The sequence below is a fragment of the Umezawaea sp. genome (assembly GCF_057122925.1).
In genome coordinates this window covers 1-57,142 of sequence record NZ_DBNGPQ010000047.1, presented here as the reverse complement: position 1 = coordinate 57,142, position 57,142 = coordinate 1, and the positions used below count along the sequence as shown (strand labels likewise).

Genomic DNA, 57,142 nt, shown 5'->3' with positions numbered 1-57,142 from the left:
GAGAGCCGGTGGCGCGAGGTCGCGGCCGAGGTCGCGCCGTCGGAGACCCCGCCGTCCGACGGCGGCACCCCGCCCTACGCGGGACTGGCGGCGTTCCAGCCCGAGGACGCGGACCGCTTCTTCGGCCGCGAGCGGTTCCTGGACGACCTGGTCGACCGGATGTCCGACCGGCGGCTGGTGGGCGTGTTCGGCGCGTCGGGCGCGGGCAAGTCGTCGCTGCTGCGGGCCGGGCTGGTGCCGCGGATCGCCGAGGGCGCGCTGGAGTGCACCTCCTCCGTCGTGGTCACCCCGGCCGAGCTGGACCTGAGCCCGGACGTGCTGGACCGGGTCATCGGCGCCGAGGTGGACGCGCTGGTGCTGGTGGTCGACCAGTTCGAGGAGGTCTTCACCCTCTGCCAGGACACGGCGGCGCGCACCGCGTTCATCGAGGCCCTGCTGGACGCGTCGCGGACGCGCTGCCAGGTCGTGATCGGCGTCCGCGCCGACTTCTACGGGCACTGCGCCCAGCACACCGGGCTGGTGGAGGCGCTGCGGGACGCGCAGCTGCTGCTGGGGCCGATGTCGGCGGAGGAGCTGCGCCAGGCGATCATGCGGCCCGCCGCCAAGGTCGGCTGCACGGTCGAGACGGCGCTGGTCACGCGCCTGGTGGCGGACGCGACCGGTCAGCCCGGCGTGCTGCCGCTGGTGTCGCACGCGCTGCTGGAGACGTGGCGGCGAAGACGCGGGACCACCCTCACCCTGGCCGGGTACGAGGCCGCGGGCGGCATCCAGCACGCGCTCGCGCAGACCGCCGAACGGACGTACACGGCGCTGGAGACCGACCAGCGGGCGCTCGCGCGGCAGGTCTTCCTGCGGCTCACCGCGCTGGGCGACCGCACCGAGGACACCAAGCGCAGGCTCGCCCGCGGCGAGCTGGACACCGACGACGTGGACACGCAGGTCGTGCTGGACCGCCTGGCGCACGCCCGGCTGCTGACGCTGGACCAGGACGCCGTCGAGATCGCCCACGAGGTGCTGATCCGCGCGTGGCCCCGGCTGCGCGGCTGGCTGAACGAGAACCGCGACGGCCTGCGCACCGGGCGGCAGCTCACCGAGGCCGCGGCCACGTGGGACCTGCTGGCCCGCGACCCCGACTCGCTCTACCGGGGCACCCGGCTGGACGCCGCCGCCGAGTGGGCGGCCCGCGACGAGGTGCGGCTCAGCTCGCGCGAGCGGGAGTTCCTCACCGCGAGCCTGAGCGCCCGCGACCGGGAGCAGAGCCTCGCGCTGCGCCGCACGCGCAGGCTGCGGCAGCTCGTCGCGCTGCTGCTGGTGCTGCTCGTGCTCGCGGGCGGGGCGATCGTGCAGACGATCCGGGCGCAGGCTCTGGCGGACGAGCAGCGCAACATCGCCGTGGCGCAGCAGATCGCGAGCGCGGCCGTGCGGATGCGGGACAGCAACCCCACGCTCGCCAAGAAGCTCAGCGTCGCCGCCTACCGGCTGGAACCCACCAGGGACGTGGTGGACGGCCTGCTCACGACCTCGACGGCCACCTGGGGCGACCACCTCGTGCGCCGGGTCATCCCGAGGGCGGACTCGTCGATGGGGCCGGACGGCAACCCCGTCCGGGGCAGGGGGCAGGCCGCCGTGCCGGACGGGTCGAGCGAACCGGACGCCGTGCGGTCGCTCGGGTTCACCTCGCGCGACCGGGTGCTCGCGACCACGCTGGAGGAGGTCTGGGACCTCACCGACGCGGCGGAACCCGCCTTCCTGCACCGGTTCCCGAACCGGCTGATCGCCGCGTCGCTGTCCCCCGACGGCAGCCGGATGGCCACGGTCGACGCCGACGACAGCACGTCGGTCCGCCTGTGGGACATGGCCGACCCCAGCGCGCCCGCGCTGGTCTCGACGCTGTCCCGGCCGGGGGTTCGCGGTCGCGAGGTGCGGTTCGACCAGAGCGGGCAGGTGCTCGTGACGATCGACGAGGACAGCACCACCGGCCTGTGGCGCCTGGACTCCCCCGCTGGGCCGTTCGTGTTCGGCGAGCTGCGGAGCATCCCGCACATCTCCACGGTGGCGCTCTCGCGGGACCGGCGGCTGCTCGCGACCGGCGGCGTGGACGGCGTCATCCGGCTCTGGGACCTGGCGGACCCGCTGCGGCCCGAGAAGCTGTCCGAGCTGACGGCGCAGTCCGGCGGGATCAAGGCGCTCGCGATCTCCGAGGACGGCGAGCACCTCGCGAGCGCGGCGGGCGACGACACCGTGCGGCTCTGGACCATCACCGACCGGCGGCGACCGGGCGCGCCCGCGACCGTCACGGGCCCGACGACCACCGTGCACAGCATCGAGTTCACGCCGCGCGCCGGGTCCGACCGCAACGCCGTGGTGATGACGTCGAGCGGTGACGGCTCGTCCCGCCGCTGGGACTTCGACGAGGCGGGCGCCGTGGCCCGGCTGTGCGCGGGCGGGCCCCTGAGCCGCCAGGACTGGGACCGGTTCTTCCCCGGCCTGCCGTTCACTGCGCCGTGCGGATGACGTGCGCTGCGGAAACACCCGGAGGGGTCGATACTGGTTCGGGTGAACACTCCCCGTGATGACCGCACGACCGACGTCCACCCGGTGGACCTCGGTGCTCCGGCGGACCCGTCGACGCCCGCGGACGAGTCGATCACGCACCCACCTGCCGTGATCGACCCGAGCGCACCCGTCGAGCCGACGTCGGCCCCGGCGCCGACGTCGCACGCCAAGATCAAACCCACCCGGATCAGCGGGACGTGGGTCGCCGTCATCGTGGCGATCTTCGTGCTGATCTTCCTGCTGGTGTTCATCCTCCAGAACCTGACCGACGTGACGATCCACTTCCTCGGCGGCGCGTTCACGCTGCCGCTCGGCGTGGCCCTGCTGTTCGCCTCGATCGGTGGGGCGCTGCTGGTCGCGCTGGTCGGCGCGGCCCGGATCATGCAGCTGCGCCGCCAGACCAAGCGGGCCCTGCGCTAGGCGACCGGGTCGCGTCCGCGCGGACGCGACCCGGTCGAGGCGTTGAGCGGCAGGGAGTTCCGGCGCGTCGGCTCGGGCGGGTGTTCACAGTGGACAGAGACGTCCACGGCACGCACCCGCGGGAGGATCAGGCGCTGGCCCTCACCACCAACGAGGTGGGGAGCAGCAACGACGGCGGCAACCCGTCCTCGCCCGCCAACTCGGCGAGCAGCCGCCACGTCATCGTGCGACCGAGCTGCTCCACGTCCTGCTTGACCGTGGTCAGCGGCGGCACGGCGGTGGACGCCAGGGCCAGGTCGTCGAACCCGACCACGGCCACGTCGTCCGGCACGCGCTTGCCGTTGGCGTGCAACGCTTGCAGAGCCCCCAGGGCCATGATGTCCGCGGCCACGAACACACCGTCGATGGCCGGTTCCCTGGCCAGCAGATCGGCCATCGCCAACGCACCGCTCTCGGGCGTGAAGTCGCCGTACGCGACCAGGTCGGACTCCAACCCGGACTCGCTCAACCCCCGCCGCCACCCGCTCAACCGGTCCATGCCCACGGCCATGTCCTTCGGACCGGCGATGGTGGCGATCCGACGCCGCCCCGTCACAGCCAGGTGACGTGCGGCTTCCAGCGCGCCGTTGAAGTTGTCCGCGTCCACGTACGGAACACCGGACGCCCCCAACGGCCGCCCACCGACGACGATCGGCAACCCGGCGTCGGCGAGCGTGCGCGGCAACGGGTCCTGCCCGTGCAGGCTCACCACCAGGGCACCGTCGACGTGCCCGCCGCACAGGTAGCCGACGAGGTCCTTCTCGTCGTCCTGCTGGCTCATCATCAGCACCAGCTGCACCCGGTGCCCGGTCAGCTCGGCGTGCACACCGCGGAGGACACCGGCGAAGAACGGATCGGACAGCACCCGACTACCCTGCTCCGACACGACGAGCGCGATGCAGTTGGTCCGACTGCCTGCCAACGTCCGAGCAGCCTGGTTCGGGCTGTACCCGAGGCTGGAGATGGCCGCGTGCACGGCTTCGCGAGCCCTGGAGCTGACGTACTGCTCACCGTTGATGACCCGGGAAACGGTCGACTTCGAGACGCCCGCCTCACGGGCGACCTCCTCGATGCGAGCGCCCAGGCGTCGACCACGGGCCGCGTCAGTCACGCGAAACCCAACCGAACACCAGCGCCCCATGAGTCATGGGCGACATCTTAGGTCTTCACAGACCCAAGTCGAGCGCACGGCACCCGACTGGCGCACCCAAACCCCAGCCCACGCCTGGTTTGCCCCCTTTGAGCACCAACCACGGGTGAGCCGACCAGGCGACGAACAGGCAGCCGGGGCCTTCCCCGAACCACGGCCGATCTGCTCGGGGGATGTGACCCCCACCCCGGTGTCACCACCTGCCCCCAGCCCGACCACGGGGTCGGATCGAGGGGGCCCCTGGTCACGTCGACCGCACCACCGGGGCCGGCGGCAGCCCGATCCCCCTGAACTCGCGGCTACCCGGTCCGACGGGGCCGACAGCTACCCGACAGGCCCGGCGACCGCCGACCCACCACGAACCCCCACCGCTGGCCCCCGGAACACCGTCACCGATCCTCCAGATCCCCCTCGGTCTGGAGGTACACGGCCTGGAGCGCCGCCACCGTCTCGGGGTTGGGGTGCTCCCACATCCCCCGATCAGCCGCCTCCAGCAACCGCTCCGAAATCCCGTGCAGGGCCCAGGGGTTGGACTCCGTCATGAACTTCTGGTTCTCCGGGTCCATCACGTACGTCTCGGCCAGCTTCTCGTACATCCAGTCCGCCACCACACCGGTCGTGGCGTCGTACCCGAACAGGTAGTCCACAGTGGCCGCCAGTTCGAACGCACCCTTGTACCCGTGCTTCCGCATGGCCGACAGCCACCGGGGGTTCACCACCCGTGCCCGGAAGATCCTCGTGGTCTCCTCGTTCAACGTCCTCGTGCGCACCGCGTCCGGTCGGGTGCTGTCGCCGACGTACGCGGCGGGCGCCTTGCCGGTCAACGCCCGCACCGTCGCGACCATCCCGCCGTGGTACTGGAAGTAGTCGTCGGAGTCGGCGATGTCGTGCTCGCGCGTGTCGATGTTCTTGGCCGCCACGGCGATCCGCTTGTAGGCCGACTCCATGTCGGGCCGGGCCTGGACGCCGTCCAGCTCGCGCCCGTACGCGTACCCGCCCCACACCGCGTACACCTCGGCCAGATCGGCGTCGTCGCGCCAGTTCCGGCTGTCGATCAACGGCAGCAGCCCGGCCCCGTACGCGCCCGGCTTGCTCCCGAAGATCCGCATGGTGGCCCGGCGCGCGTCGCCGTGCTCGGCGAGGTCGGCCTGGGCGTGGGCGCGGACGAAGTTGGCCTCTGCGGGCTCGTCCAGCGCCGCCACCAGCCGCACCGCGTCGTCCAGCATGGCCACGACGTGCGGGAAGGCGTCCCGGAAGAACCCGCTGATCCGGACCGTCACGTCGATGCGCGGCCGGTCCAGCTCCTCCAGCGGGACGGGCTCCAGCCCGGTCACCCGGCGGGACTGGTCGTCCCACACCGGACGGACGCCCATGAGCGCGAACACCTCGGCGATGTCGTCGCCGGAGGTGCGCATCGCCGACGTCCCCCACACCGACAGGCCCACCGACGGCGGCCACTCGCCGGTCTCCTCGCGGTAGCGGGCCAGCAGCGACTCGGCCATCGCCTGCCCGGTCTCCCACGCCAGCCTCGACGGGATGGCCTTCGGGTCGACCGAGTAGAAGTTCCGCCCCGTGGGCAGCACGTTGACCAGGCCGCGCAGCGGCGACCCCGACGGGCCCGCGGGCACGTAGCCGCCGTCCAGCGCGTGCAGGACGTTCGTCATCTCGTCGGTGGTGCGCGCCAGCCGGGGCACGATCTCGTCGGCGGCGAACTCCAGGATCCGGGCCACCTGCTCGGACCCCGTCAGCCCGCGCGCGGCCTCCCGCGCCCAGCCCGCGTCCTCCATGCCCTGCACGAGCGCCCGCGCGGTGGTCTCGACGTCGTCGGTGGTGGTCCGCGACTCCGACCCGTCCTCGTTGAGCCCCAACGCCTCCCGCAGCCCCGGCAGCGCGGCCACCTGCCCGGCCCACATCTGCTTCGCCTGGAGCATCGCCAGCACCAGCCCCACGCGGGCGTCCCCGGTGGGGGCCTCACCGAGGACGTGCAGGCCGTCGCGGATCTGAACGTCCTTGATCTCGCACAGCCAGCCGTCGACGTGGAGGATGAACTCGTCGAACTCGGCGTCGTGCGGGCGGTCCTCCAGCCCGAGGTCGTGGTCGAGCTTCGCGGCCTGGATCAGGGTCCAGATCTGGGCCCTGATGGCGGGCAGCTTCGCCGGGTCCATCGCGGCGATGTTGCCGTGCTCGTCCAGCAGCTGCTCCAGCCGGGCGATGTCGCCGTAGCTGTCGGCGCGCGCCATCGGCGGGACCATGTGGTCCACGAGCGTCGCGTGGGCGCGGCGCTTGGCCTGCGTGCCCTCGCCGGGGTCGTTCACCAGGAACGGGTAGATCAGCGGCAGGTCGCCCAGGGCCGCGTCGGTCCCGCAGCCCGCCGACATGCCCACGGTCTTGCCGGGCAGCCACTCCAGGTTGCCGTGCTTGCCGACGTGCACGACGGCGTGCGCGCCGAAGTCGTCGGCCAGCCAGCGGTAGGCGGCCAGGTAGTGGTGGCTCGGCGGCAGGTCGGGGTCGTGGTAGATCGCGATCGGGTTCTCCCCGAAGCCGCGCGGCGGCTGGACCATGACGACGACGTTCCCGGCCCGCAGCGCCGCGAGCACGATCTCCCCGTCGGCGTCGTGCGAGCGGTCGACGAACAGCTCACCGGGCGCCTGCCCCCAGTGCTGCTCCACCTCCGCGCGGGTGTCCTCCGGCAGGGTCGCGAAGAACTCGCGGTACCGCGCCGCGGTCATCCGCACCGGGTTGCCGGTGAACTGCTCCTCGGTCAGCCAGTCCGGGTCCTGCCCACCGGCCGCGATCAGCGCGTGGATCAGGGCGTCCCCGTCGAGCTGCTCCACGCCGGGGAGTTCACCGGGCGCGCCGATGTCGTAGCCCCGCTCGCGCAGCGCGGTCAGCAGCCGCACGACGCTGGCCGGGGTGTCCAGCCCGACCGCGTTGCCGATGCGCGAGTGCTTCGTCGGGTACGCCGACAGCATCACCGCGATCTTCCGCTCCGACGGCGGGGTGTGGCGCAGCCGGGCGTGCCCCAGCGCGATACCGGCGACCCGCGCCGCGCGCTCCGGGTCGGCGACGTAGACCGTCAGGCCGTCCTCGTCGACCTCCTTGAAGGAGAACGGAACCGTGATGATCCGGCCGTCGAACTCCGGGATCGCGACCTGGGTCGCGGTGTCCAGCGGCGACAGGCCGTCGTCGTTCTCGTCCCACGCCGCGCGGCTGCTGGTGAGGCACAGGCCCTGGAGGATCGGCACGTCCAGCGCGGCCAGCGCGCCCACGTCCCACGCCTCGTCCTCGCCGCCCGCGCCCACGGTGGCGGGCTTGCTGCCGCCCGCCGCCAGCACCGTGACGACCAGCGTGTCCGCGGTGCCCAGCACGGCCAGCAGCTCGGCCTCGGCCGTGCGCAGCGACGAGCAGTACACCGGCAGCGCCCGACCGCCCTTGGCCTCGATCTGGTCGCACAGGGCGTGCACGAACGCGACGTTCCCGGCCACGTGGTGGGCGCGGTAGTACAGCACCGCGACGGTCGGCCCGTCCGTCGTCGGCTCGGGCCGGTCGAGCAGCCCCCAGTTGGGTGCCGGGACCGGCGGCGCGAAGCCGTTGCCGGTCAGCAGGATCGTGTCGGAGAGGAAGTTGTGCAGCTCCGCGAGGTTCGCCGCACCGCCGTGCGCGAGGTACGCGTGGGCCTCCGCGCACACGCCGCCGGGCACCGTGGACAGCTCCATCAGCGGCGCGTCGGGGTTCTGCTCGCCACCGAGCACGACCACCGGGCGCGGACCGGCCAGGACCGCGTCCAGGCCCTCCTCCCACATGCGACGGCCACCGAGGATGCGCACGACGACGACGTCGGCGCCCTCGACCAGCTCGGGCAGGTCCTCGACGCCCAGGCGCGACGGGTTGGCGAGCCGGTAGTCGGCACCGCTGGCCCGTGCGGACAGCAGGTCGGTGTCGGAGGTCGACAGCAGCAGGATCACGCGAAAGCTCCACTCCGGGGTCCTCGCCCCAAGTCGTCGGCACACGGCGGAGCGGAGTTCCTGGCTCCCGGATCACTCCGGTGACAGTGGCGGGACCGCGTCGGATTCGCACCGACTTCCTCGCTGCTTCGCCGTTCGGCCTGACAGTACAGAGATGTGCGGGACACCCGCACCCCGTCGACGAACGTGCGGGAAAAAGCACCGCACGTCCCCCTCCCGGACGTCCCGTAGCATCCGGCGCGTGCCGAAGGAGCGAACCCACGCCGACGCCTGTCCAGGCGCGATCGACGTGCACCCCGCGGCGGACGGCGGCCTCGCGCGCATCCGCGTACCCGGCGGCACACTGACGAAAGGCCAGTTCAGGGCCATCGTGGCCGCTTCGGCGGACCTGGGCGACGGGCAGCTCGAACTGACCTCCAGGGCCAACTTCCAGATCCGCGGTCTTGCTCGGGGGGCCCAGTTCGAACTGGGCGACCGCATGGCCGCGGCGGGCCTGCTGCCCTCCCTGACCCACGAACGTGTGCGCAACATCATTGCCGCGCCCCTCTCGGACGACACCCAACCGACCGTCGACCGCCTCGACAGCGCGATCTGCGCCACTCCGGAACTCGCCGAGCTCCCCGGCCGCTTCCTGGTCACGGTCGGCGCGGAGGTGGCCGGTCTGGGCGGTGACGTGGGTCTGGTGGACGACGCCCTGCTGCTCGCCGGGGAGGACACCGGCCTGCGCCCCGCCGACCCCGTGGCCGCCGTGGTCGAGGCCGCCCGGATCTTCGCCGCCGACCGCGGCAGCGCGTGGCGGCTGGCCGAGGTGCCCGACCTCGTGGCCCGCATCGTCGCGGCCCTCGGCACCCCGACCGATGAGCGCCTCACGATCACGACGGCTCCCCCGCTCCCCGGCCCCGCGGGCGACCGGTTCGTCGTGGGCGCTCCGCTCGGCCGCCTCGACGCCCACCAGGCAGCCGCCCTCGCAGACCTCGGCACGGGGGTCCGGCTCACGCCGTGGCGCGGCCTGGTGCTGCCCGGCGCACCCGACCTCACCGGGCTCGGGCTGATCACCGAGCCCGATTCGCCCTGGCACGGCGTGACGGCCTGCACGGGGCGGCCGGGCTGCGCGAAGTCGCTGGCCGACGTCCGCGCCGACGCGCGGGACTGGCTCGGCACGCCCCACACCCGACCGGTGCACTGGGCGGGCTGCGCACGACGCTGCGGACGACCGTCCGGAGACGTGATCGAGTTCGTCGCGACCGGCGACGGCTACGAGGAGACGAGTTGACGAGCTACATCCAGGACGGCGCCGAGATCTACCGCCGGTCGTTCGCCACGATCCGCGCCGAGGCGGACCTCGGCGGGTTACCGGCGGACGTCTCGCGCGTGGCGGTCCGGATGATCCACGCCTGCGGCATGGTCGACCTGGTCGGCGACATCGGCTACTCGCCGAACGTCGTCGCGGACGCCCGTGCCGCGCTGCTGGCGGGCGCCCCGGTGCTGTGCGACGCCACGATGGTCGCGGCGGGCATCACCCGGCGGCGGCTGCCCGCGGACAACGAGGTGCTGTGCACGCTCGGCGACGCCCGCGTGCCGCACCTGGCCGCCCGGCTGGAGACCACGCGCAGCGCGGCGGCGATGGAGCTGTGGCGCGACCACCTCGAAGGCTCGGTCGTCGCCATCGGCAACGCGCCGACGTCGCTGTTCCGGCTGCTGGAGATGATCGAGGCGGGAGCGCCGAAACCCGCGGCCGTGCTCGGCATCCCGGTGGGCTTCATCGGGGCCGTCGAGTCGAAGGACGCGCTGGCCGCCAACGAGCTGGGCCTGGAGTACCTGGTCGTGCGCGGGCGGCGGGGCGGCAGCGCCATCACCGCCGCGGCCGTCAACGCGATCGCGAGCGAGGAAGAATGACGACGGGCAGGCTGTACGGCGTCGGGGTCGGCCCCGGCGACCCGGAACTGGTCACGGTCAAGGCGGCCAGGCTGATCGGCGCGGCCGACGTGGTCGTGTTCCACAGCGCGCGGCACGGCCGCAGCATCGCCAGGTCGACCGCCGCGCCCTACCTGCGCGGCGACCAGATCGAGGAGCAGCTGGTGTACCCGGTCACCACCGAGGACACCGACGACTACCAGGGCGAGATAGACCAGTTCTACGCGGAGTGCGCCGCGCGGCTGGCCGCCCACCTGGACGCGGGCCGCGACGTGGTCGTGCTGGCGGCGGGCGACCCGTTCTTCTACGGCTCCTACATGCACCTGCACAAGCGGTTGGCCGACCGGTACCCGACCGAGGTGGTGCCCGGCGTGACGTCGGTCAGCGCGGGGTCGGCGGTGCTCGGCAGGCCGCTGGTGGAGCGCGACGAGGTGCTGACGATCCTGCCCGGCACGCTGCCCGCGGAGGTGCTCGCCGACCGCTTGGCCCACACGGACTCGGCGGCGGTCATGAAGCTGGGCCGCACGTTCAAGAACGTGCGCACGGCTCTGGAGTCGGCCGGGCGGCTGGACGACGCCTGGTACGTCGAGCGCGCCACCACCGGCCGGGAGCGGACCGCGGCACTGTCCGAAGTGGACCCGGACACCGTGCCGTACTTCTCGCTCGCCGTGCTGCCGAGCAGGGTCCCGCACCGCGAGCGCGCCGCGGTCGGCGAGGTCGTCGTGGTGGGTCTCGGTCCGGCCGGGCCGGAGTGGCTGACCCCGGAGGCGCGCACCGCGCTGGCGTCGGCCGACGACCTGATCGGCTACGGGCCGTACCTGGACCGCGTGCCGCCGAACCCGCACCAGCGCAAGCACCCGTCGGACAACAGGGTGGAGGCCGAGCGCGCCGCGTTCGCGCTGGACCTGGCCAAGTCCGGGTCGCGGGTCGTCGTCGTGTCCTCCGGCGACCCCGGTGTGTTCGCGATGGCGAGCGCCGTCCTGGAGGTCGGTGACGAGGAGCAGTTCTCCTCGGTGCCGGTGCGCGTGCTGCCCGGTCTGACGGCCGCGCACGCCGTGGCCAGCCGGGTCGGCGCGCCGCTGGGCCACGACTACTGCGTGCTGTCCCTGTCGGACCGGCTCAAGCCGTGGGAGGTCATCGCGGGCAGGCTGGAGGCCGCCGCGAGGGCGGACCTCGTGCTGGCGGTCTACAACCCCGCGTCGCGCACCCGCACGTGGCAGGTGGAGGCGGCCAGGGACCTCCTGCTGGCCCACCGCTCCCCCGACACCCCCGTGGTGATCGGCCGGGACGTCGGCGGGCAGCAGGAGGACGTCCGGGTCGTGCGCCTGGCCGACCTGGACCCGACCGAGGTGGACATGCGCTGCCTGCTGCTGATCGGCTCCACGACGACGAGGACCACCGGCAGCGGCCAGGTCTTCACGCCCCGCCGCTACCCCGCCTGACCCACTCCACCGCCGCGTCGACCGAGTCCACGGTCGGCGCGGCGGGCGGCGGCGGGCGGCGCACGACCACCACGGGGATGCCCAGCCGTCGTGCGGCGACCAGCTTCGCTGCCGTCTGGTCCCCACCGCTGTCCTTGGTGACGAGCACGTCGACCGCGTGCCGCCGCATCAGGGCGACCTCACCGTCCACGGTGAACGGGCCTCGGTCGAGCAGGACGTGAAGCCGGTGCGGCACAGGGGGTTCCGGTGGTTCGACCGAGCGGGCGAGGAACCAGCGGTCGACCCCGGCGAACACCCCGATGTCCTGACGCCCGGTCGTGAGGAACACCCGTTCGCCCGGCAGGGTCGCGGCGGCCTCCTCCAGCGAGTCCACCCACCGCCAGTCGTCACCGGGTCGCGCCGTCCAGCCGGGGCGGCGCAGCACCAGCAGCGGCACCCCGGCGAGCGCGGTGGCCTCGACGGCGTGCGCGGTCATGGTCGCGGCGAACGGGTGCGTGGCGTCGACGACGGCCGTGACGTCGTTGACGCGCAACCACTCCACCAGCCCGCCGACCCCGCCGAACCCCCCGATCCGCACCTCGCCCTCGGGCAGCCGGGGATCGGTGACCCGACCGGCCAGCGAGGAGACCACCCGACCGGGGAGGCGGGCCGCCAGGCGCCGCGCCTCACCGGTGCCGCCGAGAATCAGGATCACGCGTTCATGGTATTCGTCGAACTCCGGCACCGCACTATCGAGTGATTGACACCAATAAACACCGACGGATACCGTCTTTATCACCTGGGGAGGAGCGAATCGGGGGATTCGCGATAAATGATCACAAAGCCTCCTCGGAAACTGGGGTCTAGGGGAGGAATGTTATGCGTAACACCATCACATCCATTGCCGCTGCCACCGCTGTCCTCGTGGGGGCGCTCGTGTCCCTCGCACCATCGGCGCTCGCCGCGCCGGACGAGCCGGGGGCGGGGGTGTCGGTCCGGGCCGCCTGCCCGAACAACAACTGGAGCGACAAGGACGGCGGCACCGACCAGAGCACCGGTGCGGCGAACACCCGCACCGGGACGGGCACGAACTGCACCTCGGTGGGCCAGGCGCAGGCATCGCACGTGCTGGACCTGCACTGCTACACCGAGGGCGACGGCGGGACGTGGTCCCACATCAGGAACACGGTGACGGGCAAGCAGGGCTGGATCAAGGACAGCCTGCTCGTCAACGGTGGCTCGATCTTCCACTGCTGATCGCTGCCCGGCCGGGCTCGCGCGGGGACGTGCGGGTCCGGTTGGGGCGGTTCTGGTGGGGCCTGGGGGCCGGGGTGGGTTCAGTGGGTCGGGGGAGGGCCGGGTTCACCGGACAGGGGGAAAGACCAGGTCAGCAGGTCCGGGGGGGCAGGTTGGGGAAGAGCAGGCCAGCCGGTTCGAGGGCCGGGTCGAGGAAGAGCAGGCCAGCCGGTCCGGGGGCCGGGTTGGGGAGGGCCGGATTCAGTGGGTCCGGACAGGGCAGTGCCCCTCCAGTCCCGGCGAAGACCAGGCCGGCCAGTCCGGAGCCGGGTCGGGGAAAGCCCGGCACAGTGGGTCCAGACAAGGCAGTGCCCCGCCGGTCCAGGGAAAGACCAGGCCAGCCGGTCCGAGGGCCGGGCCGGAGAGAGCCCGGTTCAGCCAGTCCAGACAAGGCACCACCCCTCCATCCCGGCGAAGACCAGGCCGGCCAGCCCAGGAGCCGGGTCAGGGACAGCCCGGCTGCGTGGGTCCCGACCGGGCACTGCCTCGCTGGTCCGCAGCTAGTTCGGTTAGGGCGGCGCTTCCGGAATGGTGTTCGGATTTCTTGTCATGGGCGGCAGCGTTCTGCTGAATAAAGGTGGCTGTCCAGGAATTGGGTGGCGCCCAGGACTCGGCCCACCACGATGACCGCCGTGCGTTTTACTTCTGCTTCGATCACTTTTTTTGCGATATCCGAAAGTATTCCGCGAATGACGATCTCGTCGTCCCTGCTCGCTCGGGCCACCACGGCTACCGGGCAGTCCGCGCCGTAGTTCGGCACCAGTTCCGCCACCACTTCCTCGATGCGCTGCACGGCCAGGTGCAGCACCATCGTCGCGCCCGGTGCGCCCAGCGTCGTCAAGTCCTCGCCGGGTGGCATGGGGGTGGCGCGGGCCGAGGTTCGGGTCAGCACGACCGTCTGACCGACGCCCGGCACGGTCAGTTCGCGCTTCAGCGATGCCGCCGCCGCGGCGAAGGCGGGTACACCCGGCGTCACGTCGTACGGCACGCCCTCGGCGTCCAGTCTGCGCATCTGTTCGGCCATGGCGCTGAACACCGACGGGTCGCCGGAGTGCAGGCGGGCCACGTCCTGGCCTGCCCGGTGGGCTGCCACCAGTTCCGCCACGATCTGGTCCAGCGTCAGGTTCGCCGTGTCGACGAGCCGTGCGTCCGGGGGGCAGTGGTCCAGCAGTTCGACCGGCACCAGGGCGCCCGCGTACAGGCAGACCGGTGAGGAGCCGATCAACGTGGCTCCGCGCAAGGTGATCAGGTCGGCGGCACCGGGTCCGGCACCGATGAAGTGGACGGTCACTCGGTCTCCTTCGTCACGGCCCACGTGGTGACCGGCATGTGCGGGCGCCAGCCGGTGAACCCGCCGACCGGCGAGCCCCGGTTGATCGCGATCCGGGTCAGGTCGCCGCCCAGCCTCGGGTGCCACGCGGCGACAACGGCCTCGGACTCCATCGTCACGGCGTTGACCACGAGCCTGCCACCCGGCAGCAGGGCCTCCCAGCACGCCTCCACGACACCGGGCACGGTGAGACCTCCACCGATGAACACCGCGGACGGGCGTTCCAAGCCCACCAGCGCCTCCGGGGCCTTGCCGACGACGACGCGCACGCCCGGCACGCCCAGGTTCCGCGCGTTGCGGCCGATCCGCTCGGCCCGCTCGGGGTGGTGCTCGATCCCGATCGCCCGGCACGCGGGGTGCACGCGGGCCCACTCGACCGCGATGCTGCCCGCGCCCGCTCCGACGTCCCACAGGAGCTGACCGGGCACCGGGGCGAGCTGCGCCAGCGTCACGGCCCGCACCTCGCGCTTGGTGATCTGGCCGTCGTGCTCGTAGGCGGACTCGGGCAGTCCCGGCACCCGCGGCTGGACGGCGGTACCGACGACCTCGATCGCCAGCACGTGCAGTGAGTCCACAGAGGACAGATCGTGGTGAACCCGTTCCCGAGGCCCGCCAAGGCGTTCCAGCACCGTGACGACGCTGTCGCCGTAGCCGCGAGCCGCGAGCAGGTCGGCGACCGCCGATGGCGTGGACCCCAGCACGAGCACCCGGCGACCGGGGTGCAGCACGGGGTGCAGCAGTTCGACCGGCTTGCCGACCGTGCTGACCACCTCGACGTCGTCGACGGCCCACCCGAGCCGGGCGCACGCCAGCGAGACGGACGACGGGTGCGGCACGATGCGCACCCGGTCGGCGCCCAGCAAGCGGATCAACGTCGACCCGATCCCGTGGTGCAGCGGATCACCGCTGGCCAGCACGCACACCGTCCGGTGCCGGTGCGCCTCGAACAGCCCCGGCAGCGCGGGCAGCATCGGCGACGGCCACGTGACCCGCTCGAAGTCGCCCGGCACCATCTCCAACTGCCGGGCGTCGCCCATCAGCACCTGTGCGGCCTCAATCTCGTCACGGGCGGCGGGCGACAGCCCTTCCCACCCGTCGACGCCGATGCCGACGACCGCGATCACACGGTCCCCAGCGCTCGGGTGACCTTGATCTCGATCACCACGCGCTGCGGGTTCACCCGCGGCGTCCGGTAGCGGGCCGCGTAGCGCCGTTCGGCGTCGGCCACCACCTCGGGTTCGTGCCGAACCACGGCACGCCCCTCCAACGTCGACCACCGACGACCGTCCACCTGGCACACGGCGGCCGGAACGCCCGCCTCGCCACCGGCGAGGACGTGCCGGACCTTGTGCGAGGCACCGGAGGTGATGACCCGCGCCACACCGGCCTCCGCGTCCACCGTCACCCCCACGGGCACGACGTGCGGCGTCCCGTCGGCGCGCACGGTGGTCAGCGTGCACAGGTGGCGCTCGGCCCAGAACTCCTCGAAGTCGGCGCCCTTGTTCGTCAGCATGCGCACATCATGCTTGATCCCGCTGCTACGGTTGGCACGTGCACGTGACGCGCCGATTTACCCACCCCCGGCCGGTAGCACCGGTCGCCGGGGTCCTCAGCGCGCGCTGACACGTACCCGGTGACGGACCGGCCGAGGGGAGTCCCCCGCCCGTCCACCCCACCGAACAGGACCCACCATGCTCCCTCGCGACCTCAGCGACCCCGCACAGGGCGAGCACGCCGTCCAACTGATCGTGGACGACGTCCTCGCGGCGACCAGGACCACCGCCGACCTGCGCGTGGTCCGCGAAGACCCGGTCACCACGATCGCCGACAACTACACCAACCTCGGCTACCCGCCGGACGCCATCACCAGGGACGCGCGCTACACCAGGTACGTCGACGCCGAACGGGTGCTCCGCAGCCACGCCAGCGCCATGATCCCCTCGTCGCTCAGGCGACTGGCGGCCGAAGGCGACACCTGGGACGACGTCCTCCTGGCGTGCGTGGGCGCGGTCTACCGCAGGGACGCGGTGGACCGCCTGCACACCGGCACCCCGCACCAGCTCGACCTGTGGCGCATCAGCCGCACACCGCGGGACCTGGACGACCTGGTCGTCACCGCGATCAGGGGCGCGCTGCCCGACGCCACCCTGCGCCTGGTCCCGGCCACCCACCCGTACACCGAGAACGGCAGCCAGGTGGACGTCCTCCTGGACGGCCGGTGGCTGGAGGTGGCCGAGTGCGGTCTCGCGGCGAGGCACGTACTGGACGGGGCGGGCCTGCCGACCACCGTCACGGGCATCGCGCTGGGCCTTGGCCTGGACCGGCTCCTGATGCTCCGCAAGGGCATCACCGACATCAGGCTGCTCTCGGCGACCGACCCGAGGATCGCCGACCAGATGCTGGACCTCACCCCGTACCGCCAGGTCTCCAGGCACCCACCGGTGGTGCGGGACCTGTCCGTCGCGGTGGACGAGCAGGCGGATGACGAGACCCTCGGCGACCAGGTGCGCACGGCCATCGGCGATCTGGCGGAGGAGATCGAGGTGCTGTCGGAGACCCCGGTCGAGGAGTTGCCGCCGTCGGCCGCGGCGAGGTTGGGGGCGCTACCGGGTCAGAAGAACGTGCTGCTGAGGATCGTCCTCCGAGACCTGAGCCGCACGCTGTCCGACGACGAGGCGAACCGGGCCAGGGACGCCGTCCACGAGGCGGTGCACCGGGGCACGGCAGGCCACTGGACGACCCGCTGACCCGACACCGACGAACGCCGCTGTGCCGGTCGGGGCCGGCACAGCGGCGCGGGGTCAGCCGGTGCAGTTGGGGACGGCCGGGGTGCTGCCGACGCAGTTGTTCGGGGTGTTGGCGGTGATGGGGGTGTCGGTGGTGGTCATCGTGCCGCCCTGGCGGTGGACGCCGCCGGAGGCGCCCACGAGCAGCAGCGCGTGGTTGCTGGTCACGGCGGTCTGGGTCAGGGTCGTCGCGGTGGAGTTGATCGCGGAGATGCCGCCGCCCCTGCCCGCCGTGTTGCCGGTGATGAACAGGGGGCTGCCCGCGACCCCGGTGACGGTCAGCGTGCCGCGGAGGCCGTTGTAGATGCCTCCGCCGTCGCCGAGCAGGGTGGTGTTGCCGGACACCGGGCTGTTGGTGAACGTCGCGGCGGGCGCGGTGCCGGACGGGGTGTCCGCGTTGGCGAGTCCGCCGCCGTCGCCCAACGCGGTGTTGCCGGTCAAGGTGCTCCCGGTGAGGGTGACGGCACCGTGGTTGAGGATGCCGCCGCCGTCGCCGAGCACGTTGCCGTTGGTGAACGCGACCCCGGTGGTGAGGGTGAGGCTGCCGGTCGGGCCGACCTCGGCGATCCGGAACAACCCGAGGCGCAGCAGTGAGGCGTTCGTGACGGTGGCGGGCCCGACCATCTCGATCGGGGTGGTGATGACCGGCAACGCGTTCGCGGCGCCGCCGTGGCTGGTGGTCATGCCGTAGGTGCAGCCCCCGGCGAGGACGAGGGTGTCCGCGGCGGGGGTGGAGTTGGCCAGGGTGACGGCTGCGACCAGCGCGTTCTCGCTGCACGCCACCGGGATCGTGACGGCCTGCGCCGCCTGGGGCAAGGCGACCAGTCCCCCCACCACGACGGTCGTGCCGAACATTGCCCGGAGCAGAACTGTACGGATTCGACGCATGACGGCTTCATTTCCTGGAGCACGGTTGAGGATGGTCTGTGCGGCGCACAGACTGCGTGAACGCGGATAGCGCGCGCATGCACCAGCACAATTCGAACGAGCTGGTGAGCTAGTGCGGGAGTAGCGCGCCACCGGGGTTCGGGAACACATTCCACGCTATACCCGCGATGAATTGATCGGGGCGTTTGTAGCCCAAATGGCCGCACCTACCAGGGCCGCTCCCTCATGGCCCCACCGCACGTCAGCCGCCATACCCGACCACTCGGACCGCGGTCGACCCGCGCCGGGAATTCGATTTCGACCACCCCGAAAAGAGCGAATCGAATTCAGGTAAGCGGAAAACCCACCCCTCGTCCCACGGCAACCACACCGCGTCACGCACCGGTAACGCCACGTATCGCACGATGTGCTCATCCGAAATTCCGAACTCGAAACGGAGAACCACAGTGCGAATTCGACAGCTCTACCCGATCCTGGCCGCCGGAGTCATCGTGCTGGGCGGTGTCGCGGGAGCGGGCAGCGCATCGGCGGCCTCCCCGTGCGTGATCGGTCCGGGCGTGACGCAGACGGACACCACCGTGCACGGCTCCGGCGGGAACGACACGATCGACTGCACGGGTGCCAGCCCCGGGAAGACCGTCTACGGCTACGGCGGCAACGACACCGTGACCGGAACGTCCTCGGCCGACACGATCCACGGCGGCGACGGCAACGACACGCTCACCGGCGGGGTGGGCGACGACATCCTCAACGGCGGCCTCGGGATCGACACCCTGTCCGGCTCCGCGGGCAACGACAGGCTCAGGGGCCCCGGCACCGACTCCGCCGAGGACACCCTCAACGGCGGTGTCGACACCGACTCCTGCGGCCCCGTCGGCGTGCCCCCGGACCTTCGCGACAGCTGCGAGTCGTAGCGCCCGCCCGCGCGAGGACGACCAGACCTCGGAAGGCGGATCCGCTCCGCCACCCCTTACCACGGGGTGGCGGAGCGGACCCCTGAACGAGTGGTTTGAACGGCGCGCACCCGACCACCACGCGTGCCGGATTCGAGAGCTGGCAAGGCTTTCGTGAACCGAGGTCGCCCACCACACCCAGGCTGGTAGCGTGATCGGAAGAGGCCATCAGGCGGTCCGGTCCCAGCAGGCTCCGACTTCGGCAGCGGGTGCGCAGGACGTGCGGGGCGAAGTCGAAGGGCTCTCCCGTGATCATCCTTTCGGATCTGCTCGACACCACACCGGTGTCGGCGCCGAACCCACCCACCGCGACGGGCTTGCGCGTCACCCTCCTCGACGGGTTCCAGCTCACCGGGAGCACCGGGGCCGTTCCCGTCTCCGGAGGAGCGGAGCGCCTGCTCGCGTTCACGGCGTTGCACCACCGAGCGGTGGGGAGGCTGCTCGTGGCGGGTTCGCTGTGGACGAACTCGTCCGAGGGGCACGCCTACGCCGCCCTGAGGTCGACGTTGATCCGGATGAACGACGCGGGCAGGCGGACGCTGCTGATCACCCCGTCGAGCCTGGAACTCGCCCCAGGGGTCACGGTCGACCTGCACGACGCGCGGGCGCTCGCCCACCGCCTGCTCGACGCGGGCCCGCACGCGGCGGCGGACCTGGGTGTGGAGGCGGTCGCCACCCTGTCGTCGGAGTTGCTCCCGCTCTGGTACGACGAGTGGGTCCTCGTCGAAGCCGAGGACTGGCGCCAACTCCGGCTCCACGCGCTGGAAGCGGTGGTGGACGGCCTGGTCGAGGCGAGGCGCTTCGGTGACGCCACGGCCGCGGCGGGCGCCGTGGTGCGGGCCGACCCGTTGCGGGAGAGCGCTCACGCGGCCCTCATCCGCGTCCACCTGGCGGAGGGCAACCAGTCCGAGGCGGTGCACGCGTTCACCCGGTTCAGCCGCCTCCTCCGCGCGAACCTGGGTCTGGCGCCCACTCCGGGGCTCCGCTCCCTGGTCGAGGGCCGTGCGGGGCCGGGCGTCGGAGCGCCCGGCCCCGTGCTCACCCGCCCGCCTTCGCGGTACCCCGGATCTCGTTGAGGTAGTTGTAGATCGTGTACCGGGTGACGTCCAGCGCCCCGGCCAGGTGGTCGACGGAGTCCTTGATGAGGAAGTACCCGGCGTCGTCCAGCACCCGCACCACGGTCGACTTGTGCACCTTCTTCATCAGCGGCACCGGCACGTCCACGTCGGCCACCGCGCGCTCGACCAGCAGGCGCTGCAACGTGTCCACGTCACCGGGGAACGTCTCCACCACCCGCTCGACGCGACCGGCGACGGCCTGGTCGCTGTTCACGCACAGGCACCCGACGGCCACGCCGTCCGAGTCTCGCAGGAACACCGTGGACGACCGGATCACCCGCCCGTCCGGCGCGTAGGTCTCGTAGTTCGTCAGGTCCTGGGTGGTCCCCCGGCGCACCAGACCCAGCAGCAGGTCGGTCATCGGTCCGCCGACCTCGCGCCCGGTCAGGTCACCGGCGATGGCCACGATCGAGTTGGGCAGCGCGCCGAGGTCGTGCAGCACGACCTCGGTCCCGGCCCCCAGCGCGGCGGCGAGGCTGTTGACGGTGGGCACCAGCGCGGCCAGCACGTCCGACCCGCCGGACACCTGCTCGACCGCGTGGGCGATCGGCGGCACCGGCCGCCGGACACCGCGCAGCGCGGCGGTGAACCGGGCGATCGTCTCCGGTGTCGTGGACGCGTGCGGGGTGATCCGCACGTGCTCCGGCCGCACGGTGGCGGTGACCCCGGCGTCGACCAGCGCCGCGCCGACGACGGAGGCGGGGTGCTCCGGCACGGTGAAGGCCAGGATCCCGGCGCGGCGGTCCCGCGCCGACACGACCTCGCCTCCCGCCGCGTGAACGGCCTCGGTCACCTCGTCCAACCGCTCCGCGATCCGGGCGCCGATGGCCTGCACGCCGCCGAGTTCCACCAGTTCCAGCGCGTGCCCCAGGGCACCGGCGGCGATCGGGCTGAGGTTCGTGATCGACCACCCGGCGGCTCCCTCGGCCACCGGGTGCACGTCGTCGTCGAACAGCCCGGCGTCCAACGCCCCGGTCCACCCGGACACCGTCGGGACCAGCCGCTCCAGCGCCCGGTCCGACAGCACCATGAACCCGGTGGACCATCCGGCGCGCAGCCACTTCTGCCCGCCGACGACGAGCACGTCGGCGACCTCCCACGGTTCGTCGACGACGCCGAAGCCCTGGATGCCGTCCACGACCAGCAGCCGGTCCCCGACCACCTCGCGCAGCGCGGCGAGATCGGCCCGGTAGCCGGTGCGGAAGTCCACCGCGCTCACCGACACGGCGGTGGTCTCCGGGGTCAGCGCGTCGCGCACGGCGGAGGGCGTCACCCAGCCGCGCGGAGGCCGCATCCACCGCACCTCGGCGCGGCAGGCCCGCTGCCACGGGTAGGTGTTGGCCGGGAACTCCGCCGCGGACACCACGACCTGACCGGTCACCCCGAGGGCGACCTGGAACAGGCCGGTGCTGGTGTTGGGCAGCAGCGTCACGTGGTCGGTGTCGCTGCGGCACAGCCGGGCCGCGGCCGCCTTGGCCCGCAGCTCCTGCCGCATCAGATCGTCCACAGTGGATGGACCGGCCGAGGCGGACGCCTCCAGCAACCGCGTGGAGGTGTCGACCACGGCGTGCGAGGGCGGCCCGAACCGCCCGAAGTCCAGGTACCCCTCCGGCTCGTGGAACTGGACCAGGTAGGAGGCGGGGAGCCGAGTAGTCACCTAGAGCACCTTTGCGAGGAACTGGCGCGTGCGTTGATGTCGCGGATTGTCCAACACCTCCCGAGCCGTCCCGGATTCGACGATCGCGCCGTCCACCATGAAGGCGACGTGGTCGGCGACCTCGCGGGCGAACCCCACCTCGTGGGTCACCACGATCATGGTCATCCCGTCGCGGGCCAGCGCCACCATCACGTCGAGCACCTCCCCCACCAGCTCGGGGTCCAGCGCCGAGGTCGGCTCGTCGAACAGCATGACCTTCGGCTTCATCGCCAGCGCACGGGCGATGGCGACCCGCTGCTGCTGCCCGCCGGACAGCTCGCGCGGGTACGCGCCGCCGCGGTCGCCGAGCCCGACGCGGGTCAGCAGCTCCAGCGCCTCCCGCTCGGCCTCCTTGCGCGGACGGCCCAGGACCTGGATCGGCCCCTCGGTCACGTTCTCCAGCGCGGTGCGGTGCGGGAACAGGTTGAACCGCTGGAACACCATGCCGATGTCCCGCCGCTGCGTGGCCACCTCGCGCTCGGGCAGCTCGTGCAGCTTCCCGCCCTTGAGCACGAACCCGACGGGGTGCCCCGCGACCCAGATCCGACCGGCGTCGATCGTCTCCAGGTGGTTCACGCACCGCAGGAACGTGCTCTTGCCCGCGCCGGACGGCCCGAGCAGGCACACGACCTGGCCCTCGTCGACGGTCAGGTCGACGCCCTTGAGGACCTCGGTGGACCCGTAGGACTTCCGCACCCCGTGCGCACGAACGAGAGTCACCGGACACCCTTCCCGTAGGCGCGTTCCAGGTAGTACTGCCCGACGTTGGCCACGCTCACCACGATCAGGTACCACAGGGCGGCGGCGATCAGCGTCTCCATGATCTCCAGGTTGCCCGAGGAGATCCGGTTGGCCGCGTGGATCAGCTCCAGGAACCCGATCACGGACGCCATCGACGTGCCCTTGAGCATGTTGATGAAGTTGTTGCCGGTGGGCGGGATGATCACCCGCATCGCCTGCGGCAGTACCACCCGCCGGAACGTCTTCCCCGGCGTCATGCCGATGGCCTTCGCGGCCTCGATCTGGCCGGGGTCGACGCTGTTCAGGCCCGCCCGGACGATCTCCGCCATGTACGCGCTCTCGTTGAGCCCCAGCCCCAGCAGCGCCGCCACGAACGCCGTGATGAGCACGTTCGTCGGCTCGTGCAGCAGGAACGCGTCGGTGAACGGCACCGGGACGGAGATGAACTCGAACACCAGCGCGAGGTTGAACCACAGCAGGATCTGGAGCAGCACCGGCAGGCCGCGGAACAGCCAGATGTAGCCCCAGGCGAACCAGCGGGCCACCGGGTTGGGCGACCGGCGCAGCAGCGCGAGCACCACGCCCAGCACGACCGCCCCGGCCTGGGCGCACACCGCGAGGACGACGGTGTTGACCAGACCGCTGATCATGATCTCGTGGGTGAAGAAGCCCGGCACGTCCTCGTAGAGGATCCGCGCGTCGGCCAGCGCGAACCCGAGCGCCGCGAGCAGCCCCAGGATCAGCGCCCCGACGACCCAGCGGCCCCAGTGCCGGATCGGGACGACCTGGAGGTCCTCACCCGCCATTGACGGTCACCTTCGCGATCGCGCCCTGGGCGACGTCCCACTCGGCCAGGATCTTGCCGTAGGTGCCGTCGTCCACCAGCGCCTGGAGCGCGGCCTGGACCGACTTGGTCAGCTCCGGGTTCGACTTGTTCACGCCGATGCCGTACGGCCCGCCGTTGATCGGGTCGGCCTTGACGACCTCGAAGTACTCACCCTTGCCCGCCGTCTGCGCCACGTACACGGCGGTCGGCAGGTCGTTGAGGATCGCGGCGACGCGGCCGGTGCGCAGCTGGTTCTGGTTCTGCGTGTCGCTGTCGGTCGAGGTCACGGTCACCTCGCCCTTGCCCGCGGCGACGCACTTCGTGCTCTGCTCCTTGGCGTAGGCCTCCTGGCTGGTGCCCAGGTTGACCGCGACGCCCTTGCCGCAGAGGTCGTCCGGCCCCTTGACGGAGCTGGGGTTGCCCTTCTGCACCATGATCGTGATGCCGGAGGTGAAGTAGTCGACGAAGTCGATCGCCTGCCGGCGCTCGGGGGTGTCGTTCATCGCCGCCATCGTCAGGTCGATCCGGCCGGACTGGAGGCTGGTGATCAGCGAGCTGAACGCCATGTCGCTGTACTCGACCTGGAGGCCGAGCTTCGCGGCGACGGCCTTGGCGAGGTCGACCTCGGAGCCCTTCGCCGTCTTGCCGTCCTCCGCGTAGAAGTTGTTCGGCGGGTTCTGGATGTTCGAGCCGATCCGCAGCTTGCCCGCGGACGCGATGGCGGGCGGCAGGCCCGCGGCGAGCGCGTCGTCCTTCTTCACGGACGAGACGATCGACTCGGTGGACGGCTGCGGCCCTCCGGACGCGGCCGGTGCGGCCCCGTCGTCGTTCCCGCAGGCCACCAGCGTGGACAGGACTAGGGCGGTAACGGCAAGCCTTCGGATCAGCACGGCGCCTCCAGGTGTGGTGGCGAAAAGCTACAACTCGTTGTTGAAGATGTCCACAGCGAGTTGAAATTCCCTGGGGAATCCTGGAGGTCGCCCGCGCGTTGGACGGGGCGCAAGGACTGCAAGTCGAGCTAGGAGGACGAATGGCCACGGTGGAGCTGACCACGAAGAACTTCGACGAGGTCGTCGGTGGTTCTGACATGGTCCTGGTGGACTTCTGGGCCTCGTGGTGCGGTCCGTGCCGCCAGTTCGCGCCGGTCTACGACAAGTCGTCCGAGAAGCACGGGGACATCGTCTTCGGCAAGGTCGACACGGAAGCCCAGCAGGAGCTGGCCGCCACGTTCCAGGTGCGGTCCATCCCGACCCTGATGATCGTCCGCGACGGGATCGTGCTCTACGCGCAGCCGGGCGCGCTGCCCGAGGCGGCGCTGGAGGACCTGATCGACCAGGCCCGCAAGGTCGACATGGACGAGGTGCGCAAGGAAGCCGAAGCGCAGCAGGGCGCGGCCGAGTAGCCGTGCGGGAGGCGGCCGGGTCTACGCCCGGTCGCCGTCCATCGCCCTGGTGTCACGGGGCGGGGCCACCGGGTCGTGCTCCGGCGACTGCCCCGCCTCGATCCGGCGACCCCGCTCCAGCTCGGCGTCGAGTTCCGCGCCGAGCAGCAGGGCCAGGTTCGAGATCCACAACCACACCAGGAAGACGATCACGCCCGCGAGAGCGCCGTAGGTCTTGTTGTACGAGCTGAAGTTCGCGACGTAGAAGGCGAACCCCAGCGAGGCGATGATCCAGACGACGACCGCGAGCGCGCCGCCGGGGGTGATCCACAGGAAGCTCGGCTGGCGCACGTTGGGCGACGCCCAGAACAGCAGGCCGATCGCGAGGCTCGCGAGCACCAGGAGCACCGGCCACTTCGCGATGTCCCAGACCGTGACGGCGGTCGAGCCGAGTCCCAGGAACCGGCCCACCTCCTCGGCCACGCCGCCGCTGAGCCCGATGCCCGCCGCGGTGATCACCAGCAGCACCACCACGCCCAGGGTCAGGCCGAGCCGCAGCGGGATCACCTTCCAGAAGGGGCGCCCCTCCTCGACGTCGTAGATCGAGTTCGAGGCGCGCATGAACGCGCCGATGTACCCCGACGCCGACCACAGCGCGGCCAGCAGACCGATGACCGCCAGGGGACCCGCGAACGACTTCGTCCTCTGGAGCTCCTCGATCCCGCCGACGATGATGTCGCGCGCCTGCCCCGGACCGAGGCTGTTCACGCTGTCGACGAGCGACTGCGTCGCCGACGGACCCATCAGGCCCAGCGCGGCCGTGAGCACCAGCAGTCCGGGGAACAGCGACAGCACCCCGTAGTAGGTGAGCGCCGCCGCCCAGTCGGTGAGGTTGTCGCGGTTGAACTCCTTGACCGTCCGCTTGAGCACCTCCCACCACGATCGCTTCGGGAGGTCCGTTGGCGCGGCGGGCATCCGCTCTGTGGCCTTGTCGGTCATGGCCGGAGGGGTAACCACCGGACGGATTCACCACACCAGGTGGTTGACATCGGCGCATCGGGGTAACCGCCCTTCAGAGAGAGGAGGCGGTCATGGACAGCACAGTGCGTGAGGCGTCGACGGCGCAGCTCGTCGGCCGGCTGACGGAACAGGTCAGCAGGCTGGCCAGGGAAGAGATCAAGCTCGCGGTCGCGGAGGTGCAGGCCAAGGGCAAGAAGGTCGGCGTCGGTGCCGGGCTGTTCGGCGGCGCGGGCGTCCTCGCGTGGTTCGGCGTGATGTCCCTGATCGCCGGGCTCGTGCTCCTCCTGGCCACGGTGATGGCTCCGTGGCTGGCCGCCTTCGTCGTCGCGCTCGGCGTCTTCGCCGTCGCGGGGATCGTGGCGCTGATCGGCAAGAAGCAGATCGACAAGGGCACACCACCCGTTCCTGAACAGGCGATCGAGGGCGTGAAGCAGGACATCGCCACGGTAAGCGAGAGGGCACACCGATGAGCGGCCAGAAGGAAGTCCCCACCGACCCGGCGGAGTTGCGCGCCGACATCGAGAAGACGCGCAGGGAACTCGGCGACACCGTGGAAGCGTTGGCGCACAAGGCCGACGTGCCCGCGCGGGTGAAGGCCAAGGGTAGGGAGACCGCGGCGCAGGTCGGCGACAAGGCGGCCGAGACCGCGCAGCAGGTGAAGGTGAAGAGCAGGGAGGCCACCGCCAAGGCCGCCGAGACGGCCTCGCAGGTGGGTGACAGGGCCGCCGAGACCGCGCAGCAGGTGAAGGCCAAGGCCGCGACGGTCACCGCGCAGGCCGTGGACGCCATCCCGCCGCAGGTCCGCGTCAAGGCGGACGAGGCGAGGGCCAAGGCGTCCGAGGCCGCGGCGCACGTGGTCGACGCGATCCCGCCGCAGGTGAAGGCGAAGGCCGACCAGGCCGTGGGCGCGCTGCCCGAGCCCGTCGCCGCCCAGGCCCGCAAGCACCCGGTCGCCACGGCCGGGATCATCGCCGCGGTGCTGTTCGTGCTGTGGAAGCTCACCCGCGGGAGGGCGTGATGAACAAGATCCTCTACCGCCCGCTCGGCATGGCGGTGAGCGTGCTCGGCGGTGTGCTGGCGGGCAAGGCGTTCGGGCAGGTCTGGAAGCTCATCTCCGGGGACAGGGAAGCGCCGACCCCGACCCAGCAGGACCGGTCGTGGACCGAGGTGCTGCTCGCCGCGACCGTGCAGGGCGCGATCTTCGGGCTCGTCAAGGCCGCCATCGACCGCGGTGGCGCCACCGGGTACGACAAGCTGACCGGCGAGTGGCCCGGCGACAAGCGCGACATGGACTGACCGACCACACCACCACCACTGGGAGCGCCCGTTCCGCCTCGCGGAGCGGGCGCTCCTCGTCGTCCACGGGGAGTACCCGGTCGGACGTCTTGACAGGACGCCGCCGTGGGCGCAGGTTGTTGCGTGTGACGGAACGCTGTGCGTGCTGCGCAACGACCGATGACCGGGCAAGAAATTGAACGCGCAACTACCATTGCCGTTGGCAGCACCACCAGCGACCGGAGGAGCACCTCATGCCACAGCCAGAGGGCGCCGAACTCGACGCCGTCCGCGCCCGTCGGGACGAGCTGCGGACCAAGTACCTCACGCCGCTCGCCGACCGCGGGCCCTCGCCCACCAGGGGCGTGCACCACATCGCGCTGATCTGCCGCGACGTCGAGACGACGATCAAGTTCTACCAGGAGTTCCTCGGGTTCCCGCTGGTGGAGCTGGTGGAGAACCGCGACTACGCGGGCTCCAGCCACTTCTTCTTCGACATCGGCCACCGCAACCTGCTGGGGTTCTTCGACTTCCCCGGCCACGACCACCCCGACTTCAGCGAGACCATCGGCGCCGTGCAGCACCTGGCGCTGTCGGTGTCCGCGGAGCAGTTCGCCGCGGCGAAGGCCACCCTGGACGCCGAGGGCGTGGAGTACCTGGGTCCGGACCGCGGCGTGGACGACAGCCTGTACTTCCGCGACCCGAACGGCGTGGGCATCGAGTTCTACCGCGAGGACCTGGGTGTCTTCGACGGCGAACGCCTGGTTGACTGATCGACTTCAAGTACGACGACGTGCGGCGAAAACGGAGGACGACGTGGCGCAGGAAGTCAGCGGCGTGATCGCTCGGGGCAAGGGGCAGCAGGTCGAGTTGACGACCATCGTGATCCCCGACCCCGGCCCCGGCGAGGCGGTGGTGCGCGTGCAGGCCTGCGGTGTCTGCCACACCGACCTGCACTACCGCGAGGGCGGCATCAACGACGAGTTCCCGTTCCTGCTGGGCCACGAGGCCGCGGGCATCGTGGAGCAGGTCGGCGAGGGCGTCACGGAGGTCGAGCCCGGTGACTTCGTCGTGCTGAACTGGCGCGCGGTCTGCGGTTCGTGCCGGGCGTGCAAGCGCGGCAAGCCCTGGTACTGCTTCAACACCCACAACGCCGCCCAGCCGATGACGCTGGAGGACGGCACCGCGCTGTCCCCCGCGCTCGGCATCGGCGCGTTCGCGGAGAAGACCCTCGTGCACGCGGGCCAGTGCACCAAGGTCGACCCGACCGCACGCCCCGCCGCCGTCGGCCTGCTCGGCTGCGGCGTGATGGCGGGCATCGGCGCGGCCATGAACACCGGTGGCGTCGGCCGCGGCGACTCGGTCGCGATCATCGGCTGCGGCGGTGTGGGCGACGGCGCGGTGGCGGGTGCCAGGCTCGCGGGCGCGGCGAAGATCATCGCCGTGGACACCGACCCGCGGAAGCTGGAGTGGGCCAAGGGCTTCGGCGCCACGCACTTCGTCAACGCCCGCGAGGTGGACGCGGTCGAGGCCATCAAGGAGCTGACCGACGGCTTCGGCGCGGACGTCGTGATCGACGCCGTCGGCAGGCCGGAGACGTGGAAGCAGGCGTTCCACGCCCGCGACCTGGCGGGCACGGTCGTCCTGGTCGGCGTGCCGACGCCGGACATGAAGATCGAGATGCCGCTGATCGACTTCTTCGGCCACGGCGGCTCGCTCAAGTCGAGCTGGTACGGCGACTGCCTGCCCAGCCGCGACTTCCCGATGCTCGTCGACCTCTACCAGCAGGGCAGGCTCGACCTCGACGCGTTCGTCAGCGAGGAGATCCCGCTCGACGGCGTCGAGGCCGCGTTCGAGAAGATGCACAAGGGCGACGTCCTGCGCTCGGTGGTGGTCTTCTGATGCGGATCGACCACGGCGTCACCTCCGGCACCTTCTCGCTGGACGGCCAGACCTTCGACGTGGACAACAACGTCTGGGTGCTGGGCGACGACGAGGAGTGCGCGGTGATCGACGCGCCGCACGACGTGGACGCGATCCTCGAGGTGGTGAACGGCCGCGAGGTCGTCGCGATCCTGGCCACGCACGCGCACGACGACCACGTGCGGGTCGCCCCGGCGCTGTCCGAGGCGACCGGCGCCCCGGTGCTGCTGCACCCGGCGGACCGGGTCGTGTGGGACCTGACCCACCCGGACCGCGCCCCCGACGGCGACCTGGCCGACGGCCAGGTCATCACCGTCGGCGGCGGCGAGGTCCACGTGCTGCACACGCCCGGCCACGCGCCGGGCGCCGTGTGCTTCCACGTGCCGTCGCTGGGGGTCGTCTTCACCGGCGACACGCTGTTCCAGGGCGGTCCCGGCGCCACCGGTCGGTCCTATTCGGATTTCGACACCATCGTCGCGTCGATCAGGGCGCGCCTGCTGCCGCTGCCCCCGGAGACGATCGTCCACACCGGACACGGCGACAGCACGACGATCGCCGCCGAGACGGCGAACGTCTAGCGCGGCCCTAGAAGTTCGGCGCTCGCTTCTCCAGGAACGCCGCGACGCCCTCGGCGTACTCGGCGCTGTGCACGGCCTCCTCGTAGAGGGCGTGCACAGCGCCGTCCTCCTCGTGCTGGCCCTCGGTGATGAGGGTGACGATCGTCTTCGCCCCGCGCAGGCTCACCTGCGCCCGTGACGCGATCGTCCCGGCCAGCTCCCGCACCCGCGCCTGGAGCGCGCCGGGCTCGTGGACCTCGTTGACCAGCCCGATGCGCAGCGCCGTCGCCGCGTCGACCAGTTCGCCGCTGAACAGGATCTGCTTGGCCCACGACGGGCCGACCACGTCGACGAGCTGCTTGGTGGACGTGAAGTTGTAGACGATGCCGAGCTTGGCGGGTGTGATGCCGAACCGCGCACCCGACTCGGCGATCCGCACGTCGCACGCCAGGGCCAGCTCGCAGCCGCCGCCGACGCAGAACCCGGTGATCGCGGCGATCGTCGGCTTGCCGAGCCCCGCGATGGCCCTCTCCCCCGCGAGCACCGCCCGGTTGTACTTCGCCGCGCCCTCGGCGCCGTTGCGCAGCGTCGAGAACTCGCTGATGTCCGCGCCCGCCGAGAAGTTCTCCCCGCCCCGCAGGACCAGCACCCTGATCTCGTCGTCGTGCCGGACGAGGTCGAGCAGGCCGGGCAGCGCGGACCACATCTCGTAGCTCATCGCGTTGCGCTTGGCGGGCCGGTCGATCGTCAGGGTGGCGACGTGGCCGGCCGTGTCGAGGATCAGGTGCTCACTCACCAGCCGAGCCTACAAGCCGGGCGCGCCGCCCGATCCCCCTCGGCCGCGGCGGCCCGGAGCTGCGCTTTCCCCGCCGTCGGCCGACCCGGTCGGGGAGAGGTCGGCCGGTGGGCCGGGCGACGCGACCGTGCCGCCCCCGGAGGAGATCACCGCGCTGGTGCGGGCCGACCCGGTGGTGCGGCTGCCGGCTCGGTCGCCCGGTGGGACGCGGCGCGGGTGCGCGAGGTGATCGGCGACGGACGGGGCCGCACGTGGGCGCGGGCGCCACGCCGACCGCCGTGCCGAAGGCGGCCGGGTCGGCGTTCCCGGACGGCGTCCTGGTCGTCGCGCCGCGCTGACCGCGCTGTTCCCGGACCGGCCGGTCGTGGTGGTGCGCGGCCACCGGACCGAGCACCACGGCCCGCACGCGGCGGACTTCGCCGACGTGGTCGGCACGACCTCCTGCGCCCTGGCGGCCGACCGGATCGCCACCTGCGCCTACCCGCGGGCCACCGTGCCGCACGCGTACCTCGGCCGGGTCACCGACGTGCGGTGCGCGGGCCCGTTCGACGGAGTGCTGAGAGCGCGGTGCCGAGACCTGGCCCTCACACCGTGAGGACGGACTTGCCGGTGCTGTGCCCGAGTTCCAGGTACCGCACGGCGTCGGCGGCCCCGCTGAGCGGGAACGTCCGGTCGACGACCGGCTTCACGGTGCCCGCCGCCAGGAGGTCGGCGAGCAGTTCCAGGTCCGCCAGGGGCTGCGACGAGACGAGCGTGCACAGCCGCTGCCGGATGAACGGCGACAGGGCCAGCGCCCGGAGCTGGCGGTCGGTGCCCTGCAACAGCTTCCCGCCGCCCTCGCCGCCCACGATCACCAGCGTGCCGCTCGGTGTGAGCGCGCGCCGCAGCCGGGACAGCGGCCGGTTGCCCGCGATGTCGAGGATCAGGTCGAAGCCGCCCGCGAAGTCCTCGCGCGTGTAGTCGACGACGTGGTCCGCGCCCAGCGACCGGACCAGCTCGACCTTCCCGGTCGAGCACACGCCGGTGACCTCGGCCCCGAACACCGCGGCGAGCTGCACGGCGTACACCCCGATGCCACCGCCCGCACCGATGATCAGCACCCGCTGCCCCGCGGCGACCTTCCCCGTGTCGCGCAACGACTGGAGCGCCGTGCACGCCGACACCGGCACCGCCGCCGCCTGCTCGAACGACAGGTTGGCGGGCTTCGGCGCGAACCGGTCCTCACGGGCCACGGCGTACTCGGCGAACGCCCCGTCGCACGTCCCGAACACCTCGTCGCCGACGGCGAGGCGCGTCACGCCCGCCCCGACCTCCTCCACCACCCCGGCCACGTCCAGGCCCGGCACCTTCGCCTTCGGCCTCCGCAGCCCGGACACCAGCCGCACCGGGTACGGCAGCCCCCTGGTCAGGTGCCACACGCCGGGGTCGACGCCCGCCGCCCGCACCCGCAGGAGCACCTCGCCGTCACCCGCCGCGGGTCTGTCGACGTCCCGGAACCCCAGCACGTCGGCCGGTCCGTACTCGTCCTGCACGATCGCCTTCACGGCTTCTCCTCCTTGGTGTACTGGAACACGTCGTCGAGCGGAACGCCGAAGGCCTCGGCGATCTGGAAGGCCATCTCCAGCGAGGGCGAGTACCGCCCCTGCTCGATGGCGATCACGGTCTGCCTGCTGACCCCGATGGCGGTGGCCAGTTCGGCCTGCGTCATCTCCCCGTGCGCGAACCGCAGTGCCCTGATCGAGTTCGTGACCCGAGTCGCCCTCACCACGGCCAGAAGCCCCCGCGGTAGGCGGCGACCTTCGCCACGGACTCCGCCACGGCGGACAGCGCGAAGGCGAGGTAGAGGGCGTTCGCGATCCAGAACTGGTCGACGTCGAGCAGCGCCAGCACGAACGCCGCCGTCCCGCCGACGACGACCAGCGAGCGCCCCGAGTGCTCGCCGAACCGGGTGATCTCCCGGTCCCGCTGGTCCTTCACGTCGGCGTCCTCGGGCGAGAGCGTCGCGATGGCGGTGTGCAGCACGACGGTCGTCGCGATCGCGCCGCCGATGGTCCACAGCACCGGTCCGACGTAGGGCACGTCGACGAGCGGCCCGCCCTCCCAACGGCCCAGGACGACGGCGACGTAGACCGCGTAGGCGATCACCGTCACCGCCCCCATCATCCACGCGCGCTTTTCCTCGAAGGCCATGCCGAGAAAAGTAAAGCAAGGCTGACATCGTGTCAAACATGCTTTACATCGAAGGCCGCGCTACGACAGGCTGGAGATCACGCCGATGTCCGCCACGTCCTTGGGCCTGAGCAGGAGCCGCTTGTAGGCGAGGACGTCCTCCAGCAGGGCGAACCGGAGCCCGTCGACGACCTGCGCGGTGTCGATCAGCTCGTCCGGCCCCCTGGCGGGCGACATCCACCGGCGGGAGAACTGGATGCGCCCGCCCCAGAACTGGGCGACGTCGTCGCCGCTGATGCCCCCGACGCCCCGGAAGCCGTGCTGCCACGCGTACCGCCAGGCGTCGCCGCGCGCCACCACGTCGAGGTCGCGGATCTCGGTGCGCAAGCCGTTCGCCAGCAGGGGCGCGCTGCCGAACAGCACGAAGTCGTCGCGGTCGAGGCCGAAGGCGACGAGCCGGGCGATGAGGGGGTGGTCGAGGAGGTCGGCCACCGGGCCGTGCCGCGGCACCCCTACTCCTTGCCCGGTTCGGTCCCGCGTCCACCCGGCAGCAGCCGTCTGACCCACGCGAGCCGCGTCCCGTCGGGCGACGGCTCCTCGTCCTCGGCGGGGTCGTCGGCGCGCCCCGACTCCACCTGGACCCAGGCGCGCAGGATCGCGGCCCGCTCCCCCGGCGCGCTGTCCTTGAGCGCGACGGTGAAGCGGGCCGTGCGCGACCTCTCCCGCACCACCGTCTTGCACACCGACGCCAGCGCCCACGTGGCGGACGCGACGGCCAGGACCACGGACGCGATCACGGACGCGGGCCCGAGCAGCAGGTTCGCGATCATCGACGACCTCCCCGCGGTCACAGCAGAGCGGTGCGGTTGCCGTCGGCGATCTGGGCCAGGTCGCCGATCCCGCGGATCAGCAGGGTCTGACGCCCGGTGTCGACCAGCCGCTCGTCCCGGAAGGTCCGGATGATCTTCTTGACCGAGTCGAGCGAGGCCCCGGTCAGGGTGGCCAGGTCCTGCTGGCTGAAGCGCAGGAGCGTGCCCCCCTCACCCGGCGTGCCGACCCCGCTGTCGACCAGTTCCACGATGGCCTTCGCCAGGCGCTGCTCGACGGCCAGGTCCGACTCCACGATCTTGCGCGTCGCCTGCTCCAGCCGTTCGTCGGCGGCGTAGAGCTGCGCGTGCATCGCGCGGGGGTGGTCGTAGAGGAACTTCAGCCATTCGGTCGCGGGCAGGTGGAGCACCTCGACCTCGTCGAGCGCGATGATGCTGGCCGACCGCGGCTTCTGCCGGATGGCGGCCATCTCCCCGACGATCTCGCCGGGCCCGCGGATGGCGACGATCCTCGGCGGCTTGCCGACGACGATCTTGACGTGCCCCTTCAGGATGAGGAGCGCGAAGTCCGTCTCCTCGCCCTGGCTGATGAAGACGTGCCCCTCCTGCCGGTGGATGACCCGGCCGACCGACCGGAGCGCCAGCAGCTCCTCCTCGGTGAGGAGGGGATCACCCGGAGAAGAGGATAATTCAGCCATGACCTGAGTGTAAAGATACACTCAACTGCGGGCAAGGCCCACGACGAAGAAGCCCGTCCCGACAGATCGGGGCAGGCTTCTTCGTCGTGGGGACTACGCGGCCCTGGGGTACATGCCCGCCATCCCCGGCGGGGGCGTGAACGGACGCCAGTAGCCGTAGGGCTGGGAGAGGCGGTCGGCCACCACCCACATGACGGACGGGTTGTAGCCGAACCCGAGGTGGCTGCACGAGACCGCCACGTTCTCCGCCCTCGGACCGGGGTCGGACACGCAGCCCTGCCACGGGACGATGCCGTCGGTCTTGGAGTAGATCGACGTCGCGGGCACCGGGAACGCCGGGCGGCCGCGCTCGGGCGGCGGGTGCTCGGCGCCCGCGGTGTAGAAGCGGGACAGCAGCTGGTAGGCGGGGTTCGCCCTGGTCTGCCGCATGTCGGTCATCGCGTAGGGGCTACCCATCGTGATGACCTGGCGGACCAGGTCCGGGTGCTCCCGCGCGATCTCGCGGGCGAAGATGCCGCCCAGGCTCCAGCCGACGATGCTGACCTTGTCGACCTTGCCGAGCGCGCGCAACTGGGCGCGGATGCCCTGGACGGCGGGGACGGTCGGGCCGATGTTGCGGCCGAGACCCCAGCCGTGGACGTCGTAGCCGAGCTTGGCGAGGAAGCGGCGGAGCACGGACGTCGAGCCGTCGGAGGCGCCGAGGCCGGGCAGCACCATCACGGGGTGGCCGTCGCCGCTCGGCGCGGCGCGCAGGAGCTGCCGGGTGGCGGCGAACTGGCCCATGTCCACGGCCGCCCTCGTCGGTTCCGTCAGGTACCAGAGCAGACCGGGGGCTTGACCCTCGACGAGGGGAAGAGGAGGCTCGTCCGGCAGCGGGGAGTAGGCGTCTGAAGGTACGGCTGTCATCGCCATCCCCCGTTCCGTCGGCAAATCCGTCACTGCATGTGTCCATGATGTTTCCTGAAAGTGAATTGCGCCACCCCTAGAACGTCTCGGTTGGGCGCGCTCTCACCCCAGTGGTCCTGGACTCCGCCGGACCGCGAGTCCTACGGTCTCCACTGTGGACCGGATGAGCGCGATGGACGCAAGCTTCTACTTCATCGAGGACGAGAACGTGCCGATGCACGTCGGATCGGTGCTCGTGTTCGAGGGCCCCGCACCGTCGTACGGCGACGTGATCAGGCTCTTCCTCTCGAAGATGGACAGCGTGCCGCGCTACCGGCAGCGCGTGAGGAGCCTCCCGCTGCACGTCGGCCGCCCCGTCTGGGTCGACGACGACCACTTCCAGATCCTCTACCACGTGCGCCACACCGCCGTGCCCTCTCCCGGCGGCGACGACCAGCTCCGCAACCTGGCGGGCAGGCTGTTCGCGCAGCGGCTCGACCTGAGCAAGCCGCTGTGGGAGGTCTGGCTGGTCGAGGGCCTGGAGGACGGGCGCTGGGCGATCATCTCCAAGGTCCACCACTGCATGATCGACGGCGTGGCGGGCACGGACCTGATGCAGCTGCTGCTCGACTGGCGCGAGAGGACCGAGCTGCCGGAGCCGAAGGCGTGGACGCCGCAGCCCAGCCCGTCGCAGCTCGACCTCGTGGTGGACGGCGTGCGCGACGCGGTGCTGACGCCGGTCAAGCACCTGGCCGCGATCCCGGCGTTCGCCAGGGGTCTGCGCAGCGGGTCGGAGCTGCTGGACATCGGCCGCGCGGTCCTCGGCAGCCTGCCGGGCACGGCGAAGCGGCTGACCTCGTCGACGGCGGGCTCGCTGAACGGCCCGATCGGCCCCCACCGCCGCTGGGTGTGGGCGAAGGCGGACCTCGCGGAGGTCAAGCAGATCCGCAAGGCGGTCGGCGGCACGGTCAACGACGTCATCCTGACGGCGATCACGCACGGTTTCCACGAGCTGCTGGCGAAGCGCGGTGAACTCGTCGACGGCCAGGTCGTGCGGACGATGGTGCCGGTGTCGATGCGCGCGGCGGACGAGCACGACCGGCTGGACAACCGGGTCAGCGCGGTGCTGGTGAACCTGCCGGTCAGCTCGCTGGGGCCGCTGGAGCGGCTGGCGTCGATCCGCGAGCAGATGGACGACCTGAAGGGCAGCCGCCAGGCGGCGGGCGCGGACGTGCTGACGAAGGCGGGCAACTTCGCCGCGCCGACGCTGCTGGCGCTGGGGTCGCGCACCGCGATGCGGTTCCCGCAGCAGCTCCTCCAGACCGTGACGACGAACGTGCCCGGCCCGCGCGTGCCGCTGTTCATGCTCGGCCGGGCGTTGAAGGAGATCTACCCCTACGTGCCGATCGCCAGCACGATGCGGATCTCCATCGGCATCTTCTCCTACCTCGACCGGATCACGTTCGGCATCAACGCGGACTTCGACGGCGTGCCGGACGTGCAGGTGCTGGCCGACGGCATCAGGGCGGGCTTCGACGAGCTGCTGGCCGTCGCGGCGACGCCCGCAGGGTGATCCCCGGTCTGGTCCAGTCCGTCCTCCAGCTCGCCACCCGACCCCTGACGGACCGGAGGGTCACCGTTCGGGTGGGCGAGGCCGACGCGACCATGACGGTCGTCGACGTCGACTGCACGCTGGGCGCGCTCGGGGTGGCGCTCGGCCGGTTCGACGACGTGCGGGTCGTCGTGGAGGACGTCGAGTGGGGTGCGCGGACCGCCAGGAAGGTCGCCGTGAGCTGCGCGAACGTCCACGTCAACCCCGGTCCGACGCTGGTGGCGGCACCGGTCGACGTCGAGCTGGTGCTGGGCGCGCAGGACATCGGCAGGCTCGACGTCGACGCGGACGGCGTGCTGCGGTGGGGTGTCGTGCCGCTGGTGCCGTCCGTGCGGGACGGCGAGCTGTGGGTCCGCACCGGGTTCCTGCCGCTGCGCAGGCAGGTCCCGGTGCCCGACCTGCCCGGCGGTCTGCGGCTGACCGGGGTCGGGACGGCGCCGGGCGAGGTCGTGGTCACGGCCCGGTCCGAGCAGTGGCGGGAACGGGTTCCGCTCAGCAGGCTGGCGCGGCTGCTGCGCTCAGCGTGAGCCGAGCCAGTCCAGCAGCCGGTCCGCGACGACGTCCGGGACCTCGATCTGCGGCACGTGCCCGACGCCCTCGAACACGTCGAACCGCCAGCTCGGGTTGCGCGCCGCGGTGGCCCTCGCCGATCCGACGGGGACCAGCCGGTCCTTGTCGCCCGACATCAGGAAGACGGGCACCCGGATGTTCCTCATCGCGCGCCAGTAGCCGCCGCGGCGGGCGTTGACGAGGACGATCGACTTGGCCGCCGCGAGGAACGCCTCGTCGAGGCCGGGCACCTCGGCGCGCTGCTCGATCAGGCTCATGGACGCCAGGACCAGCTCCTCCGGCACGACCTTCGAGTCGGCGCACACCAGGTTCATCACCTGCTTCACCTGCTGGCGCGGCGTCTGGCCGGACCTGGCCCTCGCCAGCACCCGCTCCCCCAGCCCCGGCAGGGCGTAGAGGAAGAACGTCGACACGACCAGCGGGTCCGGCCGCACGCCGAAGACCAGCGGCAGGGCCGGGTCGACCAGCGCCAGCGCGGTCACCGTGTCCGGGTTGGCCGCGGTGTGCAGGATCGAGATCATCCCGCCCATCGAGTTGCCGACCAGCACGACCGGCTTCCCCACGACCTCGCGCAGGAACCGGTCGAGCAGCCGGGCGTTCGCCGCGACCGTCGTGCGCCGCCCCTCGGGGTGCGTGAGCCCGAACCCGGCCAGGTCCACGGCCACGACGTGGGCGTGCTCGACCAGCCGGGGCGCGAGCAGGCACCAGTTCAGGTGCGACCCGCCGAGCCCGTGCACCAGGACGACGGTCGGGGCGTCCCGGTCGTCCGGCCCACCGAAGTCGACGTAGTGCACCGGGCCGTCGAGATCGGCATAACGGCTGGTCCCGCCCCAGTTCGCCACGCTCATCGCAGTCATACCGACCAGTATGTCGCTTGAGGCTACCGATCGGTAGTGGAGCTGGCGCACAGTGGCGGCGGAACCCCTAGACCGTCTCCACCGGCGGCCCGCCGGGAGCGCCGTACAGACCCGGCCCGTCGACCGCCACCGTGTCCAGGAACGCGGTCGACGCCGTGTACGAGCTGGCGATCAGCTCGGCCGTGTGGCTGAAGTCGAGCGGTGTCACCGGCTGGACCGGCGGGCCGGGCAGGTAGAGCACCGGGACCTCCGCGGAGGCCAGCTCGACCTCCAGGACGGCCTGGTTGCGCATGCTCAGGGTGGCCCAGAACAGCAGCGTCTCGGCGAGGGTCTCCGGGACCGTGGGCAGGTGGCCGGGGAACGCGCAGTCCAGCACCACCAACGACTTCGCGCCCATCGCGAGCGCCTGGCGGATCGGCACGTTGGCCAGGACACCGCCGTCGTAGAGGACGCGGCCGTCCAGGCGCACCGGCGGGTAGACGCCGGGGATGGCGCTGCTGGCCAGGATCGCGGGGACGAGCGGCCCGGTGCGGATGAGCACGGGTTGGCCGGTCAGGGAGTCGACCGCGACCGCGCCGAACGGCAGGCGCAGGTCGGTGAAGTCGGCGGCACCGCCCAACCCCTGCTCGACCACGGTGGCGAGACCGGTGTTGGGGAACAGGAACTTCTTGTGGGCGCGCAACGTCCGCAACTGGGCGATCGGGCCGCCGGGGAACACGCGCGGACGGGTCATGTGCGCCCAGATCAGCGCCAGCCGTTCGGGCGCCCCCTCCGGGTCGAGGGCGAGCAGCGAGCCGTTGACCGAGCCGACCGACGTGCCGACCACGAGGTCGGGGACGATGTCGTGCTCGGCCAACGCCGTCAGCATGCCGACCTGGCCGGCACCGAGGCTGCCGCCGCCACCGAGGACGAAGCCGACGGGGCCGGGGAGCGCGATCACGGCGCGGTGGGCTTTCCGGGGCGCAGGGCGACCCGGACCGCCCGCAGGAGCGTGCCGGGACTGGCCAGTGCTGACGGCGGGGTGAGCATCGCGGTGACCTCGGACATCCGTGCGGCTACCACCGGGTCGGTGGCGGAGGCCTCGAACACCAGGTCGGCCACCCGCTTGATGACGGGGTAGCCGCGCGGGTACGGGCCGTCCACGTGCGGGAGGGAGAGGTCGGCGAGGGTGGAGACCCGCCAGGCCGCGTCCACGACGACCTTCACGTCGTCGAAGTAGGACCTCGCGGGTGCGCACGGGTCAGGGCCGGAGCGCAGGTAGGCGGAGAGGCAGGAGGCGTGCAGGGCCGCTGACGCCATGCCCTGACCGTAGACCGGGTTGAACGACGCGACGGCGTCGCCCGCGGCCACGACGCCCGCGGGCAGGCGGTCCAGGAGGTGGTAGTCGCGGCGCCTGCTGTCGGCCTGGTGGTAGGTGGCGACGTCGCCGATCATCTCGCAGCGCTCGGCGATGTCGCCGAAGGGCACGGGGAAGTCGCGGCGGCAGCGGGTCCGGAAGTCCTCGGGGTCGCGGGTCGGGCGGTCGTCGTCGTAGCCGGAGATCAGCATGATCCACCGGTCGCCCTCGACGCTGTTGATGCCCGCGATCCGCGCCACCCTCCCCTCCCTCGGCGCGGAGTCCGACGTGGACACGGCCACGCAGGTGTCGCTGACCGCCTCGTCGCGCCGGAACAGCGCCGTGGCGTAGTTGAGCCTGATGGGCATCCGCCGCATCGGCGGGCGCTGCCAGCCGCCCTCCGCCAGCCAGTCGCCGAGCTTGCTGGACCGGCCCATCCCGTCGACCACGAGGTCCGCGGTCGCCACCACCTCCTCGGTGGAGCCCTCCGGCACGTAGCGGACGCCCGCGACCCGGTCGCCGTCGAACACCAGGCCGCTCGCGCGCCCCGTGGCGAACTCGACGCCGCTCACGGCCGCGGTCCGCTCGCGCACCAGCCGTTCGAGGAACGGGCGGGTGCTGACCAGCGCCGGGGCGTGCGCGGGCGGCGGACCGAGCCGGAGCGCGCCGTTGCGGTAGAACCTCACGCCGTCGCGGGGCGGCAGCACCGCGCCCAGTGCGACGGCGGCCTCGGTGAAGCCGGGGAACCAGCGGTCGAGCTGCACGTTGCCCGCGGCGAGGAGGGCGTGCACGTGGCCGCCCTGCGGGACGCCCGCGCGCGGCTCGCCGTCGGCGCCGCCCGCGTCGCGCTCGACGACCAGGACCTCCTCGGCGTGGTCGCTGAGCACCCGCGCCGCCAGCAGCCCCGCGATGCTCGCGCCGAGCACGACGGCCCTCCGCACCACCACGTCCGTGCGGGCGGGCGGGTGCGGGGTGCTGATCTCGGCGAACTTCCGGGCGGATGTGGACGGCACGCGCGACTCCTCGGATGAATGAACGTGAGAACGACTCCGGTTATGGGGCCTGGTGCGGCGTTCCGTCAACTCCTGGCGTCCGGGGTCGCCCGACGGCGGTACCGATTGGGCCCAACGGCCCAGCGGGACGACGCGCGGGTCGCGGCACCCGCACGACCGCGGGGGCGTGAAGCCGGGCACAATGCCTGACCGTGACGACTTCCATTGACCAGAGGATCGCCGACGAGCTCGGGGTACGCGCGGGGCAGGTCACAGCGGCCGTCGAGCTGCTCGACGGCGGAGCCACCGTGCCGTTCATCGCCCGCTACCGCAAGGAGGTGACCGGGACGCTCGACGACACCCAGCTGCGCACGCTGGAGGAGCGCCTCGGCTACCTGCGCGAGCTGGAGGAGCGGCGGGCCGCGGTCATCGACTCGGTCCGCACCCAGGGCAAGCTGGACGACGCGCTGCACGCGCAGCTGCTCGCCGCGGACTCCAAGGCGCGGCTGGAGGACCTCTACCTGCCGTTCAAGCCGAAGCGGCGCACGAAGGCGCAGATCGCGCGCGAGCAGGGCCTCGAACCGCTGGCGGACCAGCTGATCGGCGACCCGTCGCACAACCCGCAGGAGCTGGCGGCGGGCTTCGTGACCGAGGAGGTCGCGGACGCGGCGGCGGCGCTGGCGGGCGCGCGGGCGATCCTGGTCGAGCGGTTCGGCGAGGACGGCGACCTGATCGGCGAGCTGCGCGAGCGGATGTGGTCGCGCGGGCGCCTGGTCTCGAAGCTGCGCGACGGCAAGGAGGAGGACGGCTCGAAGTTCTCCGACTACTTCGACTTCTCCGAGCCGTTCACGAAGCTGCCGTCGCACCGGATCCTCGCGATGTTCCGCGGCGAGAAGGAGGAGGTGCTCGACCTGGTGCTGGAGCCGGAGGAGGCACCGGAGGAGGGCCCGAGCAGCTACGAGACCGCCATCGCGCAGCGCTTCGGCGTCGCGGACCGCGGCCGTCCCGCCGACCGCTGGCTGAACGACACCGTGCGCTGGGCGTGGCGGACCCGCATCCTCGTCCACCTCGGCATCGACCTGCGGTCGCGGCTGCGCCAGTTCGCCGAGGACGAGGCCGTGCGCGTGTTCGCGTCGAACCTGCGCGACCTGCTGCTGGCCGCCCCGGCGGGCACCCGCGCCACGATGGGCCTGGACCCCGGTTTCCGCACCGGTGTGAAGGTCGCCGTGGTCGACGCGACCGGCAAGGTCGTGGCGCACGAGACGATCTACCCGCACGTGCCCGCGAACAAGTGGGACCAGTCGATCCACACCCTCGCGGGGCTGGCGAGGAAGCACGACGTCGAGCTGATCGCGATCGGCAACGGCACCGCCTCGCGCGAGACCGACAAGCTGGCCGCCGACCTGATCTCCCGGCACCCGGACCTCAAGCTCACCAAGGTGATGGTGTCCGAGGCGGGCGCGTCGGTGTACTCCGCGTCGGCGTTCGCCTCGCAGGAGCTGCCCGGCCTGGACGTGTCGATCCGCGGCGCGGTCTCCATCGCCCGCCGGTTGCAGGACCCGTTGGCGGAGCTGGTGAAGATCGACCCGAAGTCCATCGGCGTCGGCCAGTACCAGCACGACCTGGCGGAGACGAAGCTGTCGAAGTCGCTCGACGCGGTGGTCGAGGACTGCGTGAACGCGGTCGGCGTCGACCTGAACACCGCGTCCGCGCCGCTGCTGACCCGCGTCTCGGGCATCACGTCCGGGCTGGCGGAGAACATCGTGCTGCACCGCGACTCCAACGGCCCGTTCCGCTCGCGCAAGGCGCTCAAGGACGTGGCCCGGTTGGGCCCCAAGGCCTTCGAGCAGTGCGCGGGCTTCCTGCGCATCCCGAACGCCGACGACCCGCTGGACGGCTCGACCGTGCACCCCGAGGCGTACCCGGTGGTGCGGCGGATGCAGGAGTCCGTCGGCGGCGAGTCCGTCGTGGGCAACGTGGCGCTGCTGAAGTCGTTGCGGCCGGAGGAGTTCGTGGACGACAAGTTCGGCCTGCCCACGATCTCGGACATCCTGCGGGAGCTGGAGAAGCCGGGCCGCGACCCGCGTCCGGCGTTCAAGACCGCGACCTTCGCCGACGGCGTCGAGAAGCTCGGCGACCTCAAGCCCGGCATGGTGCTGGAGGGCGTCGTGACGAACGTGGCCGCGTTCGGCGCGTTCGTCGACATCGGCGTGCACCAGGACGGCCTGGTGCACATCTCCGCCCTGTCCAACGACTACGTGAAGGACCCGCGCGACGTCGTGAAGTCCGGTGACGTGGTGAAGGTGAAGGTCATGGAGGTCGACATCCCGCGCAAGCGGATCGGCCTCACGCTGAGGTTGCAGGACGAGCCTGGCAAGCCCAAGGAGCAGAACCGCGGCGGCGGTGGCGGCAGGCCGCAGGGCCAGCGCGGCGGCGGGCAGGGCCAGCGCGGCGGCGGTGGCGGGCAGCAGAAGCAGCGCCAGGACCGCGCTCCCGCTGGTGGCGCGATGGCCGACGCGCTGCGCCGCGCCGGGCTCGGCAAGTAGGAGCGGTCGCGGCGGGCCCGGCGGGCCCGCCGCGCGGTCGCTACTTGGCGCGCGTGCCCTTGGCCTTCACCAGGTCGGACTCGAACAGCTTCTCGCTCACCGCGAGGCCGCCCTTCACGCTCGCGTCGGGGCGGGCGACGTAGGACTGCGTCGCCGACGGCCTGCCGGCCAGGGAGAACCGCAGCTGGCCGGTGAGGCCGCTGGTCTCGACGCCGTTGGTGTCCTGGAACGCGCGCAGCACGCCGTCGCGGGTCAGGTCCTTGTCCGCGCAGGCCTTCTCCAGCACCGCGGCGAACGCCATGGCGACCGCGTAGCCGTGGTTCACCGCGCCGTTGGCCTCCATGCCGGGGTTCTCGGCCTCGAACGCCCTGGCCACGGCCTGCGGCCCTGCCGCGTCGGCGCCGTAGGGCGCGATGGGCGAGACGACCCGCACCTGCTCCACCACGGCCTCGGCGGCGGGCGACTTGAGGATCGCCGGGTCGAAGCCCGCGACGTTGACCAGGAACGGGACCTTCCAGCCGAGTCCGGCCGCGGCGGCGACGGCCAGCGCCGTCTGCGCCGGGCTGGTGCTGAGCACGACGGCCTTGGCGCCCTGCGCCCTCAGCGCGGCGATCTGGGTGCCCAGGTCGCCCGCCGACTCCGCGACGGGCTTCTCGACCAGGGTCATGCCCCACTGCTGGGCGGCGAACGTGCTGCCCTCCAGCGCGTTCTTGCCGAAGTCCCCCTCGACGTGGACGTGCCCGATGGTGTCGCCGTCGGCGATCACACCGGTGCGCTTGAGGTGGTCGAGGCCGTTCATCACGTCGATGTCGTACGTGCCGCCGACGATCATCATGTGCGGGTTGCCCAGCAGTGCCGCCGACCAGGAGACCGGGGCGGCGAGCGCGCGGGTCTGGATCAGGTCGGGGGCGATGGCGGCGGTCATGGCGGCGCCGGTGATGTCGAGGAAGCCGAGGACCTCCGGCTCCAGCTCGAAGTAGCCGTCGAGGGCGCGCTGGACGGTGAACCCGTGGTCCTTCGTCGTCAGCCGCACCTGGCGGCCGCAGATGCCGCCGCGGGCGTTCAGCTCCCCGATGAACAGCTCGTAGCCCTTGATCCGGACGAGCGCGGTCGGCGCGAACGGACCGCTCATGTCCGTCAGGACGCCCAACGAGATCGCGTCCTCGGTGACCCCCGGACCGGACTTCACGGCGGTTGACCCGGTGGAGGCGCAGGCCGACGCGGCCAGGGCGGCCGAGAGGACCGCGGCCAGGACAGGACGGCGCACGACAGGCTCCTACCAGAGAAGTTACCAACTGGTAGCAGTCTATTCATCTCATATGGCGACAGTGGGGCCCACTGTGACATGACCCACCGGCGTGAACCATTGACGTGCCCGCCCGTACCCCGCGCGGAATGGCCGAACGGCGCCCTTCCAGAGCGAAGGACGCCGTCGTGCCTACAGGTAGGACCGTTGACCCTGCCCCCAGGACATCGCCGCGGCGAGCTGCGCGCGGCGACCGATCTCCAGTTTGCGGTAGATGCGGGTGATGTGGAGTTCGACCGCACGGGTGGACACCGAGAAGTGCTCGGCGATCTGCCGGTTGGTCTTGCCCTCCAACATCATCAGCGCGATCCGCCGCTCGTGCGGCGTGAGCGGGTCGTGGTCGATCGCGTCGACCGCCTGCCCGTCACGCGGGCGCACCAACGCGGGCTCCGGACGTTCCACCTGCGGGACGCCCATGAGGACGTGCCACTGGCGAACGCGCAGCTCCGCGATCACGTGCGACCTGATGTACGGGTCGGCTCGGATGAGCTCGCGGACCGCCTGCTCGTCCGCGGCCTGGCACAGCAGCATCGCCGCCGAACCGTCACCCACCAACCCGCCGCCGATCAGGACTCCCTGATCGGCAAGACGCTTCCAGTAATCACGATGTGCCACGTGAATCGATCTGCGCACGTCGCCAGCGTCTCGGAAAATCATCTCAATGATGAAAGCCACTGGTTGATCCCCATTTCATTCAGCGGCCGATAACTACTCCCCTACTTAACTGTGGTGATTTTGTCTAGTCAAGTGATGCAGATCACATGACATATACCAAACCCATATGACTCTTATAGCAATGGCGTCGGTGTAGGTCCGCGAGAACTAATCATCGGCGGCCGGACCCTCTTCCCGATCAGGCAATCACGCGCTCGCGGCGCTGGTGCTCACCACCGGCTCGGCACCGCGGGGAGCGCCGGCCTTCAGATGTTTCAGCACGATCACGGCGACCGCGGAGATCACCGTTCCGATCACCAGCGCGACCACGAACAGCAGCGGTTTCCCGATCAGGGGCAGCACGAAGATACCGCCGTGCGGCGCGCGCAGGGTCACTCCGAACACCATCGACAACGCGCCCGTCGTGGCCGAGCCGAGCATGATGGAGGGGATGACCCGCAGCGGATCGGCCGCGGCGGACGGAATCGCGCCCTCGGTGATGAACGAGGCGCCGAGCAACCACGCTGCCCGCCCGTTCTCCCGTTCCACGTCGGTGAACAACGCCTTGCGAACGGTCGACGCCAGCGCGAGCGCGAGCGGCGGCACCATGCCCGCCGCCATCACCGCGGCCATGATCTGGAGCGAGGTCCCGGTGCCGGTGGTGAGGCCGCCGACGGCGAACGCGTACGCCGCCTTGTTGACCGGCCCGCCCATGTCGAACGCCATCATCAGCCCGAGCAGCGCGCCCAGCAGCAGGGCGCTCGTCCCGCTCAGCCCGTTGAGCCAGTTCGTCAGCCCGGTCGTGGCGGCGGCGATGGGCTTGCCGACCACGACGTACATCAGCACGCCGACCACGACCGACCCGAGGAGCGGGTAGACCACCACCGGCATGATCCCCGCGACCGAGCGCGGCACCCTCACCCGCGTCAGCGCGCTGACGACCCCGCCCGCGAGCAGGCCCGCGACCAGGCCGCCCAGGAAGCCCGCGCCGACCGTGACGGCGATGGCGCCGCCGACGAACCCCGGCGCGATGGCGGGCCGGTCGGCGATGGCGAACGCGGTGAACCCCGCCAGCACCGGCACCAGGAACCCGAACGCCGCCGACCCGATCTGGAACATCAGCGCGGCCCAGCCCCGCACCGAGAGCGCGTCGAACTGGTCGGTCACCTTCGGGGCGTCGACGATCTCGTAGCCGCCGAGCGCGAAGCTCAGCGCGATGAGCAGACCGCCCGCGGCGACGAACGGGATCAGGTAGCTGACGCCGGTCATCAACCACTGCCGGACCTTCGCGCCGGTGCGGTCGCTCGCGCCGACCCTGGAGGTCGGCACGGGGGCACCGGTCTTGGGCGGCCCGGCCGCCACGGCTGCCTTGGCCTGCTCGAACAGCGCCGCGGCGCCGTTGATCGCCTGCTTCACGCCGACCTCGACGACCGGCTTGCCCTCGAACCGCTCCCGGCCCCGCACGGCCACGTCCACGGCGAAGATCACCGCGTCGGCGTCGGCGATGACCGCCGGGTCGAGCGGGGCCGATCCGGCCGAGCCCTGGGTCTCCACCTCGATGGTGTCCCCGCCGGCCCTCGCCGCCTGCTCCAGCGACTCGGCGGCCATGTACGTGTGCGCGATGCCCGTGGGGCACGCGGTGACGGCGACGAACTTCACGGGGCCACCTCCTGGCGGACGTACGCGGCGACGAGGGCAGGGTCGGTCGCGGCGGTCAGGGTCTGCTTGAACTCGGCCCGCACGAGCCTGCGGGCCAGCGCGGCGAGGATCGTCATGTGCTCCGCGCCGCCGCCCTCCGGCGCGGCGATCAGGAAGATCAGCGTCGCGGGCCCGTCGTCCGCGCCGAAGTCGACGCCGCCGGTGCTGCGCCCGAACGCCAGCGTGGGCGCGGTGACCGCGGCGGAGCGGCAGTGCGGGATGCCGATCCCGCCTTCGAGGCCGGTCGCCATCCGCGCCTCGCGCTTCTCGACGTCGGCGAGGAACAGCTCCAGGTCGGTCACCCGGCCCGCGTCCACGAGCCGCTGGGCGAGGGACCGCACGGCGGCCCGGCGGTCGCGTTCGGCCAGGTCGAGGTCGACCAGTTCCGTGGTGATCAGTTCGGCGTCCATGCCGCGGCTCCACTGAGGTTGAGTGATTCGTCGACGTCGGTGCGGCGCACCCCGTCGGTCCGCACGTCCTTCGGCATCCGGCTGCCCTCCAGCGCCACGGCCGCCGCCCCGAACGCGACCGCCGCCAGCAACGCCCGTTCCCCGCACGCCCCGGCGTGCAGGAACCCGGCCAGCGCCGCGTCCCCCGCGCCGACGGTGCTGCGGACCTCGGTCGGCTCGGCCCGCGCGTGCCACGCGTCGACCTGGTCGACCAGCAGCGCCCCGTCGGCGCCCAGGCTGACCAGCACCGCGCCGACCCCGCCGCCGACCAGCGCGCGGCAGAAGTCGAGCACGTCACCCAGCCTCGGCAGCGGGTGCCCGGCCAGCTCGACCAGCTCGTCCAGGTTCGGCTTCACCAGGTCCGGCCCCGCCGCGCACGCCGCCGCGAGGGCCTCCCCGGACGCGTCGACCGCGACCTTCGCCCCTGCCTCGCGGGCCACCCGGACCAGCCGCGCGTAGAAGTCCGACGGCACCCCGAGGGGGAGGCTGCCGCAGCAGACCAGCCACTCGGCGCGCGCGGCCAGGAGCGCCGCACGGGCCTCCAGCGCCGCCAGTTCGAACGACGACAGCTCGGGGCCGGGCTCGTTGACCTTCGTGGTCGTGCCGTCCGGCTCGACCAGCGCGATGTTGCTCCGCGTCGCCCCGGCGATCGGCACCGCGACCACCGGAACCCCCTCGGGGGCCAGGAGCGCCGCCAACCGGTCGCCCTCGGGACCACCCGCGGGGAGGAGGGCGACGGTGGGCGTGCCCGCGGCGGCGAGGGCACGGGCGACGTTGACCCCCTTGCCGCCGGGGTCGAGCCGCGTGGAGGTGGCCCGCAGGACGTCGCCGCGCCGGAAGTGCTCCAGGGTGGCGGTCCGGTCGACGCTCGGGTTGGGGGTGACGGTGACGATCACCGGGTCACCGCCCCGCGGGTGCGGGGTGGGCGGGTTCGGGGGAGGCGAGTTCGCCGGGTTCGGGACCGCCGAGGCCCGAACGGGCGGATCCGGCAGGCCAGGGATCGACAGGCCGGGCCGGTGGTCCGGCAGTTCCGGGCGGTCACGTCAGCACCACCCGCGGTCCGGCGTCCTCCAGCTCCGGGATCGCCGTGGCGTCCAGGCCGGTGTCGGTGATCAGCACGTCGATGTCCGCCCACGCGGCGAAGCGGCTCAGCTGGTCGGCGCCGTGCTTGCTCGAATCGGCGAGCACGACGCGGCGGCGGGCGGCCGTCACCATCGCCGCCTTCACCGCCGCCTCCGCGATGTCCGGGGTGGTGCAGCCGCGGGTGGCGGAGAAGCCGTTGGCACCGAGGAACGCGACGTCCACCAGCAGGCCGTCCAGGGCGTTCAGCGTCCACGACTCGACGGCCGCGAGGGTGGTGCCGCGGACCCGTCCGCCCAGCAGGTGCAGGGTGATGGCGGTCCTGGACGCGACGATCGCGGCGACCGGCACGGAGTTGGTGATGACGGTCAGCTCGCGGTCGGCCGGGAGCAGCGTGGCCAGGCGGGCGGTGGTGGTGCCCGCGTCGATGAGCACCGTGCCGCGTTCGGGGATCTCGTCGAGCGCCGCGCGGGCGATCCGGTCCTTCTCGGCGGCGTTGGTCTGGTCCCGCTGCGCCACACCGGGTTCGAAGTCGAGGCGTTCGACGGTGACCGCGCCGCCGTACACGCGGCGGACGATGCCCTGGCGTTCCAGCACCCCGAGGTCGCGGCGGATCGTCTCGGGGGCGACGCCGAGTTCCGCGGCCATGTCGCCGACGTCGATCCGGCCGTCGCGGCGGGACCTCTGCGCCAGGAGTTGGTGCCGTTCCGCCGCGTACATGCCCGGTTCCCTCCGGTTGCTGCCCGTTGAGAACCGATTGTGACCGTTGTTGCGACAGTGTCAAGACCCTATTGCCGTGAGAGGGTGGCGAGGTGGTGAAACTCGAACGCGACGCGGCAGGCGTGGCCGTCCTGACCATCGACGCTCCCCCGCTGAACCTCTACACCGCCGAGCTGCACGAACAGCTCATCTCGGCGATCTCCGAGGTCGAGGACGACGCACCCCGCGCACTGCTGGTCCGCGCCGAGGGGAAGGTCGTGAGCGGTGGCGTCGACGTGTCGCTGTTCTCGGCGCAGAACGGGCCCGCCGAGGCCAAGGTGCTGTTCGACCGGATGCTCGACCTGCCGGACCGGATCGCCGCCCTGCCGTTCCCGACCGTGTTCGCCGCGCACGGCCTCACGCTGACCTGGGCGTTCGAGGTCGCGGTGGCGTGCGACATCATCCTCGCCGCCGCACGCGCGAAGTTCGGCCTGGTCGAGAAGGTCATCGGCCTCACCCCCACGATGGGCGGCACCCAGCGCCTGGCGGCCCGCGCGGGCGTGGGCCGCGCCAAGGAGTTCGTGATGACCGGCGAGCGCTACGACGCGGCGACGCTGGAGCGGTGGAACGTGGTCAACCGCGTCCTGGCCGACGACGGCTTCGACGACGCGGCCCGCCAGTTCGCCGCGACCCTCGCCGCGGGCCCGACGCGGGCGCACGCGGCGACCAAGGAGGTGCTGGCGCACTTCGAGAACGGCGGCGTGCCCGAGGCGAACGCCCACGTCACCACGATCGCCGCCGCCCTCTTCGCCACCGAGGACCTGCCGAACGCGGTCCGCTCGTTCCTCGCCGACGGTCCGGGCAAGGCCACCTTCACCGGCCGCTGAACCGGGCAGGACCGGGCAGCGGGCCCGGCTCTAGCGGGGGTCGAACGACGACGCCGCGTACCAGGCCAGCGCGGAGCGCAGCTCGCCCACGTCCTGCCCCTGCCTCGTCTTGGCCTTCTCGTGGGAGATCGGGTAGGCGCGGTAGCCGCCCTTGTACGGCTTGAACGTCCCGTGCCCCACCGTCGCCGGTTCAGCCGCCGCGCTGACGAGCCACACGACCAGCCACGGCTTGCCGCGCCGGTACACGACCTTGACCCTGGAGATCGCGTACCAGGGCAGCTTCCGCTCCTGGCTGCCGCTCGACACGGTGAGCCCGTCCGGCCCCACCTCCAGGCCGAGGCGCGGGCGCAGCGCGCCGACGAGCATCCTGATCGACCACAGCGAGAACACCAGCGCGGTGATCAGCGCGACGTACTGGACGTCCTGCTGCACCTGGCCGGACCCCTGGAAGGCGAGCGCGACCAGGGTGATGAACCCGGTCACCAGCCCCCACCCGATGTCCGACGTCCGCGACTCCTTGAACCGGACGCCGACGGGCTTCTTCGGCTGCGCGACCGGCGCGGGCTTGGCCTTCTTCTCGACCTTCGGCGCCCGGTCGACGGCCCTGGGCTCCATCGCCTTGGCCACCACGGCCTTCGCCTCGATGGCCTTGGCCTTGTCCACGACCGCCTGCACGGCCCGCTGCACCTGCTTGGCGGCGGCGCCCGCGATCACCGGCGCGGCCTCGGCCATCATCCGCGTCGCGGGCTTGCCGCTCGGCGGCGGTGCGCCGTTCGGCACGGGCAGGGCGCTCAGCTCGGTGTGCCGCTGCTCCACGAGCGTCCGCACGGGCGCGGGCAGCCACGTGTCGTCCAGGTGCGGCACGTCGATCGTGGCGAGCAGCCTGGCCGGGGTCGGGCGGTGGTCCGGGTCGCGGACGAGGCAGGGCACGATCAGCGGCACGAGCGCGGGCGGCACGTGCGCCAGGTCGGGTTCCTGGTGCACCACGCGGTAGACCAGCGAGGCCGTGGAGCCGTCGCCGAACGGGCCTCGGCCGGTCGCGGCGTAGACCAGCACGGCGCCGAGCGCGAACACGTCGCTCTGCGGACCGATCCGGGTGCCGGTGACCTGTTCGGGCGACAGGAAGCCGGGGGTGCCGAACACGACGCCCGCCTCGGTCAGGGCGGAGTGCTCCAGCGCCCGCGCGATGCCGAAGTCGATCACACGGGGACCGTCGGAGGCGAGCAGCACGTTGGACGGCTTGAGGTCGCGGTGCACCAGGCCTGCGCCGTGGATCGCGACCAGCGCCTCGGCCAGTCCGGCGGCCAGCCTGCGCACCGACTGCTCGGGCAGCGGCCCGTGCGTCTCGACGGCCTGCTGGAGGTTCGGTCCGACCACGTACTCCGTGGCCATCCACGGGCGGTCGGCGTCCGGGTCGGCGTCCACGACGGCGGCGGTCCAGAAGCCGCCGACCGACCGCGCCATGTCCACCTCGCGGCGGAAGCGCTCGCGGAAGGCCGGGCTCTCGGCGAGTTCGGCGCGGGCCACCTTCACCGCGACCGGACGCCCGCCGCGCGAGCGACCGAGGTACACGGCCCCCATCGCGCCCTTGCCCAACCCTCTGAGCAGCACGTAGTCACCGATGCGCTGCGGCCCGTCCACGGGCAGTGGCTGCACCTGTACTTCCTCCTCATGCCGTCGGCCCTTCCAGAGTAGAGGGATCGACCACCTGTTCGTGGTGACCTGCGACTTTCCGCGATCGTTCGGTGACCGTTCACGCACGTGACCACGGCTGTGAGCACTTATTTCGGTCAACACTGAAGTTATAGTGATCAAGTGCGAGAGATGGCTCACGTCCTGGGCTAAATCGATTTCACCAGGGCCGTGAGGGTTGGGAGGATGGACGGGTGGCTGTCACGACCGAGCGTCCCGCGCCCTTCCGGGTGCGGTCGCTCGTCCCCCTGTCCCTCGTCAGCGCGGCCGTCGGTCTGGGCGCCGCGCTCGCGTTCCCCTTCATGTCGGTGTTCCTCAGCCAGGAGGTCGGCGCGAGCCCGCTCGCGCTCGGCACGTTCCTGCTGGTCACGCCGCTGGCGTCGCTGGTGGCCAGCACGCTGCTCGGCCGCCTGTCCGACGCTCGGGCGGTGCGCCGCACCCTGCTGATCGTCGGCGCGGTCACGGGTGCGGTCGGGTACGGCCTGTTCGCGGTGCTGCGGAACTACTGGGTGCTGCTGGCGGTGTCGGCGACTCTGGTGGCCGTGGCGTCGTCGCTGCTGCCGCAGATGTTCGCCTACGCCCGCCAGGTGCTGGAGCGCGGCGGCTCGACCAGGGCACCGCTGATCATCACCGGCCTGCGCACGCTGATCTCGCTGGCCTGGGTCGCGGGTCCGCCGCTGGCCGCGCTGCTCGTCGCGCGGACCGGGTTCACCGGCCTGTTCGCCGCGACCGGGCTGGTGTTCGCCGTGGTCGCGCTGCTCGCCCTCCGCCTGCCGGAGGTCGCCGCGGCGCCGCCGGTCGAGGAGGACGCCGAGCCGGTCGTGCCCGGCCCGCCGCCGCGCTTCGCCCTGCCCGTGCTCGCCTTCGTGCTCCTCCAGGGCGCGATCTCCCTCGGCGTGGTCACGCTGCCGCTGTTCGTCACCGAGCAGCTGGGCGGCACGACGACCGACGTCGGCCTGATCATGGGCCTGTGCGCCGCGCTGGAGATCCCGCTGATGATCGGCTTCGGCGTCCTGGCCACGCGGGTGGACCAGCGCACGCTGGTGCTCGCCGGCGCCGTCGTCGGCGTGGGCTACCACGCCGCGATGCTGCTGACCGGCAGCACGTGGCACGTCGCCGCGGCCCAGGTGCTCAGCGCCGTCGTCATCTCGGCGGTGATGGGCATCGGCATCTCGTACTTCCAGAGCCTGTCGCCGGAGCGGCCCGGCCACGCCACGACGATGTTCACCAACTCGGCCACGGTCGCCACCATGCTCGCGGGCCCGCTGCTCGCCCTCGCGCAGGTGCTGACCTACCGCACGGCCTACGGCATGAGCCTGGTGATGTCCGTGCTCGGCCTCGCGCTGCTGCTGGCGGTCCGCCCCCGCGCGGACTGACACCGGGTCCGCGTCGTCGCGGGAGGGCCTCAAGGGGTCGGAGGGGGTTTCCGTCGCCCCTGCCGCGACGAAAACCCCCTCCGGATATCGGTGGGACTCACGCCACCCCTGCCGCGGCGCGAACCCCTCCGAGTTCGGTGGGACCTAGCGGTGACCGCCCAGTCCGGTCCACTTCAGGCCCGCCCGGCTGAGCACGTCCGGGTCGAGCAGGTTGCGGGTGTCGACGACGACCGGCTTGCGCACCAGCCCGGCGACCCTCGCCCAGTCGAGCGTGCGGAACTCCGGCCACTCGGTGAGCACGACCAGCGCCTCGACGTCCTTGGCCGCCAGGTACGGGTCGTCCACGACGTCCATGCCCACCGCGACCGAGGAGCCTGCGCCCATCGCCGGGTCGTAGCCGACCAGTTCGGCGCCCGCCTGCTTGAGCAGCGCGGCCACCGCGAGGGCAGGCGAGTCGCGCAGGTCGTCCGTGCCCGCCTTGAACGTCAGGCCCAGCACGCCGATCCGCACGTGCGACAGCGATCCCGTGCGCTTGCCCGTGACGGCGAGCCGGATCTTGTCCACCATGCGCTGGCGCTGCCGGTCGTTGGTGTCGATCGTGGCGCGCAGCAGCCGGAACTCGAAGTCGGCCGCGTCCGCCACCTGGAGCATCGCGTGGGTGTCCTTCGGCAGGCAGGAACCGCCCCAGCCGGGACCGGGCGACAGGAACGACTGGCCGATGCGGCGGTCGTAGCCCATGCCCTCGGTCACGTCGGAGATGTTGGCACCCAGGCGCTCGCACAGCTCGGCGACCGCGTTGACGTAGGACAGCTTCATCGCGAGGAAGCAGTTCGCCGCGTACTTGACCATCTCGGCGCTCGCCGCGTCGGTGAGCACCGTCGGCGCTCCGAGCCGGGAGTACAGCGCGGCGACCCGCTCGGCCGCGTCCTGGTCGTCGCAGCCGACCACGATCCGGTCGGGGTTCAGGAAGTCCTTGACGGCGGAGCCCTCGCGGAGGAACTCCGGGTTCGAGACGACCGAGATGTCCGGACGTCCCAACAGCTCCGAGGTGAGGACCGTCGTGCCGACCGGCACGGTGGACTTGTTCACGATGACGCAGCCCTCGGCGAACAGCGAGCGGCATTCGTCCACGACGGACTCGACGGCCTTCAGGTCGGCCAGCCCGCCGACGCCCATCGGCGTGGGGACGCAGAGGAACACGACCTCCGCACCGCCGTCGTGCGCCACCACCGCGGTGGACGCGCCCACCACGAACGACAGGCGGCCCGACGCGATGCCCTCGGCGACCAGCTCGGGCAGTCCGGGTTCGAGGATGTCGACCTCGCCGCGCGTGAGCCGCTCGACCTTCTCCACGTCCACGTCGGCGCACACCACGCGGTGACCGAGGGAAGCCAGGCAGGCGCCCGTGGTGAGACCGACGTAGCCCGTCCCGATCACTGCGATCCGTCGGATGAACACCTTGCGACACTCCCCTGTCCGATGGCCGGGCGCGCCGACCGCCGCCGCGTATCGAGCCGACACCTCCTTGTCGTCCGACCACGGGGAAACCGTTACGCGGTCGGACGGTGAACTTCGTCGCCCCGGCCGGGACCGGGGCGACCAGCCCGCTAGAGCAGCGTGATGGCGCCGTGCGAGGCCGCCGTCGCCAGCTCGTCGTCACCGGCGAAGCTCGCCGTGTAGCCCTGGAGCAGCACACCGACCCCGACCAGCGGGTACACCGAGGCGTCGCACTTCGCCACGCCCGTCGAATCGGTGGTGGCGCCGCACAGCAGCAGGCCGCCGACGGTGCGGAACACGATCTTGCGGCCCGCCACCGGGGCACCGGTGCGGGTCTGGGTGAGCTTCGCGTCGAGGCTGCGCACGGTGAAGCCGAGGATCCGGAGCGTCAGCGTGGCCGAGCCCGCCCTGAGCGTGCTGCCCGCGGGCGGCACGCGGTGGACGTCGACGCCCACCGGCCGAGCGCCGACGGGGATCGTGGCGGTGACGGCGAGGGTCGCGGTGTCGATCACCGACACCGTGCCGCTGCCGTTGTTGGTCACGTAGGCCCTGGTGCCGTCGGGGGTGAGCGATACGCCGATCGGCCGGTCGCCCACCGGCACCGAGCCGACGAGCACGCGCGCCGCGACGTCCACAACGGACACCGTGTCGAACTCGCTGTTGGTCACGTAGGCCCGCGCGCCGTCCGGCGTGATGGACACGCCGTGCGGGGTGAAGCCGACGGCGACGGTGCCCAGCACCGCGTTGGTCGCCGTGTCGACGACGGCGACGTTGTCGGACGCCTTGTTGACGACGACCAGCCGGGTGCCGTCGGGCGTGACGTCCACGGCCGTCGGGGTGCTGCCCGTGGCGATGCTCGCGACGACGGTGTTCGTGGCGGTGTCGATGACGGACACGGTGCCCGGCCCGGCGACGTCGTGCGCCACGTAGGCGGTCCTGCCGTTGGGCGTGAAGGTGACGCCGTCGGGGTTGGGGCCCACCGCGATGGTGGCGGCGACGGTGAGCGTCGCGACGTCCACGACCGAGACGGTGCCGTCGCCGTAGTTGGTGACGTAGACGTGGCCGCCGTCCGGTGAGACCGCGACGCCCGCGGGGTGCGCCCCGACCGCGACGGTCGCGTCGACGGTGTTGGTCGGCGCGTCGACGACCGTCAGGGTGTTGTCCCGGACGTTGGTCACGTACCCGCGCGTGCCGTCGAACGCGACGTCGACCGTGTAGGGCGAACCACCGCCGCCGTCGGCGACCGTCGTGGTCACCTCGTTGGTGGCCGTGTCGATGACGGACACGCCGCCGCCGTTGTTGGCGACGTAGCCGAGCACCCGGCCCGCGGGCGCGGCGGACGCCGTGACGGGTGCGACGAGCAGCGCCGCGGCGAGCGCGGCGACGCCGACGACCGTCGACTGTGGACGAAGTCGATCGAGTAGCTGCATGTGTGCTGCCTCCTGGCGCGAGAACCCGACCCAGAGCGGACATCGCGCGCGGGCGGAGCGGCGTTAGCCCGTCCGGCCGTCGTCCACCTCCCGGCCGACCGGGACCGCCGATCTCGTCACGCTGCGTGGCGACCCGACCTTGTCCGCGCCGATCGTGTACGAACTCCGCGACCGCTCGGGAACGGCGGCCGATCACCGGGGAGAACGGCGCGGGAACAGCGGGAGCGGATCGGCGGGCACCGGGGCGGAATCGACGGTCCCGACGGTCATCACCCCACCTCGAATCGGCGTCGGTGCGCTTTGTCGTCACGTGGAATTGCCACTCGCCGTGAAACCGCTGTTCACGCAGTGTTCCCGCCTACCGGGATTCATCGGGCACCGATCTTCCGAATCCGAAGTCGCGCCACAATCCCGCACCGGCCTTGATTGTTCCGTGATATGGCTGCCCACCTCGGGATTCACACCCGCGCGAACACGATCATGACGTTGTCCCACAACGGAAACCGGGTGGTCACGGCTTGACGGGCGCCTGCCCTGCGTGCAGTGTGTGGCCCGGTGAACGACCCGTGTACGCGGACGTCCCGAGTTCCGCGAGGCATTGCAGCGGGTCGCCGGAATACACGTGAGCGCGCTCCACGAACTACTCCGACGGGAACGCGCCTGGAGGTCCAGAGCAGTGAAGAAGAGACTTGCCGTGCTGTTGTCCGGAGGTGCGGTGGTCCTGGCGGCGTGCTCGCCGGGGCACGGTGCCAGACCCAGCCTGGTCGCGGGCGATTCCGGCGCGCCCTCGACCAGCACATCAACCAGCGCGTCGTCGAGCGGCTCCGAACCGGGTCCCAGCTCCGCCGCACCCCCCACCACCCCCCAGCCGACCTCGCTCGTGAAGCCCCCGGCCGTGCAGCCCCCACCGGCCACCGGGACCCCCGCCCCCGCCGGAACCCCCGGCTGGCTGCTGACGGCGGGCAACACCGGCCTCGCGGCCCACGGGCTCTCGTGCGACTCCCTCCCGCTCTACAAGGGCGGTGACGCTCCCCCGGCGGGCGCGGTCATCTCCGGCGTCCGGATCGAGACGTCGCTGACCCTGTTCGCGGGCGACATCACGATCGAGAAGTCCTGCGTCCGACCGAACCAGCTCAACGAGGGCTCCCACATCGTCACGACCAACGGGCCGTGCGAGGACAGCTGCCAGGTCACCGGCAGCCCCGTCACCATCCGCGACTCCGAGATCGACGGCTCGAAGCTGTCCGCCACGACGATCGCGAAGTCGTGCGCGTTCCTCGGCGTCGCCACGCTCCAGCGCAACTACGTGCACGGCATGGGCTCCGGCATCTGCTTCTTCAACACCGGCAAGACGCTCGACGCGGTCGCCGAGGGCAACTACGTGACCAAGCTGCGCGCGGGCGGCGACTCGCACAACGACGGCGCCACGGTCCGCGACTTCCCCACCGGCTCGAACCCCGAGCGCCGGCTGGTCTTCCGCAACAACCGGATCGACTGCTCCACCGGGAACGACACCGGCGCCATGTTCATCCAGACCTACGGCGGCGACATCGACAACGTCACCCTGGAGGGCAACCTGCTGGAGGGCGGCGGCTACAATCTCGGCCTGGAAGCGGGCTTCGGCAACAAGTACGGCCGCAACATGCGGGCCGTCGACAACCGGTTCAACAGCACCGGCTGGGGCGCGTCGTACGTGACCGACAAGGGCCTCGGCTACAAGTGGGCCGAGTGGCGCGACAACTTCGCGAACAACCCCGGCGTCGCCGAGAACGAGGGCCAGGCCGTCTCCCCCTGACCGCTGCTCGCGCGACGGGCCCGCACCCGGCGCCGG

At 71.9% G+C, this 57,142-nt stretch carries 55 protein-coding genes and 1 riboswitch (1 of these 56 cut by a window edge); of the genes, 23 read left to right on the top strand and 32 right to left on the bottom strand.

Annotation, left to right across the window (positions count from 1 at the left end):
• Positions 1-2,514: the 3' portion of an nSTAND1 domain-containing NTPase gene (locus AC156L_RS09255; protein WP_330877117.1), read on the top strand. The gene continues 231 nt to the left of window position 1, outside the view; only the last 2,514 of its 2,745 coding nucleotides appear in the window; its start codon lies off the left edge, out of view; it ends in the stop codon at positions 2,512-2,514.
• A 42-nt stretch (positions 2,515-2,556) separates the two neighbouring features.
• Positions 2,557-2,976: a LapA family protein gene (locus AC156L_RS09250; protein ID WP_414719930.1), complete on the top strand. Its 420-nt coding sequence runs from the start codon at positions 2,557-2,559 to the stop codon at positions 2,974-2,976.
• Between the two features lie 127 nt (positions 2,977-3,103).
• On the opposite strand, the gene AC156L_RS09245 is transcribed toward AC156L_RS09250, so the two are convergent.
• Together AC156L_RS09245 and cobN are read right to left on the bottom strand one after the other, a co-directional pair.
• Positions 3,104-4,156 carry a LacI family DNA-binding transcriptional regulator gene (locus AC156L_RS09245; protein ID WP_484406749.1) on the bottom strand — a complete coding sequence of 351 codons (1,053 nt, stop codon included), beginning with the start codon at positions 4,154-4,156 and terminating at the stop codon, positions 3,104-3,106.
• Positions 4,157-4,554: 398 nt separating this feature from the next.
• Positions 4,555-8,130, bottom strand: a complete 3,576-nt coding sequence (gene cobN / locus AC156L_RS09240) for a cobaltochelatase subunit CobN (RefSeq protein WP_330877115.1) — start codon at positions 8,128-8,130, stop codon at positions 4,555-4,557.
• Positions 8,131-8,184: 54 nt separating this feature from the next.
• Positions 8,185-8,252, bottom strand: a riboswitch (cobalamin riboswitch).
• Between the two features lie 119 nt (positions 8,253-8,371).
• On the opposite strand from cobN, the gene AC156L_RS09235 reads away from it, so the two are divergent.
• The 3 genes from AC156L_RS09235 to AC156L_RS09225 are packed head-to-tail and all read left to right on the top strand — an operon-like array spanning position 8,372 to position 11,486.
• Positions 8,372-9,403 carry a hypothetical protein gene (locus AC156L_RS09235; protein WP_330877114.1) on the top strand — a complete coding sequence of 344 codons (1,032 nt, stop codon included), beginning with the start codon at positions 8,372-8,374 and terminating at the stop codon, positions 9,401-9,403.
• A complete protein-coding gene (locus AC156L_RS09230) occupies positions 9,400-10,026 on the top strand; it encodes a precorrin-8X methylmutase (protein WP_330877113.1) in 627 nt (208 codons plus the stop codon). The genes AC156L_RS09235 and AC156L_RS09230 overlap by 4 nt, the downstream gene beginning before the upstream one ends.
• The gene (locus tag AC156L_RS09225) at positions 10,023-11,486 is read left to right on the top strand and encodes a precorrin-2 C(20)-methyltransferase (protein ID WP_330877112.1); all 1,464 of its coding nucleotides are present in this window, start codon (positions 10,023-10,025) and stop codon (positions 11,484-11,486) included. Before AC156L_RS09230 ends, AC156L_RS09225 begins: the two co-directional genes overlap by 4 nt.
• On the opposite strand, the gene AC156L_RS09220 is transcribed toward AC156L_RS09225, so the two are convergent.
• Positions 11,461-12,171 (bottom strand): cobalt-precorrin-6A reductase, encoded by a 711-nt coding sequence (locus AC156L_RS09220; protein WP_330877168.1) that lies wholly within the window; start codon positions 12,169-12,171, stop codon positions 11,461-11,463. The genes AC156L_RS09225 and AC156L_RS09220 overlap by 26 nt on opposite strands.
• Positions 12,172-12,401: 230 nt before the next feature.
• Here AC156L_RS09220 and AC156L_RS09215 point away from each other — a divergent pair, with 230 nt between their 5' ends.
• Entirely contained in the window at positions 12,402-12,722 is a 321-nt protein-coding gene (locus tag AC156L_RS09215; protein WP_330877111.1) for an SH3 domain-containing protein, read from the top strand.
• Positions 12,723-13,308: 586 nt separating this feature from the next.
• On the opposite strand, the gene cobM is transcribed toward AC156L_RS09215, so the two are convergent.
• From cobM to AC156L_RS09200, 3 genes are read right to left on the bottom strand one after another with little or no spacing between them, the layout of a single operon-like run.
• Positions 13,309-14,052, bottom strand: a complete 744-nt coding sequence (gene cobM / locus AC156L_RS09210; protein WP_330877110.1) for a precorrin-4 C(11)-methyltransferase — start codon at positions 14,050-14,052, stop codon at positions 13,309-13,311.
• Positions 14,049-15,215 (bottom strand): precorrin-6y C5,15-methyltransferase (decarboxylating) subunit CbiE, encoded by a 1,167-nt coding sequence (gene cbiE, locus AC156L_RS09205; RefSeq protein WP_330877109.1) that lies wholly within the window; start codon positions 15,213-15,215, stop codon positions 14,049-14,051. The genes cobM and cbiE overlap by 4 nt, the downstream gene beginning before the upstream one ends.
• Positions 15,212-15,604 (bottom strand): pyridoxamine 5'-phosphate oxidase family protein, encoded by a 393-nt coding sequence (locus AC156L_RS09200; RefSeq protein ID WP_330877108.1) that lies wholly within the window; start codon positions 15,602-15,604, stop codon positions 15,212-15,214. Before AC156L_RS09200 ends, cbiE begins: the two co-directional genes overlap by 4 nt.
• 178 nt (positions 15,605-15,782) lie before the next feature.
• Between AC156L_RS09200 and srmL the strand changes: the two genes are divergently transcribed.
• Positions 15,783-16,838, top strand: a complete 1,056-nt coding sequence (srmL, locus tag AC156L_RS09195; RefSeq protein ID WP_330877107.1) for a PheS-related mystery ligase SrmL — start codon at positions 15,783-15,785, stop codon at positions 16,836-16,838.
• 54 nt (positions 16,839-16,892) lie between these two features.
• On the opposite strand, the gene AC156L_RS09190 is transcribed toward srmL, so the two are convergent.
• A complete protein-coding gene (locus AC156L_RS09190; RefSeq protein ID WP_330877106.1) occupies positions 16,893-17,732 on the bottom strand; it encodes a hypothetical protein in 840 nt (279 codons plus the stop codon).
• A 479-nt stretch (positions 17,733-18,211) separates the two neighbouring features.
• Between AC156L_RS09190 and AC156L_RS09185 the strand changes: the two genes are divergently transcribed.
• Together AC156L_RS09185 and AC156L_RS09180 are read left to right on the top strand one after the other, a co-directional pair.
• Positions 18,212-18,679, top strand: coding sequence for a calcium-binding protein (locus AC156L_RS09185; protein WP_330877105.1), 468 nt, complete (start codon positions 18,212-18,214; stop codon positions 18,677-18,679).
• Positions 18,680-18,966: 287 nt separating this feature from the next.
• Positions 18,967-19,794: an AfsR/SARP family transcriptional regulator gene (locus tag AC156L_RS09180; protein ID WP_330877104.1), complete on the top strand. Its 828-nt coding sequence runs from the start codon at positions 18,967-18,969 to the stop codon at positions 19,792-19,794.
• Here the strand turns inward: AC156L_RS09180 and AC156L_RS09175 are convergent.
• From AC156L_RS09175 to AC156L_RS09160, 4 genes are read right to left on the bottom strand one after another with little or no spacing between them, the layout of a single operon-like run.
• A complete protein-coding gene (locus AC156L_RS09175; RefSeq protein WP_330877103.1) occupies positions 19,757-21,493 on the bottom strand; it encodes an aminotransferase class V-fold PLP-dependent enzyme in 1,737 nt (578 codons plus the stop codon). The genes AC156L_RS09180 and AC156L_RS09175 overlap by 38 nt on opposite strands.
• On the bottom strand, positions 21,494-22,252 hold the full coding sequence (locus AC156L_RS09170; protein ID WP_330877102.1) for an amino acid ABC transporter ATP-binding protein: 759 nt from the start codon (positions 22,250-22,252) through the stop codon (positions 21,494-21,496).
• Complete coding sequence (locus tag AC156L_RS09165) at positions 22,249-23,079, bottom strand: amino acid ABC transporter permease (RefSeq protein ID WP_330877101.1); 831 nt, start codon at positions 23,077-23,079, stop codon at positions 22,249-22,251. Before AC156L_RS09165 ends, AC156L_RS09170 begins: the two co-directional genes overlap by 4 nt.
• Positions 23,069-23,989: an ABC transporter substrate-binding protein gene (locus AC156L_RS09160; protein ID WP_414719928.1), complete on the bottom strand. Its 921-nt coding sequence runs from the start codon at positions 23,987-23,989 to the stop codon at positions 23,069-23,071. The genes AC156L_RS09165 and AC156L_RS09160 overlap by 11 nt, the downstream gene beginning before the upstream one ends.
• Positions 23,990-24,129: 140 nt before the next feature.
• Between AC156L_RS09160 and trxA the strand changes: the two genes are divergently transcribed.
• Positions 24,130-24,501 carry a thioredoxin gene (gene trxA / locus AC156L_RS09155; RefSeq protein ID WP_330877100.1) on the top strand — a complete coding sequence of 124 codons (372 nt, stop codon included), beginning with the start codon at positions 24,130-24,132 and terminating at the stop codon, positions 24,499-24,501.
• A 21-nt stretch (positions 24,502-24,522) separates the two neighbouring features.
• Here trxA and AC156L_RS09150 read toward each other — a convergent pair whose 3' ends face one another.
• Complete coding sequence (locus AC156L_RS09150) at positions 24,523-25,479, bottom strand: YihY/virulence factor BrkB family protein (RefSeq protein WP_330877099.1); 957 nt, start codon at positions 25,477-25,479, stop codon at positions 24,523-24,525.
• Positions 25,480-25,571: 92 nt separating this feature from the next.
• Between AC156L_RS09150 and AC156L_RS09145 the strand changes: the two genes are divergently transcribed.
• The 6 genes from AC156L_RS09145 to AC156L_RS09120 all read left to right on the top strand — a co-directional run bounded on the left by AC156L_RS09145 (position 25,572) and on the right by AC156L_RS09120 (position 29,276).
• Positions 25,572-25,970, top strand: a complete 399-nt coding sequence (locus tag AC156L_RS09145) for a phage holin family protein (RefSeq protein WP_330877098.1) — start codon at positions 25,572-25,574, stop codon at positions 25,968-25,970.
• Positions 25,967-26,518, top strand: a complete 552-nt coding sequence (locus tag AC156L_RS09140; RefSeq protein WP_330877097.1) for a DUF3618 domain-containing protein — start codon at positions 25,967-25,969, stop codon at positions 26,516-26,518. Before AC156L_RS09145 ends, AC156L_RS09140 begins: the two co-directional genes overlap by 4 nt.
• Entirely contained in the window at positions 26,518-26,796 is a 279-nt protein-coding gene (locus AC156L_RS09135) for a DUF4235 domain-containing protein (RefSeq protein WP_330877096.1), read from the top strand. The genes AC156L_RS09140 and AC156L_RS09135 overlap by 1 nt, the downstream gene beginning before the upstream one ends.
• A gap of 233 nt (positions 26,797-27,029) precedes the next feature.
• Positions 27,030-27,548 carry a VOC family protein gene (locus tag AC156L_RS09130; RefSeq protein WP_330877095.1) on the top strand — a complete coding sequence of 173 codons (519 nt, stop codon included), beginning with the start codon at positions 27,030-27,032 and terminating at the stop codon, positions 27,546-27,548.
• A 43-nt stretch (positions 27,549-27,591) separates the two neighbouring features.
• The gene (locus AC156L_RS09125; protein WP_330877094.1) at positions 27,592-28,677 is read left to right on the top strand and encodes an S-(hydroxymethyl)mycothiol dehydrogenase; all 1,086 of its coding nucleotides are present in this window, start codon (positions 27,592-27,594) and stop codon (positions 28,675-28,677) included.
• Complete coding sequence (locus AC156L_RS09120; protein WP_330877093.1) at positions 28,677-29,276, top strand: MBL fold metallo-hydrolase; 600 nt, start codon at positions 28,677-28,679, stop codon at positions 29,274-29,276. The genes AC156L_RS09125 and AC156L_RS09120 overlap by 1 nt, the downstream gene beginning before the upstream one ends.
• Before the next feature lie 7 nt (positions 29,277-29,283).
• On the opposite strand, the gene AC156L_RS09115 is transcribed toward AC156L_RS09120, so the two are convergent.
• The gene (locus AC156L_RS09115; RefSeq protein WP_330877092.1) at positions 29,284-30,051 is read right to left on the bottom strand and encodes an enoyl-CoA hydratase/isomerase family protein; all 768 of its coding nucleotides are present in this window, start codon (positions 30,049-30,051) and stop codon (positions 29,284-29,286) included.
• 370 nt (positions 30,052-30,421) lie between these two features.
• On the opposite strand from AC156L_RS09115, the gene AC156L_RS09110 reads away from it, so the two are divergent.
• Complete coding sequence (locus AC156L_RS09110) at positions 30,422-30,646, top strand: hypothetical protein (RefSeq protein WP_330877091.1); 225 nt, start codon at positions 30,422-30,424, stop codon at positions 30,644-30,646.
• On the opposite strand, the gene AC156L_RS09105 is transcribed toward AC156L_RS09110, so the two are convergent.
• The 7 genes from AC156L_RS09105 to AC156L_RS09075 all read right to left on the bottom strand — a co-directional run bounded on the left by AC156L_RS09105 (position 30,636) and on the right by AC156L_RS09075 (position 34,651).
• On the bottom strand, positions 30,636-31,595 hold the full coding sequence (locus tag AC156L_RS09105) for an NAD(P)-dependent alcohol dehydrogenase (RefSeq protein WP_330877090.1): 960 nt from the start codon (positions 31,593-31,595) through the stop codon (positions 30,636-30,638). The two genes, AC156L_RS09110 and AC156L_RS09105, sit on opposite strands and share 11 nt — an antisense overlap.
• Positions 31,592-31,819 (bottom strand): helix-turn-helix transcriptional regulator, encoded by a 228-nt coding sequence (locus AC156L_RS09100; RefSeq protein WP_330877089.1) that lies wholly within the window; start codon positions 31,817-31,819, stop codon positions 31,592-31,594. Before AC156L_RS09100 ends, AC156L_RS09105 begins: the two co-directional genes overlap by 4 nt.
• Complete coding sequence (locus tag AC156L_RS09095) at positions 31,813-32,241, bottom strand: hypothetical protein (protein WP_330877088.1); 429 nt, start codon at positions 32,239-32,241, stop codon at positions 31,813-31,815. Before AC156L_RS09095 ends, AC156L_RS09100 begins: the two co-directional genes overlap by 7 nt.
• Positions 32,242-32,301: 60 nt before the next feature.
• Positions 32,302-32,730, bottom strand: coding sequence for a hypothetical protein (locus AC156L_RS09090; RefSeq protein ID WP_330877087.1), 429 nt, complete (start codon positions 32,728-32,730; stop codon positions 32,302-32,304).
• A 2-nt stretch (positions 32,731-32,732) separates the two neighbouring features.
• On the bottom strand, positions 32,733-33,050 hold the full coding sequence (locus AC156L_RS09085) for a hypothetical protein (RefSeq protein ID WP_330877086.1): 318 nt from the start codon (positions 33,048-33,050) through the stop codon (positions 32,733-32,735).
• Positions 33,051-33,067: 17 nt separating this feature from the next.
• Positions 33,068-33,745 (bottom strand): Crp/Fnr family transcriptional regulator, encoded by a 678-nt coding sequence (locus AC156L_RS09080; RefSeq protein ID WP_330877085.1) that lies wholly within the window; start codon positions 33,743-33,745, stop codon positions 33,068-33,070.
• A 93-nt stretch (positions 33,746-33,838) separates the two neighbouring features.
• Entirely contained in the window at positions 33,839-34,651 is an 813-nt protein-coding gene (locus AC156L_RS09075; protein WP_330877084.1) for an esterase/lipase family protein, read from the bottom strand.
• 163 nt (positions 34,652-34,814) lie between these two features.
• Here AC156L_RS09075 and AC156L_RS09070 point away from each other — a divergent pair, with 163 nt between their 5' ends.
• Positions 34,815-36,203 carry a WS/DGAT/MGAT family O-acyltransferase gene (locus tag AC156L_RS09070; protein ID WP_330877083.1) on the top strand — a complete coding sequence of 463 codons (1,389 nt, stop codon included), beginning with the start codon at positions 34,815-34,817 and terminating at the stop codon, positions 36,201-36,203.
• Positions 36,200-36,769: a hypothetical protein gene (locus AC156L_RS09065; RefSeq protein ID WP_330877082.1), complete on the top strand. Its 570-nt coding sequence runs from the start codon at positions 36,200-36,202 to the stop codon at positions 36,767-36,769. Before AC156L_RS09070 ends, AC156L_RS09065 begins: the two co-directional genes overlap by 4 nt.
• Here the strand turns inward: AC156L_RS09065 and AC156L_RS09060 are convergent.
• The 3 genes from AC156L_RS09060 to AC156L_RS09050 form a co-directional block, all read right to left on the bottom strand.
• A complete protein-coding gene (locus AC156L_RS09060; protein WP_330877081.1) occupies positions 36,761-37,669 on the bottom strand; it encodes an alpha/beta fold hydrolase in 909 nt (302 codons plus the stop codon). The two genes, AC156L_RS09065 and AC156L_RS09060, sit on opposite strands and share 9 nt — an antisense overlap.
• Positions 37,670-37,736: 67 nt before the next feature.
• Complete coding sequence (locus tag AC156L_RS09055; protein WP_484406762.1) at positions 37,737-38,606, bottom strand: patatin-like phospholipase family protein; 870 nt, start codon at positions 38,604-38,606, stop codon at positions 37,737-37,739.
• Positions 38,606-40,018 (bottom strand): NAD(P)/FAD-dependent oxidoreductase, encoded by a 1,413-nt coding sequence (locus AC156L_RS09050; protein ID WP_330877079.1) that lies wholly within the window; start codon positions 40,016-40,018, stop codon positions 38,606-38,608. Before AC156L_RS09050 ends, AC156L_RS09055 begins: the two co-directional genes overlap by 1 nt.
• Before the next feature lie 191 nt (positions 40,019-40,209).
• Here AC156L_RS09050 and AC156L_RS09045 point away from each other — a divergent pair, with 191 nt between their 5' ends.
• The gene (locus tag AC156L_RS09045) at positions 40,210-42,543 is read left to right on the top strand and encodes a Tex family protein (protein WP_330877078.1); all 2,334 of its coding nucleotides are present in this window, start codon (positions 40,210-40,212) and stop codon (positions 42,541-42,543) included.
• Between the two features lie 40 nt (positions 42,544-42,583).
• On the opposite strand, the gene AC156L_RS09040 is transcribed toward AC156L_RS09045, so the two are convergent.
• The 6 genes from AC156L_RS09040 to AC156L_RS09015 form a co-directional block, all read right to left on the bottom strand.
• A complete protein-coding gene (locus AC156L_RS09040) occupies positions 42,584-43,810 on the bottom strand; it encodes an ABC transporter substrate-binding protein (protein WP_330877077.1) in 1,227 nt (408 codons plus the stop codon).
• Positions 43,811-43,981: 171 nt separating this feature from the next.
• Positions 43,982-44,524 (bottom strand): helix-turn-helix transcriptional regulator, encoded by a 543-nt coding sequence (locus tag AC156L_RS09035; protein ID WP_330877076.1) that lies wholly within the window; start codon positions 44,522-44,524, stop codon positions 43,982-43,984.
• Between the two features lie 186 nt (positions 44,525-44,710).
• Entirely contained in the window at positions 44,711-46,162 is a 1,452-nt protein-coding gene (locus AC156L_RS09030) for a PTS fructose transporter subunit IIC (RefSeq protein WP_330877075.1), read from the bottom strand.
• Complete coding sequence (locus AC156L_RS09025; protein ID WP_330877073.1) at positions 46,159-46,611, bottom strand: PTS sugar transporter subunit IIA; 453 nt, start codon at positions 46,609-46,611, stop codon at positions 46,159-46,161. Before AC156L_RS09025 ends, AC156L_RS09030 begins: the two co-directional genes overlap by 4 nt.
• Positions 46,596-47,546, bottom strand: coding sequence for a 1-phosphofructokinase (gene pfkB, locus AC156L_RS09020; RefSeq protein WP_330877072.1), 951 nt, complete (start codon positions 47,544-47,546; stop codon positions 46,596-46,598). Before pfkB ends, AC156L_RS09025 begins: the two co-directional genes overlap by 16 nt.
• 142 nt (positions 47,547-47,688) lie before the next feature.
• Positions 47,689-48,450 (bottom strand): DeoR/GlpR family DNA-binding transcription regulator, encoded by a 762-nt coding sequence (locus AC156L_RS09015; protein ID WP_330877071.1) that lies wholly within the window; start codon positions 48,448-48,450, stop codon positions 47,689-47,691.
• Between the two features lie 92 nt (positions 48,451-48,542).
• Here AC156L_RS09015 and AC156L_RS09010 point away from each other — a divergent pair, with 92 nt between their 5' ends.
• Positions 48,543-49,316 carry an enoyl-CoA hydratase/isomerase family protein gene (locus AC156L_RS09010; protein WP_414719925.1) on the top strand — a complete coding sequence of 258 codons (774 nt, stop codon included), beginning with the start codon at positions 48,543-48,545 and terminating at the stop codon, positions 49,314-49,316.
• A gap of 30 nt (positions 49,317-49,346) precedes the next feature.
• Here the strand turns inward: AC156L_RS09010 and AC156L_RS09005 are convergent, their stop codons facing one another.
• Positions 49,347-50,972, bottom strand: a complete 1,626-nt coding sequence (locus tag AC156L_RS09005) for a serine/threonine-protein kinase (RefSeq protein ID WP_330877070.1) — start codon at positions 50,970-50,972, stop codon at positions 49,347-49,349.
• Between the two features lie 230 nt (positions 50,973-51,202).
• Here AC156L_RS09005 and AC156L_RS09000 point away from each other — a divergent pair, with 230 nt between their 5' ends.
• Positions 51,203-52,384 (top strand): sugar efflux transporter, encoded by a 1,182-nt coding sequence (locus AC156L_RS09000; protein WP_330877069.1) that lies wholly within the window; start codon positions 51,203-51,205, stop codon positions 52,382-52,384.
• 144 nt (positions 52,385-52,528) lie between these two features.
• On the opposite strand, the gene AC156L_RS08995 is transcribed toward AC156L_RS09000, so the two are convergent.
• Complete coding sequence (locus AC156L_RS08995) at positions 52,529-53,842, bottom strand: UDP-glucose dehydrogenase family protein (protein ID WP_330877068.1); 1,314 nt, start codon at positions 53,840-53,842, stop codon at positions 52,529-52,531.
• Between the two features lie 149 nt (positions 53,843-53,991).
• Positions 53,992-55,311 carry a YVTN family beta-propeller repeat protein gene (locus AC156L_RS08990; protein ID WP_330877067.1) on the bottom strand — a complete coding sequence of 440 codons (1,320 nt, stop codon included), beginning with the start codon at positions 55,309-55,311 and terminating at the stop codon, positions 53,992-53,994.
• A 676-nt stretch (positions 55,312-55,987) separates the two neighbouring features.
• On the opposite strand from AC156L_RS08990, the gene AC156L_RS08985 reads away from it, so the two are divergent.
• Positions 55,988-57,106: a right-handed parallel beta-helix repeat-containing protein gene (locus tag AC156L_RS08985; RefSeq protein WP_330877066.1), complete on the top strand. Its 1,119-nt coding sequence runs from the start codon at positions 55,988-55,990 to the stop codon at positions 57,104-57,106.
• Positions 57,107-57,142 lie beyond the last annotated feature (36 nt).

Bases quoted from the DNA above. Each gene is read 5' to 3' on its own strand.
- AC156L_RS09245 (WP_484406749.1), bottom strand. From the start codon at position 4,156: ATGGGGCGCTGGTGTTCGGTTGGGTTTCGCGTGACTGACGCGGCCCGT.
- AC156L_RS09225 (WP_330877112.1), top strand. From the start codon at position 10,023: ATGACGACGGGCAGGCTGTACGGCGTCGGGGTCGGCCCCGGCGACCCG.
- AC156L_RS09200 (WP_330877108.1), bottom strand. From the start codon at position 15,604: ATGCTGACGAACAAGGGCGCCGACTTCGAGGAGTTCTGGGCCGAGCGC.
- srmL (WP_330877107.1), top strand. From the start codon at position 15,783: ATGCTCCCTCGCGACCTCAGCGACCCCGCACAGGGCGAGCACGCCGTC.
- AC156L_RS09190 (WP_330877106.1), bottom strand. From the start codon at position 17,732: ATGTTCGGCACGACCGTCGTGGTGGGGGGACTGGTCGCCTTGCCCCAG.
- AC156L_RS09165 (WP_330877101.1), bottom strand. From the start codon at position 23,079: ATGGCGGGTGAGGACCTCCAGGTCGTCCCGATCCGGCACTGGGGCCGC.
- trxA (WP_330877100.1), top strand. From the start codon at position 24,130: ATGGCCACGGTGGAGCTGACCACGAAGAACTTCGACGAGGTCGTCGGT.
- AC156L_RS09150 (WP_330877099.1), bottom strand. From the start codon at position 25,479: ATGACCGACAAGGCCACAGAGCGGATGCCCGCCGCGCCAACGGACCTC.
- AC156L_RS09145 (WP_330877098.1), top strand. From the start codon at position 25,572: ATGGACAGCACAGTGCGTGAGGCGTCGACGGCGCAGCTCGTCGGCCGG.
- AC156L_RS09140 (WP_330877097.1), top strand. From the start codon at position 25,967: ATGAGCGGCCAGAAGGAAGTCCCCACCGACCCGGCGGAGTTGCGCGCC.
- AC156L_RS09135 (WP_330877096.1), top strand. From the start codon at position 26,518: ATGAACAAGATCCTCTACCGCCCGCTCGGCATGGCGGTGAGCGTGCTC.
- AC156L_RS09130 (WP_330877095.1), top strand. From the start codon at position 27,030: ATGCCACAGCCAGAGGGCGCCGAACTCGACGCCGTCCGCGCCCGTCGG.
- AC156L_RS09120 (WP_330877093.1), top strand. From the start codon at position 28,677: ATGCGGATCGACCACGGCGTCACCTCCGGCACCTTCTCGCTGGACGGC.
- AC156L_RS09095 (WP_330877088.1), bottom strand. From the start codon at position 32,241: ATGGCCTTCGAGGAAAAGCGCGCGTGGATGATGGGGGCGGTGACGGTG.
- AC156L_RS09085 (WP_330877086.1), bottom strand. From the start codon at position 33,050: ATGATCGCGAACCTGCTGCTCGGGCCCGCGTCCGTGATCGCGTCCGTG.
- AC156L_RS09080 (WP_330877085.1), bottom strand. From the start codon at position 33,745: ATGGCTGAATTATCCTCTTCTCCGGGTGATCCCCTCCTCACCGAGGAG.
- AC156L_RS09075 (WP_330877084.1), bottom strand. From the start codon at position 34,651: ATGACAGCCGTACCTTCAGACGCCTACTCCCCGCTGCCGGACGAGCCT.
- AC156L_RS09070 (WP_330877083.1), top strand. From the start codon at position 34,815: ATGAGCGCGATGGACGCAAGCTTCTACTTCATCGAGGACGAGAACGTG.
- AC156L_RS09060 (WP_330877081.1), bottom strand. From the start codon at position 37,669: ATGACTGCGATGAGCGTGGCGAACTGGGGCGGGACCAGCCGTTATGCC.
- AC156L_RS09025 (WP_330877073.1), bottom strand. From the start codon at position 46,611: ATGGACGCCGAACTGATCACCACGGAACTGGTCGACCTCGACCTGGCC.
- AC156L_RS09015 (WP_330877071.1), bottom strand. From the start codon at position 48,450: ATGTACGCGGCGGAACGGCACCAACTCCTGGCGCAGAGGTCCCGCCGC.
- AC156L_RS08990 (WP_330877067.1), bottom strand. From the start codon at position 55,311: ATGCAGCTACTCGATCGACTTCGTCCACAGTCGACGGTCGTCGGCGTC.